Origin of the sequence: Hymenobacter fodinae (assembly GCF_004745825.1) — a bacterium.
Lineage (GTDB): Bacteria > Bacteroidota > Bacteroidia > Cytophagales > Hymenobacteraceae > Hymenobacter > Hymenobacter fodinae.
Genome location: NZ_SRLA01000002.1, coordinates 1,495,165 through 1,552,835, shown reverse-complemented (window position 1 = coordinate 1,552,835; position 57,671 = coordinate 1,495,165). Strand labels below are relative to the sequence as shown.

At 56.8% G+C, this 57,671-nt stretch carries 45 protein-coding genes and 1 tRNA gene (2 of these 46 only partly in view); 31 read left to right on the top strand and 15 right to left on the bottom strand.

All coding sequences use genetic code 11. The annotated features are described in order from the left end of the window. The 3 genes from EU556_RS13795 to EU556_RS13785 form a co-directional block, all read left to right on the top strand. Nucleotides 1–1,244, top strand: partial view of a hypothetical protein gene (locus EU556_RS13795; RefSeq protein WP_135434667.1) — the 3' portion only. 244 nt of this gene lie to the left of the window's left edge; the window shows 1,244 of its 1,488 coding nt (coding positions 245–1,488); its start codon lies off the left edge, out of view; the stop codon is at nucleotides 1,242–1,244. 99 nt (nucleotides 1,245–1,343) lie between these two features. Continuing rightward, nucleotides 1,344–3,623 (top strand): hypothetical protein, encoded by a 2,280-nt coding sequence (locus tag EU556_RS13790; RefSeq protein ID WP_135434666.1) that lies wholly within the window; start codon nucleotides 1,344–1,346, stop codon nucleotides 3,621–3,623. Between the two features lie 5 nt (nucleotides 3,624–3,628). Next, complete coding sequence (locus tag EU556_RS13785; RefSeq protein WP_135434665.1) at nucleotides 3,629–7,030, top strand: coiled-coil domain-containing protein; 3,402 nt, start codon at nucleotides 3,629–3,631, stop codon at nucleotides 7,028–7,030. Here EU556_RS13785 and EU556_RS13780 read toward each other — a convergent pair. Beyond that, nucleotides 7,027–7,458, bottom strand: coding sequence for a hypothetical protein (locus EU556_RS13780; protein ID WP_167855576.1), 432 nt, complete (start codon nucleotides 7,456–7,458; stop codon nucleotides 7,027–7,029). The two genes, EU556_RS13785 and EU556_RS13780, sit on opposite strands and share 4 nt — an antisense overlap. Nucleotides 7,459–7,842: 384 nt before the next feature. Here EU556_RS13780 and EU556_RS13775 point away from each other — a divergent pair, with 384 nt between their 5' ends. The 13 genes from EU556_RS13775 (at nucleotide 7,843) to EU556_RS26075 (ending at nucleotide 19,624) form a co-directional block, all read left to right on the top strand. Beyond that, nucleotides 7,843–9,012 carry an ATP-dependent Clp protease proteolytic subunit gene (locus EU556_RS13775; protein ID WP_135434663.1) on the top strand — a complete coding sequence of 390 codons (1,170 nt, stop codon included), beginning with the start codon at nucleotides 7,843–7,845 and terminating at the stop codon, nucleotides 9,010–9,012. Nucleotides 9,013–9,078: 66 nt separating this feature from the next. Then, a complete protein-coding gene (locus tag EU556_RS13770; RefSeq protein ID WP_135434662.1) occupies nucleotides 9,079–10,149 on the top strand; it encodes a hypothetical protein in 1,071 nt (356 codons plus the stop codon). 112 nt (nucleotides 10,150–10,261) lie between these two features. Beyond that, complete coding sequence (locus EU556_RS13765) at nucleotides 10,262–10,855, top strand: hypothetical protein (protein WP_135434661.1); 594 nt, start codon at nucleotides 10,262–10,264, stop codon at nucleotides 10,853–10,855. 212 nt (nucleotides 10,856–11,067) lie between these two features. Next, on the top strand, nucleotides 11,068–11,400 hold the full coding sequence (locus tag EU556_RS13760; protein WP_135434660.1) for a hypothetical protein: 333 nt from the start codon (nucleotides 11,068–11,070) through the stop codon (nucleotides 11,398–11,400). A gap of 17 nt (nucleotides 11,401–11,417) precedes the next feature. Further along, entirely contained in the window at nucleotides 11,418–12,917 is a 1,500-nt protein-coding gene (locus EU556_RS13755) for a hypothetical protein (RefSeq protein ID WP_135434659.1), read from the top strand. Between the two features lie 2 nt (nucleotides 12,918–12,919). After that, a complete protein-coding gene (locus EU556_RS13750; RefSeq protein ID WP_135434658.1) occupies nucleotides 12,920–13,546 on the top strand; it encodes a DUF6712 family protein in 627 nt (208 codons plus the stop codon). Between the two features lie 9 nt (nucleotides 13,547–13,555). Beyond that, nucleotides 13,556–14,557 carry a hypothetical protein gene (locus EU556_RS13745; protein WP_135434657.1) on the top strand — a complete coding sequence of 334 codons (1,002 nt, stop codon included), beginning with the start codon at nucleotides 13,556–13,558 and terminating at the stop codon, nucleotides 14,555–14,557. Next, nucleotides 14,550–15,674, top strand: a complete 1,125-nt coding sequence (locus EU556_RS13740; RefSeq protein ID WP_135434656.1) for a hypothetical protein — start codon at nucleotides 14,550–14,552, stop codon at nucleotides 15,672–15,674. Before EU556_RS13745 ends, EU556_RS13740 begins: the two co-directional genes overlap by 8 nt. Next, nucleotides 15,674–16,936 carry a hypothetical protein gene (locus EU556_RS13735; RefSeq protein WP_135434655.1) on the top strand — a complete coding sequence of 421 codons (1,263 nt, stop codon included), beginning with the start codon at nucleotides 15,674–15,676 and terminating at the stop codon, nucleotides 16,934–16,936. The genes EU556_RS13740 and EU556_RS13735 overlap by 1 nt, the downstream gene beginning before the upstream one ends. A gap of 2 nt (nucleotides 16,937–16,938) precedes the next feature. Further along, a complete protein-coding gene (locus EU556_RS13730; protein WP_135434654.1) occupies nucleotides 16,939–18,714 on the top strand; it encodes a hypothetical protein in 1,776 nt (591 codons plus the stop codon). A gap of 442 nt (nucleotides 18,715–19,156) precedes the next feature. Next, nucleotides 19,157–19,279 carry a hypothetical protein gene (locus EU556_RS26660; protein ID WP_262709653.1) on the top strand — a complete coding sequence of 41 codons (123 nt, stop codon included), beginning with the start codon at nucleotides 19,157–19,159 and terminating at the stop codon, nucleotides 19,277–19,279. Between the two features lie 4 nt (nucleotides 19,280–19,283). Then, nucleotides 19,284–19,469 (top strand): hypothetical protein, encoded by a 186-nt coding sequence (locus tag EU556_RS13725; protein ID WP_135434653.1) that lies wholly within the window; start codon nucleotides 19,284–19,286, stop codon nucleotides 19,467–19,469. Between the two features lie 11 nt (nucleotides 19,470–19,480). Then, nucleotides 19,481–19,624, top strand: a complete 144-nt coding sequence (locus EU556_RS26075) for a hypothetical protein (protein WP_167855574.1) — start codon at nucleotides 19,481–19,483, stop codon at nucleotides 19,622–19,624. Nucleotides 19,625–19,853: 229 nt separating this feature from the next. Here the strand turns inward: EU556_RS26075 and EU556_RS13720 are convergent. After that, nucleotides 19,854–19,941: transfer RNA gene (locus tag EU556_RS13720), tRNA-Ser, on the bottom strand. Between the two features lie 192 nt (nucleotides 19,942–20,133). Between EU556_RS13720 and EU556_RS13715 the strand changes: the two genes are divergently transcribed. The 4 genes from EU556_RS13715 (at nucleotide 20,134) to EU556_RS13700 (ending at nucleotide 25,137) form a co-directional block, all read left to right on the top strand. Then, nucleotides 20,134–21,111 (top strand): VWA domain-containing protein, encoded by a 978-nt coding sequence (locus EU556_RS13715; protein ID WP_135434652.1) that lies wholly within the window; start codon nucleotides 20,134–20,136, stop codon nucleotides 21,109–21,111. Nucleotides 21,112–21,131: 20 nt separating this feature from the next. Further along, nucleotides 21,132–22,100 (top strand): tetratricopeptide repeat protein, encoded by a 969-nt coding sequence (locus tag EU556_RS13710; protein WP_135434651.1) that lies wholly within the window; start codon nucleotides 21,132–21,134, stop codon nucleotides 22,098–22,100. A gap of 215 nt (nucleotides 22,101–22,315) precedes the next feature. Beyond that, the gene (locus EU556_RS13705) at nucleotides 22,316–23,497 is read left to right on the top strand and encodes an acetyl-CoA C-acyltransferase (protein ID WP_135434650.1); all 1,182 of its coding nucleotides are present in this window, start codon (nucleotides 22,316–22,318) and stop codon (nucleotides 23,495–23,497) included. Between the two features lie 161 nt (nucleotides 23,498–23,658). Further along, nucleotides 23,659–25,137 (top strand): toxin-antitoxin system YwqK family antitoxin, encoded by a 1,479-nt coding sequence (locus EU556_RS13700; protein WP_135434649.1) that lies wholly within the window; start codon nucleotides 23,659–23,661, stop codon nucleotides 25,135–25,137. Between the two features lie 120 nt (nucleotides 25,138–25,257). Here the strand turns inward: EU556_RS13700 and EU556_RS13695 are convergent, their stop codons facing one another. From EU556_RS13695 to EU556_RS13650, 10 genes are all read right to left on the bottom strand, one after another. Next, complete coding sequence (locus tag EU556_RS13695; protein WP_135434648.1) at nucleotides 25,258–26,556, bottom strand: sensor histidine kinase; 1,299 nt, start codon at nucleotides 26,554–26,556, stop codon at nucleotides 25,258–25,260. An 86-nt stretch (nucleotides 26,557–26,642) separates the two neighbouring features. Beyond that, complete coding sequence (locus tag EU556_RS13690) at nucleotides 26,643–28,025, bottom strand: sigma-54-dependent transcriptional regulator (protein WP_135434647.1); 1,383 nt, start codon at nucleotides 28,023–28,025, stop codon at nucleotides 26,643–26,645. Nucleotides 28,026–28,127: 102 nt separating this feature from the next. Continuing rightward, nucleotides 28,128–29,318 (bottom strand): ABC transporter permease, encoded by a 1,191-nt coding sequence (locus EU556_RS13685; RefSeq protein ID WP_135434646.1) that lies wholly within the window; start codon nucleotides 29,316–29,318, stop codon nucleotides 28,128–28,130. A gap of 31 nt (nucleotides 29,319–29,349) precedes the next feature. Further along, nucleotides 29,350–30,603 carry an ABC transporter permease gene (locus tag EU556_RS13680; protein WP_135434645.1) on the bottom strand — a complete coding sequence of 418 codons (1,254 nt, stop codon included), beginning with the start codon at nucleotides 30,601–30,603 and terminating at the stop codon, nucleotides 29,350–29,352. Next, nucleotides 30,593–31,180 carry an RNA polymerase sigma factor gene (locus tag EU556_RS13675; protein WP_135434644.1) on the bottom strand — a complete coding sequence of 196 codons (588 nt, stop codon included), beginning with the start codon at nucleotides 31,178–31,180 and terminating at the stop codon, nucleotides 30,593–30,595. Before EU556_RS13675 ends, EU556_RS13680 begins: the two co-directional genes overlap by 11 nt. Before the next feature lie 43 nt (nucleotides 31,181–31,223). Then, nucleotides 31,224–31,967 (bottom strand): ABC transporter ATP-binding protein, encoded by a 744-nt coding sequence (locus EU556_RS13670; RefSeq protein ID WP_135434643.1) that lies wholly within the window; start codon nucleotides 31,965–31,967, stop codon nucleotides 31,224–31,226. 357 nt (nucleotides 31,968–32,324) lie between these two features. Next, nucleotides 32,325–33,791, bottom strand: coding sequence for a TolC family protein (locus EU556_RS13665; protein ID WP_245327647.1), 1,467 nt, complete (start codon nucleotides 33,789–33,791; stop codon nucleotides 32,325–32,327). Between the two features lie 62 nt (nucleotides 33,792–33,853). Further along, nucleotides 33,854–35,341 carry a serine hydrolase domain-containing protein gene (locus EU556_RS13660; RefSeq protein ID WP_135434642.1) on the bottom strand — a complete coding sequence of 496 codons (1,488 nt, stop codon included), beginning with the start codon at nucleotides 35,339–35,341 and terminating at the stop codon, nucleotides 33,854–33,856. 52 nt (nucleotides 35,342–35,393) lie between these two features. After that, nucleotides 35,394–36,641 (bottom strand): efflux RND transporter periplasmic adaptor subunit, encoded by a 1,248-nt coding sequence (locus EU556_RS13655; RefSeq protein WP_135434641.1) that lies wholly within the window; start codon nucleotides 36,639–36,641, stop codon nucleotides 35,394–35,396. A 246-nt stretch (nucleotides 36,642–36,887) separates the two neighbouring features. Further along, nucleotides 36,888–38,495: a family 43 glycosylhydrolase gene (locus EU556_RS13650; RefSeq protein WP_245327645.1), complete on the bottom strand. Its 1,608-nt coding sequence runs from the start codon at nucleotides 38,493–38,495 to the stop codon at nucleotides 36,888–36,890. A gap of 1,077 nt (nucleotides 38,496–39,572) precedes the next feature. Here EU556_RS13650 and EU556_RS13645 point away from each other — a divergent pair. The 3 genes from EU556_RS13645 (at nucleotide 39,573) to EU556_RS13635 (ending at nucleotide 43,653) form a co-directional block, all read left to right on the top strand. Then, the gene (locus EU556_RS13645) at nucleotides 39,573–42,035 is read left to right on the top strand and encodes an outer membrane beta-barrel family protein (RefSeq protein WP_135434640.1); all 2,463 of its coding nucleotides are present in this window, start codon (nucleotides 39,573–39,575) and stop codon (nucleotides 42,033–42,035) included. Nucleotides 42,036–42,506: 471 nt separating this feature from the next. Then, entirely contained in the window at nucleotides 42,507–42,887 is a 381-nt protein-coding gene (locus EU556_RS13640; protein ID WP_135434639.1) for a hypothetical protein, read from the top strand. 304 nt (nucleotides 42,888–43,191) lie between these two features. Further along, nucleotides 43,192–43,653: a carboxypeptidase regulatory-like domain-containing protein gene (locus EU556_RS13635; RefSeq protein ID WP_167855573.1), complete on the top strand. Its 462-nt coding sequence runs from the start codon at nucleotides 43,192–43,194 to the stop codon at nucleotides 43,651–43,653. Nucleotides 43,654–43,832: 179 nt separating this feature from the next. On the opposite strand, the gene EU556_RS13630 is transcribed toward EU556_RS13635, so the two are convergent. Continuing rightward, on the bottom strand, nucleotides 43,833–44,162 hold the full coding sequence (locus EU556_RS13630; RefSeq protein ID WP_135434637.1) for a Dabb family protein: 330 nt from the start codon (nucleotides 44,160–44,162) through the stop codon (nucleotides 43,833–43,835). A gap of 539 nt (nucleotides 44,163–44,701) precedes the next feature. Here EU556_RS13630 and EU556_RS13625 point away from each other — a divergent pair. The 7 genes from EU556_RS13625 to EU556_RS13595 all read left to right on the top strand — a co-directional run bounded on the left by EU556_RS13625 (nucleotide 44,702) and on the right by EU556_RS13595 (nucleotide 55,034). Then, nucleotides 44,702–46,993: a GH92 family glycosyl hydrolase gene (locus tag EU556_RS13625; RefSeq protein WP_135434636.1), complete on the top strand. Its 2,292-nt coding sequence runs from the start codon at nucleotides 44,702–44,704 to the stop codon at nucleotides 46,991–46,993. Between the two features lie 92 nt (nucleotides 46,994–47,085). After that, the gene (locus EU556_RS13620) at nucleotides 47,086–48,504 is read left to right on the top strand and encodes a glycoside hydrolase family 125 protein (RefSeq protein WP_135434635.1); all 1,419 of its coding nucleotides are present in this window, start codon (nucleotides 47,086–47,088) and stop codon (nucleotides 48,502–48,504) included. A gap of 244 nt (nucleotides 48,505–48,748) precedes the next feature. Beyond that, complete coding sequence (locus EU556_RS13615; RefSeq protein WP_167855572.1) at nucleotides 48,749–49,390, top strand: TIGR02117 family protein; 642 nt, start codon at nucleotides 48,749–48,751, stop codon at nucleotides 49,388–49,390. A gap of 191 nt (nucleotides 49,391–49,581) precedes the next feature. After that, nucleotides 49,582–49,926 carry an STAS domain-containing protein gene (locus EU556_RS13610; protein ID WP_135434633.1) on the top strand — a complete coding sequence of 115 codons (345 nt, stop codon included), beginning with the start codon at nucleotides 49,582–49,584 and terminating at the stop codon, nucleotides 49,924–49,926. Nucleotides 49,927–50,001: 75 nt separating this feature from the next. Then, nucleotides 50,002–51,399, top strand: coding sequence for a histidine--tRNA ligase (gene hisS, locus EU556_RS13605; protein ID WP_135434632.1), 1,398 nt, complete (start codon nucleotides 50,002–50,004; stop codon nucleotides 51,397–51,399). 126 nt (nucleotides 51,400–51,525) lie between these two features. Beyond that, nucleotides 51,526–53,025: a histidine ammonia-lyase gene (gene hutH, locus EU556_RS13600; protein ID WP_135434631.1), complete on the top strand. Its 1,500-nt coding sequence runs from the start codon at nucleotides 51,526–51,528 to the stop codon at nucleotides 53,023–53,025. Between the two features lie 74 nt (nucleotides 53,026–53,099). Continuing rightward, complete coding sequence (locus EU556_RS13595) at nucleotides 53,100–55,034, top strand: T9SS type B sorting domain-containing protein (RefSeq protein ID WP_135434630.1); 1,935 nt, start codon at nucleotides 53,100–53,102, stop codon at nucleotides 55,032–55,034. A gap of 173 nt (nucleotides 55,035–55,207) precedes the next feature. Here EU556_RS13595 and EU556_RS13590 read toward each other — a convergent pair whose 3' ends face one another. Both EU556_RS13590 and EU556_RS13585 read right to left on the bottom strand, forming a co-directional pair. Continuing rightward, nucleotides 55,208–56,095, bottom strand: coding sequence for a universal stress protein (locus EU556_RS13590; RefSeq protein WP_135434629.1), 888 nt, complete (start codon nucleotides 56,093–56,095; stop codon nucleotides 55,208–55,210). An 11-nt stretch (nucleotides 56,096–56,106) separates the two neighbouring features. Further along, the gene (locus EU556_RS13585) at nucleotides 56,107–56,445 is read right to left on the bottom strand and encodes a YbbN family protein (protein ID WP_135434628.1); all 339 of its coding nucleotides are present in this window, start codon (nucleotides 56,443–56,445) and stop codon (nucleotides 56,107–56,109) included. A gap of 147 nt (nucleotides 56,446–56,592) precedes the next feature. Here EU556_RS13585 and EU556_RS13580 point away from each other — a divergent pair, with 147 nt between their 5' ends. Next, nucleotides 56,593–57,671, top strand: partial view of a sensor histidine kinase gene (locus EU556_RS13580; RefSeq protein ID WP_135434627.1) — the 5' portion only. It continues 532 nt past the right edge of the window; only the first 1,079 of its 1,611 coding nucleotides appear in the window; its start codon is at nucleotides 56,593–56,595; its stop codon lies beyond the right edge, outside the window.

Sequence of the window (57,671 nt, the reverse complement as noted above, 5' to 3'; positions counted from 1 at the left end):
ACGCCGGGGCATCTACCCAGCGGAGCTTTACGGTTGACTGCCACCTAGTGTGCGACATTGCCACTAGTGACCTAGCAGTATCCCAGCCCATAGCCCCCGAAACCAAGGGCACGGTATCAGTAAAGGTTACAACTAGCGCGGATACCTTCCGCGGGGCAATTACTGCGCTTTCCTCTAACAACGAGGTTGTACAGCTAGCGCCGATTTATACCAGCGGGCAAACGGTAGTCATTAACCAAGTGCCGCAGGGAAGCTATAGGCTCACCTTCACCGATTCCGATAATTGCTCGGCTTTTGTAGAGTACAGCATTGGCGATCCGGTTGAACCCGAAGTGCCACCACAGGAAGCCCCGGAGTTGATGCCCGCGGATTTTACGCCGGTGCATCTGCCAGTGATCATAGGGTGCCGCATGCCAGCTACTGTAGTCGGTGAAGCGGATATGCTTTTCGTGGCACAAGTAAGTCACGACTACGGCGCTACATGGTCAACTCTGGTACGCTTGGTTCGCAGTGGCACGGCTGGTCAGCTGCTGAGCATCAACCTGTCGGAGTATCTGAAAGCGCATTTTACCATTAGTGCGCCGGTGGAAAGCGGGCCCGATGCGGCCCTCGTTCTGTTTTATCGCGCAAACTGGGGACTGCAGCCCGCCTATACCGGAGCTACAGGCACCCCTATTGGCGGCACGGGCGACCTACGGGTGCTCAATGCGGCGGAGCGGTTGCCCGTAGGCCAGCGCAAGCTTTCCCGGGTGGCCTATGCCAACGTGCCCGAAGACTTCGCCCGGTTCGAGAATACGATTAGCCTAAGCCCCGCCCGGGTTGTGGCAGAAAGCAACATTCCCGAATCGGCCACCGAGTGGCCATGCCCGCAATTTTACCGGCAATTCGTTTGGCTGAATCGGTTCGGGGGTTGGGATTGGGGCCTGTTTCGGGGCAAGCATGAGCACGGCACCGACGTTGCCGATGGCACAGGCTACACGGACGAAACCGGAACAGAGCGCTACGCCAGCCGCGGCCCGGTGCGCCGCACCATGAATGTGTATTCCGACCGCTTGACCGCTACACAGGCCGCCATTTTGCGCGGCATTCGCTCCAGCATCCAAGTATACGAGCGCCTGCCGACTGGTCAATACGTGCCATTAAAGGTGCAGCCCGGCAGCTTCCGCGACTACCAGGTGCTGGATAAAATCTACGTGGTAGACTTCACGGTAGCTTACTCTCCCCTACTTATTCAGACGCAATAAGATGGCAGGTAAGCGCATAATGATTAGAGTTTTAGTTGCTCTGTTCGCCGTAGTCTGGGCTCTATTGTGGGCTTTAGTTTTAACCATTGCCCTGCTCTGATGCTGACACTGACCCTTGATGGCTTCTTGGTTGATTTGCCCGATGGAGCGGAAGTCGCCCTCAGCTACCGTGTATTCGATCTGAATAACTTCGAAACGCGGGAAGCGGGCTTCTCCGAGTCGTTCGTCTTGCCTCTGACCAACCGGAACCTGCAGGTGCTGGGAGTGCCTCACGCCTACGATTCCGACACAACCAGCCCCTACCGGCTACTTCCGGCGGTACTGCGTTACAACGATGTGCTGATTTTGCAGGGGCATGCACTACTGGAGCAGGCCGCCGATGGATACGATATTACCCTCACCACTTCGGCCGGAGCCCTCTTTGCCGCTGTAGGCGACAAGCCCTTGCGAGGCCTAGACTTATCCGACTACGACCACTTCTTCTCCCTCTCGGCAGTTCAGTTAGCCCAAGCCAACACGCCCACAGCAGCCTACACGTATCCGCTGGTTGATGATGGGCGCCTTACCAAGCGGTATCCTACGCCCAGCACTGCCGTAGTGCACTACTCCGAGCTAAGCCCCGCCGTATTTAGCCGGATGCTACTAGAGCGCATCGTTGCCGATGCCCTGCCAGGGTATACGCTAACGGGCTCCCTCTTAGCAGAAGACCGCTTCCAGCGCCACCAATTGCTAGGCGGCGAAGTGGGCCCACGTCGGCGAGAAGAATATTTGAAGTTTCACACGCTAGAAGCTAAGAGCACCGCCGCGCAAACCATCTCCAGCACCGGTACTACCACGGTCCTAACGCTGGCCTTCCCGGAAGCTGTGAAGGATGAAGGATTGCACTTATACCCGAAGATGGGCGGCGGCTCGTTTTACCGGTTGCCGGCGGAGGTAGCCGATTACCGCGTGCAACTGGTATTCGATGTGACGTACCAAGGCACCGGGGGGTCGTATGCCGGTACGCAGAAGGTCGGATTGCTAGTAGCTGAAAACAATTTGAACTTCCATGATGAGCCAATCTTTGAGGGGCAATGGAATAGCGGCATAACCCCACAAACACGCCGGATTAAGATTGATACCACCTTCAGTCGCGTAAGTGGCAGCGGGGAAATTATAGTACAGCTTACCACCGAAAACCGCATGCAGGCCAGCATTGCCGCCGGCGCGCGCCTAGTGGTTACGCCGCTGGCCAGGGCCTACGACAATAGCCCGGTGCATCTAGACGCGAGCTTGCCCGATATTAGCCGCGGCGAGTTTCTTAAGCTATTGGCCAACCAGTTCGGCGTACTATTCCAGACCGACCAGGAGCAGCGCCTCATTCGGGCGGATCTACTTGCAGATGTAAACCGCAACCTAGCCGCCGGCCGGGTACAGGACTGGAGCAGCAAGGTTGACCGCACCTTACGCCCCCGGCAAAAGTTCCGGCTCGACTCCATCGGACAGAAGAATTACTTCCGTTACGAAGAAGCGCCCGGGGCCTATGAGTTGCTCGACAAACCCGACTACCAAGGCGAGGGTATGCTTCCCTATTCGCTTGATACTACCATCGCAGAGGGAAAAGAGGCGTACGTAGCCCCGTTTGCTGCGCTACAGGATGGCCCCGCATTACGGCGAGCATCTACCTTGCCTTATGTTCCTCGCTTCACGCAGGCACAAGGTTCAAACTTTGAGCTATGGCGGCCTAATACGACGTACCCGCTTGATTACTTCGTACTGGACAGGGGCCGCTATTGGCAGTCGAAAGACACTCTAGGCTCAATCAACGCCCGGCCGGGTACTAACCCCGCATATTGGCGAGTAGCAAAAGAGTCCGAGCTATTTCAAGGCGAGGGAGATGCGCCATACTTCTCTGTGTTGTATCTAGACCAGCCCGCCATACCGAATGTACGGGTAGGCAACGGCAACAACGATGCAGGTTTTACGCCCACTGCTGGCGTCACATTCCTAGGCCTAGACTTTGGCGAGGATTTACTCCCAGCCTACTTCCTGACCTTGGGCCGGGTGCTACGACGAGTGCACATTGTAGAAGTAGATGTGCACCTGAATGCCGCCGACATTGCGCAACTGGATTTTACCCTGCCGGTGCGCCTGAATATTCCGCATTGGCCAGGTTACGGGGCCCTAATAGGCGATTACTACCTCAATCTGATTGACCAGTACACGCCAGGCCAAACCGCCCCCGTGCCATGTACCCTCGTCAGCTTGAATACAACCAACATTCCGGCCGCTGAAGTGTCCATTCCAACCACAGGCGACCAATACGTGCGGATTACGGAGAACGACCAGGCTATGCTTCTGGAAAATAACGAGTACCGCTTCAACGAAGACAATCACTAGCTCCGATGGCTGAAAAAATAATCTTAGAAGTTGACATTAATTACAATGATCAACGCCTTATAGCCATTCAAAAAGACCTCAACGCCAACCGGCAGGCGGCGGTTGATATGAAAAAGGCTTTTCAGGAAGGCCGTATGTCTTCGGATGAGTTGGCCGCCGCTCAGGTGCGCCTAAAGGCTCAGGCCGATGCTCTGGTTAAGGAGCAGAAAATACTAAATGAGGCCAACGCGGCCCAGGTGCGCGCCAACCAAGCCCAGGCTGGGAGCTTGGAGCAGATGCAGCAACAGTTGAAAGCCAGCAAAGCGGCGTATGCGGCGCTCAGTGATGAGGAGAAAGCCAGTGCCGATAAAGGCGGCGTGCTGAAAACGCAGCAAGACAACCTTACGGCTTCCATTGCTGCCACGAAGCGAGAGCGCACCGAGGCGGCAAAGGCGGCTGAAATTGCTCGTAAAGCCAACGAAGCGGAGGAAGGTAGTGTAGATGCCCTGAAGGCTAAGTCAGCTCAGCTTACGGCGCAATACAACGCCATGGGCAAGGAAAACCGACTCAACACGGAGGCCGGCAAAGCCCTTACTGCAGAACTAAAGGAAACGAATGAGGCCCTACTCGCGGCCGGGGTTAATGTAGGAGACTTCCGGCGCCAGGTCGGCAATTACGGGGTTATCGGTAAAGATATTACCGCCGTTATTCAGCAACTGGTGAAGCTGGAAGAACAGCAGAAGCAGGTCGGCGAGGGCTCAGACGAGTACAAGAAGATTACAACCCAAATAGGGTTTGTGCAAAAAGCTGCACAGGAAGCCGGCGCGAAAGCGGGCCTCTCGTTCGAGCAAACCCAGGCAAAGCTGAAAAGCTATGGCGACGCCATCCGGCCGGTAATTCAAGAGGTTGTCAAGCTAGAAGCGGAACAGGAGCAGCTGGAAGATTCCAGCGAGGCCTATACCCGTATCGGCTTCAAGGTTGCGGGCCTAGAAAAGCAGCTTGAGGAAATTCCGAAGGAAGCTAAGACCGTAGGCTCTGCGCTGAAAGATGCGGCGAGTTCTACCGATGTTTTCTCCGGCGCTACCGCCCGCTACAATACGGTAAAGGAACGGTTTACCCAGATAGTGAATATTGCCAAGGCTGCTACGGCCGGGGAAATTACGCTACTCGGTGCCCTGAAGCTTGCCCTTCTCGCAACTGGGTTGGGTGCCTTTGTCGTCGTACTGGGCTCGCTGGCAACTTACCTCACCAAGACCAGGGAGGGCACGCAGCTACTAGACAACGTGATGGCGCAAGTTAGCGCCACGTTCAATGTCTTGATTGACCGCGTAGGGTTGGCAGGCCGCGCTATCAAGCAACTGTTTGATGGCAACTTCTCCGGAGCAGCTGCTTCGGCCAAAGCGGCTATGTCGGGTATTGGCGACGAAATCTCCCGCGAGATAGTGCTAGCTAAAGACCTGAGCATCGAACGCCAGAAGCTGGAGCGGGATACGCTGCGCAATATCGACACGAATAAGAAGCTACTCAATGAGGTTGAGAGGGCTAAAAACGTACGCGACAATGAGCGTAACAGCATTGAAAAGCGGCAACAGGCGAACGAGCTAGCGTATGCTACTGAGCTACGGCGCGAGAAGACCCTTAGTGAATTAGCGCAGCGCAAGATTGCTCTACTCAAAGCCGAAGCTGACCAGCGCGGCGGGTTGGAAAAACTCAACGATGAGGAATTTAAAACTTTCAAGGAAGCCCAGAATGAGCTGAGAGACATTCAAGAGGATGCCGCTGGTAAGCAGAATGAGCTTATTACAAACCGGTTCCAGTTGGCAAAGGAGCTGCAAGACCGCGAGTTTGCTAACACCAAAGGGCACTATACAGCGCTGGCTATTGCAGCAGCAGATGGCAGCAAAGCGGAGCTAAACGCCCGTATAAAAGCCATCGAAGCCACGGCCAAAGCGGAGGCCTCTGCCATCAATATAACCGGAGGCCAGCGCCGCGAGATTGAGCAAAGGGCGTTAGACGAAATAGCCGATTTGCGAAGAGAGTTTCGGGCTAAGCAGTTGCAAGCGCAGAGTGAGGAGTTAGACCTTCAGTTGCGTAGTGTAAAAGCCAACTCGGAGGAAGAGGAGAATATCTTACGGCAAAAGCTGAGCAATGCGTATCAGCTTGAACTTACCCAGAAGGGGCTGTCAGATCAGGACCGGCTAACCCTCGAAAAGAAGTACAACAGCGACGCCGCCGAACTGGCCAGAGGATTTGCCAGCCGCCGCAAGTCGGATGCGTTACAGGCCGATATTGATACACTGAATGCTCGATTAGCCCGGGCGCAAGTGGGCTCTAGTGAAGAATTGGAAATAAGCCGCGAGCTTATTGAAAAGCAACGCCTACTGCAGATTGCCGCCTTAGATGAGAAGCAAAACAATGAGGCCCGGCAACGGCTCATTAATGCCCAGGCAGAAAGAGAGGCGAACGAAACCCGCTTCCAGGAAGCTAGCAATGCCGCCGAACGAACTATAACCGAGCAACAGCAGGCACTGGAGCGGGCCCGGGCAAGTGGCGCGCTATCAGAACAACAGTACCAAGATGCTGCCTACCTGCAGGATTTGGCTGCATACGAGGCTCGTATTCAGATTGCTAAGCGGTTCAACAAGGACACTACCGACCTAGCGGCCCAGCGCACCAACGTAGAAATAGCGCAGGTGGCACGTATCACAGCAAAGGAACGGGAGCGGCTACAGGTTATTAGCGACCTAACCCAAGACTTTACTGCCACCGTAGGCCAGGCGCTGGGAGATTTGCTTACGCAGCAAACGGCCGATTTTGATGAGTTCGGTAAAACGCTGGTAATCCTGCTTCTCGATACGCTGCAAAAAGTAGTCTTGGCGCAACAAGCCGCTGCTGTAACTACTTCGTTAGCTCAGCCGGATAGTGTAGCCACATTTGGTGCTACTGGCATTACCCGGGCCGCTATCCTATCGGGCCTTATCACGGCTGCCTTCGAAACGGCCAAGGCAGCCATTACGGCCGGCTTTGCTGAAGGGGGGCGGGTTGATGGCCCAGGTAGTGGCACATCGGATTCTATCCCGGCCTTGCTCTCAAACGGTGAACACGTTTGGACTGCTGAAGAGGTGCACCGCGCCGGTGGCCATGCTGTAGTGGAATCTATGCGCCAACAGGCCTTGGCCGGAAGTCTACTCTCCTACTTGCCTATTTTCCAACCACAGCGCCTAGCCATTGGCGGTCCGGTGGGCGTAGTGGCATCGGGCGACGGGGGTGCCACAGTGCGTGCGAGTGCCGCCGCCGCCGGCCCGAATATTGACTACAATCAGCTAGCCCAGGCCATGGCCCGGCAACCCGTGATAGTTGATGTAAAGGATATCAACAACGCACAAGGCCGCCGGGCGCTGGTTCGGCAACGGACTACGCTGGGTTAGATAACCTTAACCTGGCCATTCTTAAACACCACAAATTGGGCGCTATCTAAGACGAGGGCGCCCATTTTGTTTTTAGCCCGAAACGCATGAATCAGGATTTTGCCGACTGCGGTTGTGTCCTTCTTTTCTTGCAGTTCTTTCGCCGCCTTAAGTACAGCAATACGTTTATTCGAGAAGGCCTCCCATTCCGCAGAATACTTCTTCGCATCCGGGAAACCCCGCTCAGCTGCATTCTTCGCGAGGTCGTACATGAGCGCTTCCTTCTCTTTCATCCGCCTAGAAGAATCAAGTAGGGCGGGCACCTGTAATTTATTCTCGTCTTCCTGAGTCCACACCAAGGGCTTAGACCACCGAACGGGCTCATAGCTTTCGGGGTCGTTTGCGTTTTTCTTCAGAAAGGAAGTAACCGCCTGCTGTTCGGCAGACATAGTAAGGGAAGATCCGCCATTGCAGGCAAAGCAAGCCAGCAAGGAAACGAAGTATAGTTTTTTCATAAGGCGCACAATATACGTGGCCTTAAGAATATCTAGATGCCGACTGCCTTAGTCTGTATGGCGGGACTAGTACTGTGGTAGGAGCGCCGTATCTCCCCACGGCCAACGGCGCATAGAATCGGGGCGATAAAACTCTGTAACGTGGTATACCCCTCGTCTTCTTTTTGCGCTTCTAGCTTCTCGTATATCTCGGTGGGCACCATGATACGCAACGGATGCAGGCCTTTATCTTCGTCGGGCATATAAAAAAGGTATAGTAAGTGCCGCATTTCACGGCAAATCCGTAGCCCGAATATACGCACACACCACCTTTATTGTATGAAGGTGGCGAAAGTAAATTTCGGAGAATCAATAGGTAGCGGTTCTGACTTCTGGGGCACCACCCTACAGGAGATTCGTTACCTAGTAGAAGGCTACGCCGCTTTTGATTCTTCCCTCACTCCTCAATACCCAGAGGTAGTTGAATTGCACTTTTGGAAGTGCTATGGTGGAGAGGTTTTCGAGGGTTACGCTATCTACAACTACCTACGCGACCTGGTTAAACAGGGCGTAAAGGTCATTAGCTATAGCCACGGGCTAACCGCTTCCATTGCGGTGCTAATCTTCCTCGCTGCTGATGAGCGCTATGCCGACCACGCCTCGCAGGCTTTCACGCATAAACCCATTTGCGACCTAGGCTGCTACGCTAACTCCGACGACATGCGCGAGGCGGCGGACTCCCTCGATAAAATCCAGCTGCAGATAGCAGAGGTGTACGTCGCCCGGGCTGGTATCACGATGGAGCAAGCCAACAACTACTTGAACAGCAACGCCTGGCAGACTGCCGATGAAATGGTAGCCAGTGGCTTTGCTACGGCCAAATCTACCGATGTGCTGGTCGCTCCGGCCGGAGCGGAGAAGGTTCTCAACTTCCTCAAACTTCCAATTAAACCGCAGAACATGGCTATTACTCCAGCCGAAGAAACCAACATCGTCAACAAAGTAGTGGACGCTGTTAAGGCCCTTTTCAAAAACAACGCCCCCGAACCTGCCACCCCGGCCGCAGCTCCCGCTCCCGAAGCGAAGAACCTTGCGGTAACGCTGGCAGAGGAGAAAGGCACGGTGTACGTGGATGCCGCCGGCGATGACATTGCCCAGGGCGACATGGTGTATTCAGATGCCGACATGACTACGGCCGCTGCTGACGACACTTATGCCCTGGCAGATGGCCGCTCGATTACGGTAGTAGCCGGTGCCATTACCTCAGTAACTGAGGCTGCCAACGTGGTAGAAAACAACGCCGCCCTAGAAGCTGCTGAGAAGCGCGCCACCGATGCAGAGCGCGAGCTCGCCATTGTCAACAACAAGCTGAAACTAGCTCAGAACAAGCTGGCTTCAGTGCCCGGCTCTACTGGCAACCCGACTCCGGCCGGTGCTACGGGCACGGTGAACAAGAGCGTAGGCGGGGCCAAAAATTCCGGTTCGCTGTTCGCGGTTACCAAAATCTAAGCATTACCGGTCGCAGCTGAATAGGCAGACCTCTTTCTCTCTCTTTTCAACACTATCGACTCGGCTATGCCCATCGAAATCAGACTCAAAGAAGAAGTCAATTACACCGGCAAAGAGCCCGGCTCTATTGGCGAGGCAATTGTAAAGCAGGTATTCAACAACGATAATGTTGAAGCCTCGCTCGGTATCCGTGTTCGGGAAGATGTAGTCGTTCGCGAGAAGACTATCCTTCTGGCCATGAAGCGCTACATTACTCGCAAGCGCGAGGGTTGCGGCGAGAAGACCAACTCGGGCCGCATCATTGCCCGCGAAAAGTGGCTGGAAGTAGTAAACGCCCAAATCTGGGATCAGATTTGCGCAGAGGACTTCGGCGATACCATTGCCGCTCTTGCTCGCAAAAAGGGCTACGACGTTAACAACCTGGAAGACACCGAGATTGAGGACCTGCTCAAAACGATGTATATCCAGATCTGGGAGAATGACTTCCAGATGATGATTCAGTTTGGCGACACCACCATCGACAAGACGCCCCCCGCTGGCGACAAGTCGACTTGGACGGAAGCCCAGAAAGACGACTACTCGAAGCGACTCACCTTGTCGATTATCGATGGTTTCTGGACGTTGGCCCTCAAAGGCGTAGGCTTGGAGGACGACGACCCGGACAAAATCAAGCGTGCCGTAGTAGTACCTGGTGGCGCCCTGCCTGCCAACTATACCCGCGACATCTTCCTGCCTGGTTTGTACGAGGCCCAGCCCCGCGGCATGGCGAAGACGCCAAACTCGGAGAAGTTGTACGTGCTCAGCACGTCGCTTTACAACAACCTGGCGGCCTCGCTACGCAACTACACGACCACCGGCGAGAAGGCCCTCAACTACTTCGTTGATGGCACGGGCACTATCTCCTTCGAAGGCATTACCATTTCGCGTAATGATGATATCGAGGAAGAAGTAGAAACCTTCAAGCGCCGCGGCTACCTGACTGTAAAAGGCGGCTTTGAGGTAGGCACCGACACGCACCAAGTTTCGCAAGTAATGGCCGCTTGGTTCGACCGCAACACCGACCTGAATAACATTCAGATCCGCTATAAAATCGGCATGCAGTACGCCGATGGCGATGTAACGGTAGTCGGCTACTAGTCAAGAATCGAAACAACTCGCCGGGCCGGCTGCACTCCTCACAATGAAATGACAAGAGGTTGATGTCAGCTGGTCCGGAAAGTTTCTCTAACCACAAACGCATTTCCTGGCTATGCCTACTACTTCCATCGGTTGCCCCCTAACTCTGGGTAATTTCGACCCTACTTGCGAAGCCTTTAAAAAAGTGGGTGGCGTTGATGCCACTTTCTACTACACGCTGCGCAAGGATATTGCCTCTATTGCCAAGGCCTCAGATGGCACCGTAACCGGTGTAACACTGAAGGTTGGTGCGAAGCTGTACAAGGTTACCGGCCGCAAGTTTCAGAACGGCATCAACTACGATCTGAAAATCGGCGCCACAGGTAACAATACTTGGACGCACAAGCATACGGCCCGCTTCTACCACTTCACGCAGACCGACCGCACCCAGCTCGAGAGCTACGCGATTGCCGACGACGTGGTAGTGTTCCAGCCCACCAACGCCACGCAGACCGAAATTCTAGGCTTAAGCCTAGGCCTCGCTGCAGCTACGGGTAAGGGCGGTTCAGGCATCAAGCTTGACGACGACAACACCCTCGTTTTCGAATTGCAGGGCGACGAGCCAAACCTGCCGGTGCTGTTCCAAGCTCCAGTAGAAGCGGGTGTTACCGACCCGGATGCGCTCCGCATCGCTAATACCACTTACCTAGACGCGCTAGTAGCATAGTGGAAACCACGGACCTCTTAAAAAAGGTACGTGATGCAGTAGCCCAGGGGGATACTATCCCCTTGGGTACTCTGCAGGCTGTTTACTGGGAGGTCTACCTAGAGCGGTGCAACCGGCGGGACCGCATGGTGCGCCGCCTGCAAGCCTACTTAAAACGGCAATCAGACGCGCAAACTGTAATCTCCTACTCCTCACCTCAAGCCTCTGAAACTATGGCTGCTACTAGCAATAAGTACCGCTTTAAGGCCTCTTACAAAGACGCAACTGTTACGGTGCACACGCCGAAAACGCGCAATATCACGGCCGCCAACTTTGTCGACTCCGACGTGGAAGTGCTAAAGTCTCACGGTCGCGGCCATGTGATTGAGCTTATTCCCGCTTCGGCAGCAGCACCGGACGCAGACAAGCCTGTGGCATTGTCGGGCCTTCGCAAAGACGAGCTACAGGAAGTTTACCGCACTGAGCTAAAAGCTGAGCCGGGCGACGACCTGAAGGTGGACGATCTGAAAGAAGCCATCGAAAAGCACCGTAACGATTCTAAGTAGTCAGAACACCTAATATCATGGCCGCACCGCAAGGAAAGGCGCCGCGTTCAACGAAACCCCGCACCGCTACGGTTGTGCGGGGTTTTATGAACCTAGCCCCCGCTACTTTACCGCCTGGCATCAAAGCCCAGAAAGACGCGGGCATCGGTTCGCTGGGCGGCAAGGGCATTGCTTTCGGTGAAGGAAACCACGTACCGCAAATTGCCCTAGCAGCTGCTCAGGATTCCGGCGCTTGTTACCGGGCCCTGGAAAAGCGTTCGGCCTTCTTGGAAGGCATGGGCTTCCCAGTTCCCATTAAGGACCCCAACCACCCCGATTTTAAGAAGGAATTGCTGGGCACTATGGGCGACACGCCCGTACCTGGCCAGCCCGGCAAAACGGTTAACGACCTGTGGGCGGAAGAATGCAGCTCCGGCGGCTACTTCAATGGTGCTGCATTTTTGGTGAAGTACAATACGGAAGGTGGCAAGGGCGAAACATACCTGCTCCCCTTCCAATCGGTTCGTAAGACTGATAAGGGTACTTTCCTGCTAAATCACAAGTTCGGCAAGAAGGGCTTCAACGCAGGCGAGACTACGGAGCATCTACCCTTTGATGATTCTGAGGAAGTAGTGAAGGGCATTCTGGAGCGAGCCGCAATGCCCGTTGATGAGAAAAACCCAGAGGGCCCGAAGATTGGCCAGCCCGGGCAAATCCTCTACGCTTACATTCCGAAAGCTGGCGAAATGGACTATCCATTGCCGCCGCATTGGCCGGGCTTAGAGGACGTACTCGCCGATGCGGAGTACAGCCGGTTCGATTACGAGGAAGTGCGTAATGGCTTTTTCCCGAATGGCGCGCTGGTTATGGTGGGCGAAGAAGACGAGGCCACCGAAGACGAGGAAGGCAAAACTGAAGCGGAGCGCACCGACGACGAGCTCAAGGAATTTACTGGCAACGGCACCAACCCTTTAGGGCGGAAGAAGTTGGTAGTACTGTCGGCTAAGTCGAAAGAGCAGGTGCCCGTCTGGGTGCCTATTACGGGCACTAACAACATGGCTGCGCTCATCACGAAGCGCGAGGCCATGGGCGAGCTAGTGTGCCGTAACATCGGTATTCCTCCGATCCTGTGTGGCTTTGCGAAAGCTGGCCAGCTTGGCGCCGCCCGTGAGATATTGAACGCGGTTGAGCTAACCCAGGACGACCTTTCGCCGCTGCAGCGCTGCCTGCTCCGGGCCTTGTTCCGCCTGTTCCCAGAGGTTTCCCACCTGAGCGTAGGGAATCGCAAGCCGATCAGCTTCGTGCCTGAAGAAGTACTAGCGAAGCTCACCACCGACGAAATCCGCGCGCTTGCTGATTACGGCCCGGCTACTGCAGCTACTAACAAGGTGCTGGAAAACCTGCAAACCCTAAGCCCTATCGTTGCCGCGAAGGTGCTAAGCTCCATGAGTGCGGAGCAAATCCTAGCCTTGGTAGGCCTTACTCCCGATGGCAACCCGCCCGTAGGCGGCGCCGAACCTGCCACCCCTGCCGCGTAAGTATGAAGCCAAAACTGAGTGATTTTCCGGCGCTGGTTGCCTTCTCAAAATCCATTGAGGCCGGACAGATTGAGCCCTTTATGAACGATGCCCGGCTGTTGGACTTGCTGCCGTTGCTGGGCTATGGGCTACTGGAGCAAATCGATAAGCTAGAAGAAAAGCCGGTAAAGGATTGGGGGCAGATTGTGCTGGAAGATACGCTTCCGGGCACCTATGCCACCCGGCACGAAAGGGTATACCGGGCCCTGGTTCCTAAGCCAGAGCAGGACGTACCCGAGTCGCCTACCCAGGCCAATCCGGAGGAATGGGTATACGAGCCGCTACGCACCCTATGGGTGCATTACCTGCATCCTTACTGGGTGCAAGCGGGCTACTCGCGCTTCTTCAATCAGCACGGTATCAACGTGGTGAAAGCAGGCATTACCGTTCCGCTTGATAGCGAAAAAAATAGTTACGCTCCCGCCTCGCCAGCGCAACGCGCCCAAGTACAAGCTGCTATTGATAGCAAGGCCGAAGCCCTGTATAGCCGGCTTTCTGTATTTCTCAAGTCGTCGGGCTTACTGCCTGATTCTACCGACACCTGCTCACCTAATACCCGCCGCCGCCGCCGCAAGGTTCGGGGCGTGTAATACGTACTTATGCTCCTCCCAGGCCGGAAAGCTTCCGAGTTTCAGACCGTAACCAAGGTCCTTAAGACCGATAAAATTCCGCTTATCCGGGAGGAAGAAGCGGACCCGGCAGACCGCGACAAAATAGTTACGGCCGAAGACCTACTCGAATCACTAGGAGCAGGTTCGGAGGTATACCCAGAAGGTGAAGTTGCCCATAATGACGTAGGTAGCCTGCTGAAAGGAACTGAGGTTGGCGGCCTTTCCAGCATTAAAATACTGCAGCTTGCTCTAAGCGAGCCGACGGTACTGCCAGTATATGCGGTGGCGAATGTTGCCCTAAGCCCTTCGGCACCGGAGCATGGCGAGGTAGGCGAGCTAGTGACTATTACCCTTACTTCTCAGTTCAACCAAGGCGACGCGGGCCCGCTGGTCAGTCAGGAGATCCGCAAAGGAAGCAGCATAGTATTAGGCGAGCCTAGTAGCGCCTCCTATACGCAGCAAACAACGACCGTACGCCGGGCGCTTACTCCTATCACGTTCCAAGCCCACGCCAGCCACGCGGCCGGAGAGGCAAAGCAGGTGCAACCCGCCGGAACCCCCGATGTACGCCCCGCTGAAATAGGCCAGCCCGACGCCCCGCAAGCGGCCAATGAGGATTTAGAATCCAACATAGTGCAGCTGCTAGGCCACTATGGGATTTTCTTCGGAAACGCCCCAGCCATTCCCACTACCACGGCCCAAGTACGGGCCATGGCGGGCTTTCAACTAACACGGGACGGGCTGGAATTTGTCCTTGAAACAGGCACTAGCAACCGCATTTTCCCCGTGCTCTTGCCCCCTGGCTACCGGCTGGTAAAAGTACTCGACAGGGAAACCAACGCCGAACTAACGGGCCAATACCAGCCCCGCCCCTTCAGTATGCAGGATGCTGGCGGTACGGCTCAGAATTATACAATGTGCGTGATGGAGCAGGCTATTGCTTACACGTCAAACCACCACCATCTGATAACGATAGCGCGCAATGGCTGATCAATTTGAACTCCCGATACCTATTAAGCTCACAAATCCGCATCATGTGGATGAGTACTACGGGCCGGCAGAAGGATACATTGATGTAGCCGCCGCGTGCGCAGCTGTTCCTATTGAGGTCCGTTACTACGGGTTAACCGTCGGCATACAGAGCGCCGATGGCATAGTCGAGTATTGGTGGCGCAAGCTCCTCACGAATGAGGGCTTAATACCTAAGACCACCGGCGGCGGAGATGGCGAGCCCAGCACGCCCTACACGTTGCCAGTAGCCAGCGATACCGTACTCGGTGGCGTAAAGATTGGCGCCGATAGTGGCCTCGAAATTGACCCAACCACCGGGCACCTAAAAGCGAAGCCCACCGAAGGGGGTGCGGTTGACTTCACGCCTAACGTAACTCTCAACAGCCTGAAGGCTGGGACTCGCTACCAAATTTCGGCACAGCGCGCTTTTGAGCTGGCCACCACGGCGTACTTCACCCCTGCTTTTGAGGGCTTTACATTTGATGGCGTAGGCTCAACTACTCGCGAAGAAGGTACTGCCTACAGCGCGGGCGTGCACCCGTTTGCTTGGGGCACCTCCAACCAGGCCAACATAGCCCCGGGCGGCCTAACTATTCGGGATATTACCGCCAACCAGAACCTAGCCACCGGCCTAGAAAATGATGGCTTCGAAAACATCTCAGTGCCCGGGTTTACGGTGGGGCTGGGTGAATCACGGCGTTACCTGATTAGCGGCAACGACACGAACGGCGATGCCTTCTTCGCTCAAATCGTAATTAGCGGCGCGCGCTACATCTTTTATGGCAGCATGGGCAGCGCCCCCACCACATCGGCTCAGGTGCGCGCCCTGGCTGGGAAACAGCTCACCACGCAGGGCAACACCTTTACGCTTAACACGGGGAACGTCGACCGCACCTTCGGATTCTGGGCTCCTCCTGGCCTTACGCTAAAGCTGGTTACCGACCAGGAAACGAATGCCACGCTTACCAGCCAATACGTAGCGCAACCCTTTAGCGTCGACAACGCAGGGGGCACGCCAGTAGCGGGCACCTTGTACGTGATGCAGCAAGCTATTCCCTTCTCCAGCAACCACCGGCACCTAATCACTCTGGGTTAATGGCAGAGGACTTCTTCGAGATTCCCGTCGCCCTTCGGTTCACCAACCCGGTAGCAGCCGATAGCCGCACCGGCCCATGGTCGAGTGTAGCGGAGGCGTGCGCGATGGTTCCGATAGAAGTGCGTATTCCCGGCTTGATGGTTACCATTCGGCCGGCCGGTGGGAAGGCGGTAAAATATTGGTGGCCTGGTCCGGGGCTCGGGAATACAGAGCTTATCCCTTACCTGCCGACCACCCCTCCCACTTCGGGGGGTAGCGGTGGGCAACGGGGGCGCTACTTCAGTTTGCCTGGCGTATACTCTGCAGATAACCGGCTCCATGACCTAGCACCGGGAACGGTTGACGTTGATCTGTTTTTCGGTTCAGGGCGCATCCTCCGCCCGCTGGTTGACTATACCCTCGATAAAACCGCAGTACCGCCTAGGCTCAGCATTACGGCTGAACTGCCAACCTACGAAGGCGAGGAAATTTGGGGGTACCCATACAGTGTATCGGTACGCCGCTACTACGCCCTGCCAGGGGTGTATGGCCCTGGCTACGCGCCGGTTATCATGGCCGCCGGAACAACTGATGTAGATGTTATTTTCGGCAGCGGTCGGCAGCTTCGGCCAAACATCGATTACACTTTCGATGTGGCCACGCTTACGCTTACGCTCTTGGTTGATGCCGATATCTACGAAGGCGAGGAGTTGTGGCTATGGATTTGGGGCACTCAGGAAGCCCCGACCGGAGGCGGCGGAGGCGGCGGCACACCGCCCGACCCCGAGCCCGTTAACAATCAGGTTACGACGTGGCCTTACCGGAACGGCAATGCCAACATAACCGGAAACACCGTAGCGCAAACCGTAGCCGGCGGCGAACCAGCGCAAGCCGCCTCAAACGCGAAGCTAGCTGTAGGGGCAACTGGCGCCGTTACGGCCGTGTCTTCGGGTGGCTGGCTAGGCTTTGACGACACAGCCGACTATCTGCCAGGGGTGGGCAACTTCAACTTTGCTATTCGGCTCGACCCAGGCAACGGGAAAATTATCTGTGTTGCCAGCAACTCCTATTTCTCGGATGAAGTAACCGGACGCCCGAATACGACGCAGCTGCGCCTACGCGCTGATGCCTCAACGATCTATTTCGAGTACTCCCTAAATGATGGTGCCGCTTGGTCAATCATTCAGCAAAAGCCCCGCGGAGAAGAGGATATGTGGGTAAAGGCCTGGACAGATACGGGCGACATACACGCTATCACGCATACCAACCTCTACACTAGCTAGCGATGAACCTTATACAGCAAAAACAAGTCGCGGGCTTACTGCAGGCACTTGCTGAGCGGGCTACCGTTCAGTATGTGGATGGTTCCGACCAGGCGCTGCAAGTACAAATTGATGTCATTGAGAACGACCTCAACGATGCTGAGAACGAACTTCGCGACCATGACAACCGGCTGATTGTTCTTGAAACCAACCGTGTAACCAGCGCCGATATTGATGCGGCACTCGCTCCGATTCGCGCCCTAATAGGCTCAGAGACAGGCGATGCCGATAGCTTTATAAATACCCTACGCGAAGTATTGGCGGCCTTCGCCAATTCTCAAGAGGGCTTCAATCTTGCGCAGGCATTAGCCGGGAAAATTAATCTGAGCGGCACAGTTGCCGGCTCGCCAATTACGGGCCTACTGGAGTTCGTTTTCGGCGCTGGCCTGAAGTGGGGCAATGCTACACTAGTAGCTGGTTCCGGTATGGATGGCGCGCGCCTCTATGCGCAGGACTTTGCCCGGCTGTATTTCAATGCCACAAAGGAGCTATGGCTACAGGCACGGCTTACTGTGGTTGGGCCTTCGGATGGGCAAATATATTTCTCTGAGCGCTCGTACTCCGCCCGAACCATTGAAGCCAACGCCCCCGTTTGGGCGACCTCCGTAGCCCAGCATGAGCAGGCTATAACGGCTATTGGTTCTAAGAATCTGTATGTACCTCTCAGTTATATTGAGAAGTACTTCGCAACGAAGGAACAAGCCGGTACTGCCGACGCAATTCCTATGACGGGCACGGAGCCTGGCCGATATGCTTCGGGCTTCATTCAGACCCAGGGCGGGCTTATCTTCTATCCAGCGGAAGATACTACTCGCCTGTGGCCTAGCTTCGGCGTAGCGAACATCGGGGCAGCTCTGCTATTCATCATGCAGGACATGAACGGGGCAAACATTGCCACGGTCAAAATTGATGAGCGGGGTATCTATTATAATGACGAGAAGCTCAACGGAGCGGGCGAGGTAATAGGTGCCGACTTTTTGGCGCGTGCTTCGGTTAGCCCGAATGGGTTTCCGTTCTGGGATGGCGACTTCTGGAGCCGCCGGATAGTTTCCCACGAAGATTTTAAACAAGCCGCTGGGCAGGGCAGCCTAGAAGGAGGCGTACTCTACTGGGTATCGGGCACCGGTGCGGCTCAGTACTTGGTTGTTCAGGCAATCAACGGTACCAGCATTAGCCCCTACGGCACGGGCCGCACCCTCGGGGGCGGTGGCCTAGGCGGCGACACTATTGCTCTGAAGGTTGCTATAGATTACGGCAACGGCAATGCCCTGCTTTACGAGCCTTTTACCGCGGGCCCAAGTGGGGAAGTGCTGGACATTTACAATGTTTCCCTAGCAATTCGGCAGGCAGTAGTTGATGGATTTAATGCTCAGGAAAACGCTGGCAATTCAAGCCCTTACCTGACGGGTACCCAGCCCGAAGGCTCCCGGCCGGGGATGCGCTTTATTGACCCCCGCAACGACTATCTATATGAGCACGCCCCGGTTGCTTTCGAGAACGGCAGCCCGAACATATGGATCTCTACGAAGCTTGCCAGAGGCCAGAACCTTGATGTGTACGACGTGCCCGAAGCGGTGCGTAGCGCCGTAACCAATGGCAGCTATTCCTACGGCGAGCTGCAAGGTAGCCAGCCCGCCGGCTCCAAGACCGGCATGCGCTTCACTACCTATCAATACGGTTACGAATACCAGCGCGGCGCCAACGGCCTGCTAGTGTGGAACCGATACCCCAAAGGCTAACCATGAGCATAACCTTCCTCCCTATTTTCCAAGCATATTATAAGCTGTACCCGGCGAACGAGCCAACCGGAGAAGGCACGTATGCTTACCCCGCTTATGGCTCCTATAACGTAGCCTGATGAGCATTACCTACATACCCATCTTCCGGGCGTACTACCATCTGTATTCGCCGGGTTCGGTTGCCGACACCTACCAGGAGGTTTACAGGGATACTTACTAGCCGCCATGTTCTACATACCAATGTACCGCGTGTTTTACACGCCATACGGTGAAAGCTTAGGCTTTACTTACACTTTCCCTTTTACCCTGGCCTAACATGAGCATCAACTACTTGCCCATATTTCAAACCTTTTACGCTTTGTATGGCGACTCAGAAGCGGGGTACGGTGGCGAGTACTGCGAGGAAGATTATTGCGAAGACGACTACGTTGTATAAAGCCCTATGAGCATTACCTACCGCCCTATTTTCAAAGCGTTCTACGCCTTGTATGGAGACTCCGATGTGGGCTACGTGCCCAACCATTACGTGCAACCCGGCTACGTAGCGAGTGGCTATGTTAGCTGAAACGATGGCTGAGCAAACCATAATAGGAACAGATGAAGCGGGTTTTGTTGCCGATGGTCAGCAGCTGGCTACCAAGGCGGCTTATCCGATGAATGCCGTAGGCGACTACGTAGCCTACGCTTGGAGCACTGAAGACGACTTCGAAATGCTTACCGAAGACGACCAGGTGCTACTGTGCGAGGATTACTAATACCTGCCACTATGGAAGCTATCTATTTCCCGGTCTATCAGTCGGAATACCCGCCCTACAACTCTGGTCGGGCTGCTGACTTTTCGGCGGCCGATTTTTCGTCGGCGGATTTTAATACGACCTCAACTCAAGAACCGGAGCCCACGCAAGACTAGGTAAGCTTTCGTACCTTTATACTCCATCCTAGGCCAAGGGCCAGCGGATTTCAGAACCGGCCGCGCCGGAAGCTTTGCAACGCCTGCTGCGACCCTCGCGGTGGGCGTTGTTTTTTACTCCGGCAGTAGGCTTTTATACCCTCGCACACACACCGGCGCACACACCAACGAAGAAGCCCCGAAAAAACCGCGTTTAAGCAGTAATTTCGGGGCTTTTCTTAAGACAGTGTGGAGAGGGGGGGATTCGAACCCCCGGTAACCTTTAGAGCTACGGCAGTTTAGCAAACTACTGGTTTAAGCCACTCACCCACCTCTCCAGTGGGAAACCCTTTCCGTCTAAAAGGTGTGCAAATATACACCTAGAATGGAAAAACAAACCCTTTTCAGAAAAAATATCTTCCTTGGTACCTCTTGCGTCGCGGCCCGGCCTTAGGCGCAGGGGCGTATCTTTGCCGAGTTGCCGAGGGCAATTTTCTCGCTTTTCCTATGATTCGTAACCACTTACCGCTATGCTGAACTGGGCCTACATGCTGGGGTGGCCGGAGATACTAGCCGCGGTAATTTTTTTATTTTTTTACATAGGCTACGGCCTGCGCACCCGCCGTTTGGGTGCACCGCTAGGCCAGCAGGGCTGGCCACTGAGTTGGAAGCTGGTGTTGCGCCTGCTGTATTTTGGGTTGCTGCTAGTGGCGTTACTGGGCCCAGCTTACGGGCTAACGCAAAAACCGGTGCGGACGGCCGGCAAGGATGTGTGGCTGCTTGTAGACCTTTCCCGTTCCATGGATGCGCCCGACGTATCCCCTACTCGCTTACAAAAGACAAAAGCTGAGTTGGCTAATCTGGTCAATCGGTTTCAGGCCGACCGGTTGGGGCTCATCATTTTTGCCGGGGAAGCCTTTGTGCAATGTCCCCTGACGTACGACCAAGCTGCCTTGCAGCTGTTCTTGAGTACTCTGCAAACCTCCCTGGTTCCGGCCGGCAGTACCGATTTAGTGCCCCCGTTAGAACTGGTACTTACCCGGTTAGACAGTGCTGCTCCCGCAGCGGGCAGCCTTCCGCGCGCCACGGCCGTGGTGCTTGTGACAGACGGCGAAGACTTTGGCGGAAACCTGGAGCCTACGGTGCGGGTGCTGGCCCGCTCTGGTGCCCGCGTGTTTACAATGGGAGTAGGTACCACGGAAGGCAGCCGCATTCCGCAACCAGGTGGGCGGTACGTGCGCGACTCGAAAGGTCGGGAGGCAATCAGCCGGTTGGCCCCAACCCCGCTACGCCGTCTGGCTGAGCAAACCGGGGGGCAATATTTCGAACTTACTGATCGGCGCAACGAGTTTCCTCTATTAGTAAACGCCCTCAACCGTGTGGAAGGTCAAGCAGAACAAGTCCGGACCGTATCAGTTGCTGACAATCGATACCGGTATCCGTTGGTAGTGGCGTTGCTGTTAATGGTATTAGATGTGTTGGTAACCGTTAAAGTAATTCGCCCATGAGAGTCCTTTTGCTAGGAAGTATGCTGCTGCTCAGTTCCTGGGGTGGGCTCACACGCATCCATGACCGCAACGATGCCATCCGGCGTGGGGAACTGGCCTATGCCAGAAAGGACTACTCCACGGCCGCAGAGGCCTATAAAGAAGCAGCAGTGCGTTTGGGCAGCCAGGAAGATCAGGTTTGGCTGAACCTCGCCCATGCTACTGCCCGGCTTGGCCGGAGCGCCGAAGCGCGCGGCTACTACGGACACTTACTGACTAGCTCTACCCCTGCCACCCGGAGCATTGCGCTGCAGCAGCTGGCTATTTTGGCTACCCAGAAAGGCGACTACGCCCAGGCCACTACCCTGCTGCGACAGGCACTGATTGCCAACCCTCGCAACGCTGATGCCCGCTTTAACTATGAGGTGCTGCGCGACTACCTCACCCGCCGGGCCACCGATCCGCAAATGCCCCCTCCCGGTACTGATGGCAGCCCCGATGTAGAACGGCACCGTACGCCCGAAGCAGACAACGCGGAGCGCCAGCCCCAACCAAAACCCGGCGCCGATCAGCAAGGGCAACTCAACGACCCCACCCAGCCCCAGGATCCGCGCAATGCCCCCCAGTCGCAGCCCAATGCGCAGGGGAAGCCGGCTCAAGATCAACCCTCTGGCAACGCGGGCAACTCGGCACCTAACGGGTTTACGCCCGGCCGCGGAGAACAACGGGAAATGGCCAGCGGCCAGCAACCAGGATCGGTAAAGGGCCTCAGCAATGAGGAAACGGGCCCCGAAGCCCCCGGAGGAACTAGCAACCGCGGTGGCACTGAGCAGGCAGCTCTCGATGAAGCCCAGCTTCAGACGCAGCGCGCCCGCCTGCAGCAAATGAACCTGAGTGCCGGCCAGGCCCGCCAGCTGCTGGATGCTATGCATGCCGCCGAACAGCAGTACTTACAGCAACTACCACGCAAAAGCACCCGCCCCGCCGACAAATCCAAACCAGGCTGGTAGTCAGTCGTCTAGGCCTGTTTGTATAAAGGCAAGTTGCCAATAAACTCAGGAGCTACCAGACGTTGATGCTATAAACTAGATGGACGTTTTGTTTGTATAGCTTGGCGGGCAAGGAAAACCGAGCGAGTAGCCAGGAAGTGAAGCGTTGCTGCCTCTCAATTCTTCGTTCTACCTTTAGCCCACAAATCCACCTAACCCCACCCCCACTCATTCATATGCAAGTTAAAGAAGTGGTAATTGTTGCCGCGGTGCGTACGCCCATCGGCTCTTTCGGCGGCAGCCTGTCGTCGCTGTCCGCAACCGATTTGGGCGCCATTGCCCTGAAAGGTGCCTTGGAGAAAGCAGGCGTAGACCCCAGCGAAGTTGAGCAGGTCATCATGGGCAACGTTATCTCGGCCAACCTAGGCCAGGCACCGGCTCGCCAGGCGGCCAAGAAAGCTGGTCTGCCCGATACCGTGGAGTGCACTACCGTAAATAAAGTGTGTGCCTCGGGCACGAAAGCCATCATGTTCGCCTCCCAGGCTATCATGCTAGGCCAGTCGGATGTGATTCTGGCGGGCGGCATGGAGAGCATGTCGAATGTACCTTACTACCTCGATAAGGCTCGTTTTGGCGCCAAGTATGGCCACGGTCAAATGATTGATGGACTGATGAAAGATGGCCTCTGGGACCCTTACAACGACTACGCCATGGGCAACGCCGCCGACGCCACCGCCGCGCACTACGGCATCACCCGTGAGGAGCAGGACGCTTTTGCGCAACAGTCGTACGAGCGCAGCGCCCAGGCTGCCAAGGCCGGCAAAAAGAAGGACGAAATTATTCCGGTAACCATTACGGTGCGCGGCAAGAGCACGGTAGTAGAAGACGATGAGGAATACACCAAAGTAGACTTCACTAAGTTTGCCGGTCTGAAGCCCGCCTTCACCAAAGAAGGCTCGGTAACGGCCGCTAATGCTTCTACTCTTAATGATGGAGCTGCCGCTGTGCTACTCATGAGCCGCGAGAAGGCGGAGGAGTTGGGTATAAAACCCCTGGCCCGCATTCGGGGCTTCGCGGACGCCGAGCAGGCTCCGGAATGGTTCACGACCTCTCCCTCCCTAGCTATTCCGAAGGCGCTAAAGCACGCCGGCCTGGAAGCCAAAGACGTAGATTTCTACGAAATCAATGAGGCTTTCTCGGTGGTATCGTTGGCGAACAATAAGCTCCTGAACCTGGAAGGCACGAAAGTAAACGTGTACGGTGGGGCCGTGAGCCTAGGCCACCCCCTCGGGGCGTCGGGTGCGCGCATTGTAACTACGCTACTGAACGTGCTGCAGAATGAAGGCGGCACCATTGGGGTAACCGGTATCTGCAATGGCGGCGGCGGTGCTTCAAGCATCGTGGTAGAAAAGCTGTAGGCCAGTCGTTAGCCTCCGTATCACCTTTTAATTTGATAAAGCCCTGCTGCACTTGCGGCGGGGCTTTTTTGTTGCGGGCTGGGCACGAAGGTTGCTAACGAGGCGCCGTGCAAGTACTGTCTATTTGCACTTTTCTAGAGCAATCTTTCGTTCTTGCGGCTATGAAACAATTTTTTTTGATGCTGCCCCTGGGGTTGTTAGCCATTACCACGGCTGAAGCCCAGAAACTTCGGCGCTTCACTACCTATTATGATTCTACCAACACCCGCAAGCGCGAAGTATACTCTGCTTTGGTTGCCAGCGACACGGTGATGGAAGGCCCCTACAAGCGGTTTTATCGCTCGGGCAAACTAGAGGCTCAAACCCGCTACACCGCCGGCAAGCGGGATTCTGCCTACGTGGAGTTTCACCCAAATGGCGGCCGCCGCATTGAGGTTACCTACCAGGATGGCCTGCGGCAGGGTCCTTTTAAAACCTACTACGAAAGCGGTAAAGTTGCCCAGGAAGGCACCTACGATAACGACCAGCCCACGGGCCTACTGCGTTTTTACCACCCCAGTGGTGAAGTAAAGCTCGAAACTACCCTACTAGGTGGGCAGCCTGCCGGTGCCGTGCGGGAGCTGTACCCTTCGGGGAAACCCAAAGCTGAAATAACCTACCAGAATGGGCAGGCCAACGGCTTGGCCAAGACCTATTTTGAAAATGGCCAGCTGCAAAGCGAAGGCACCTACAACCGAGGACTGCTGGCGGGCCCTTACAAAACGTACTACGACAACGGCCAGATTGAAACCGACGTGCAAGCCGATAAGTCGGGACGTGGCGGTTACCGCAGCTACTACCGCTCCGGCAAGCTGCGCACCGAGGGCACGTACGTACCAGGAACGCTGAGTGGCCGCGCCGTAAAAAATCCGTTGGCTGATGACCTTACTGCCCAGGCCAAAAGCTTGGCGGGTGGCACCAGCAACCTCGATGGACAAGCCAAGTCGTACTACGAAAGTGGGGCTATCAAGAGCATGCAGACCTACCGGCAGGGCGTGCTGGTAGGCACGCAGCAAGACTATTACGAGTCGGGCAAGGTGGAAAAGAAGATCGACTACGCCAACCAAGGCCGCGACCGGAAAGTTACCACCTTCTTCGAGGATGGCTTTCCGCACGAGGAGCAGGTGTATAAGAACAACCAGCCCTCAGGGGTATGGCGGGTGTTCCATCCGGGCGGCAAGCAGGTGCAAAAGCAGGAAACCTACGTGAATGGCAAACTCACGGGCGAACAGCTGACTTACTATTCTAACGGCACCATCCAGAGCAAACTGGCGTACGACAACGGCCGCGCCACTGGCCTAGGTCAGGAGTTCTACCCTTCGGGTAAGCTGAAATCCGAAACTACGTACGTGAAAGGCCTTAAATCGGGGCCTTACCGCCAGGTGCGGGAAGATGGGACGGCCGAGGTGTCGGGGTTGTTCCGCAACGGCAAGGAAAGCGGCGTGTGGAGCTACTTTGAGGCCAATGGCACTACCGTGAAGGAAAAGAAGAACTTCCGCAATGGGCAGATAGTGGCCGAAGGGGCTACACCTGCTGCTAAACCAGGCACCAAGCCCGCGGCTGTCAAGAAGCCCGGGGTAGCCCCCGTGAAACTGAAATAACCCTTCGCACTGGCCTAGGTCTATCTCTAGGCTCCAGTGCACAAAGAAGCTGCCCCAGTGAATGCTGCTATAGTAACGGCATTCACTGGGTCAGCTTCTTTGTGTCCTGAAGTCCCTCGTCTAAAACCTGATGGTAAACGCCGTACGACCATTGGCTTGGGTTTCGAGGCTGAACTGAAATTCGTGCTGGAGCAGAATGTCGCGGATGAGGGTTAAACCAATGCCCTGCCCATCGCGCTTGGTGCTGAAGAAGGGCGTGAACAGCCGCCGCTGCACATCGGCCGGAATGCCCGGCCCGTCGTTTTCAATGATAATCTGCGCCGGCTGCTGAGTAGTGCGCACCCACACGTTGCCCTTCTCCCCGATGGCCTCTAGGGCATTCTTGCAGATGTTGAGCAATGCCTGCTCCAGTTGCAGGGGGTCCAGATCAATCACCAATGGCTCGGGCGCCAGCTCCCAGTGCCAGCTAATATTGCGGCGCTCTACCTGTACATGCAACAGGCGCTCAGTGGTGCGCAAAAGCTCATGCACATCCGTTGGTTGGCGTTGCGGCAAAGGCAGCCGCACCAGGTTGGCAAAATTGGCAATGAAGTTAGCCAAGTGGGTATTGCGGTTGATAGATACGTCGAGGGCCTCCGTAAAGTCGGGCTGATCAGTGGCCTGGAGTTGAGGTGTGTAATAATGAAAGCTTTGCAGGATGGAGTTGATGGCGCCGATGGAGTTGTTTATTTCGTGCGACATCATCCGAATCAGCTTGCCGTAGGCCTGTTTCTCCTGCCGAATCAGGTCTTGGGTTAGCTCTTCCAGCACAATAAAGCGCCGCGTGAAGCCGCGATCTACAAAACGAGAGCAGTGCGCGCGGTAGGTCTGAATGCCGGAGAGCTGCACCACCTGCGGCTCTTGCTCCGACAGGTCAGCTAGGGCCGCGCCCCAGTCGCCGGCCAGTTGGTCGGGCTTCTCCCCCAGCAGTTGCTGGGCAGACAGGCCTAGCATGTGCTCAGCGGCCGGGTTTACGCCCTCAATACGTCCGTCGAAGGTAAGGAGCAACACGCCCGCTGGCGAGGCCTGGATGAGGCTTTCGAGCAGGTAGCTTTTCTCGTGCTGGGTTACGCGCTCCTTGCGCAACTCATCAATCATGTGGTTGTACACGTCGATGAGCTGATCCATTTCGCGCTGCCCCACGGGCACAAACTTCATGGAAAAATCTTTGGCCCGGATGGCCTCCGTGCCGGCCGCGATGAGCTGAAAGGGTCTGACAAAGCCCTTGTATAGCCGGATGGTGAGATAAATACTGATGCCCAGCAGCACTTCTAGGCCTACGAACAGAGGTGCATTTGTTCGCATGATCTGGGCCGCCAGCACAATCAGGACGGCATGAATCAGGATTACGAACAGCAGGAATTGTATGCGTAGGGTCATGCCGACAAGATAAGGGCGAGGGTACTAATGCAGAACGTCATGCTCGTTTGGGGCATGACGTTCTGCGCAAGGAGAAATGCTGTGCGCTATTCCGCATCAAAGGGAATGGCGTATTTCTCGAGGCGACGGTAGAGGGCGCCCCGACTGAGTCCTAGGGCTTTGGCTACGCGGCTGATGTTGCCGCTGTAGTGTTCCAGCGTCCGCCGAATCATTTGGGCTTCTAGCTCGTCGAGAGTAATGGTGCCGGGCTCGGGCAGCTCGCCGGGCTCGGGCTGCCGGGTGTGTACCCGTTGGTATTGGGCCTGGAAGTCCTCAGGGCCTAGCTCGTCTTTACCGCTGACCAGTACGGCGCGCTCCACCAGGTTTTTAAGCTCCCGAATATTGCCCGGCAAGGGTTGCTCCTGCAACCAGTGCTGCGCCCGGGTGCCTATTTTCAGGGCCGGGCGGTTGTATGTAGCACGCAGACTATCCACAAAGTGCTGCACGAGCAGAGGAATATCCTGGGGCCGCTCGCGCAGGGCGGGCAGGCGCACCGTTATCAGGTTGATGCGGTAGAACAAGTCCTCGCGGAAGCGGCCCTGCTGCACCATCTCGGCCAGGTTGCGGTTGGTGGCGCAAATCACCCGGATGTCGAGGCGGCGCGGCTTACTGTCGCCAAGTACCTCGTAGGTGCGGTCTTGCAGCACGCGCAGCAGCTTTACTTGAGAGCCCAGGTCCAACTCCCCTATCTCGTCCAAGAAAATGGTGCCGCCGTTGGCCAGTTCGAAGCGGCCAACCCGGTCGGTTTTGGCATCGGTGAAGGCTCCGCGGCGGTGACCGAACATTTCACTCTCGAACAGGGAAGCTGAGATACCGCCCAAGTTCACTTTCACGAACGGCTGGCGACGCCGGTGGCTGTTCTCGTGCACGGCCTCGGCAATAAGCTCCTTGCCCGTCCCCGACTCGCCCTCAATCAGGACGGAGGCATCGGTGGCAGCTACCTGGCCTACGTTGCGCAACACGTGCAGCAGGCGCGCATCTTGCCCCACAATCCGTTTGAAATCATACTGCTTGTCAAGCTGCCGGCGCGTGAGCTTGTCGGCATCCACCTCCTGCTCTGCCTGCTGCAGGCTCAGAACGGTTCGGATGGTTTGCAGCAGGGAGTCATTATTCCAGGGCTTCGTTATGAACTCCGCCGCTCCGGCCTTCATGCCTTCCACAGCCAGCGCAATGGAGCCCCAACCGGTAATCAGGATTACGGGCAGGGTCGGCGCCAGCCGCTTCACCTGGCCTAGCAACTGTAGGCCATCATGGCCGCTGGTGTCGAGGGAGAAGTTCATGTCCATCAGCACCAGTTGCGGTAAGCTCTCCTGCACCAAGCGCAATGCTTCCTCAGGCGTGGCTACGCCTTTGGTGGGGTAGCCCGCCTGTTTTAGCAGCAGCCCCAGGGAGGTCCGCACCGCTATATCGTCGTCAACAATAAGAATCATACGTGGCTGCGAAGGACGGAAAAGCTACACACAAAATTGCGGGAGTCTTGGGTATTTGCGGCGGCGGTGAGGAGTGTGCCGCCGCAACAAATACTACCTTCCCTACTCTTCACGCAATGAAACCGCTGGCTGAATGGCCGCCGCAATTCGACTGGGCTGAAGCGCGCAAATGGCCGTGAGCGTAAAGACGAGCACCGTAGCCAGCAACATAGCCATGAAGTATACCGGCGTGGCTAGGCCAAATACTCCCAGCAACGGAAACTGCACGGCCAGCAGCAGCCCACCAGCTACGCCCAGCGTTGTAACCACGAGCATTTCACCCAAAAATTGGCGGCTGATGGCATTGCCTGTAGCACCTAGCGCCCGGCGCAACCCAATCTCAGCCTTACGCTGGTTGATGTTGTACCACAGGACCCCGAAGAGGCCTAGGGCCACGTTGATAATCAGGAACAGGCCTACCAAGCCTAGGGCAATCAGGGGCGTCATCACGAACTTCAATTTATCCTTCCGGTTCTCGGCCAAGGTGTTCACGTTGGCATCCCAGCCTTTGGTTACGGCCTTGATTTTGCGAACTAGCTGCTGCTCAAGCACGGCGGCGCTGCCGGGCTGCACGCGCACTAGCAGCGTGGCCTGTTCGGTATTGCTCATTCTGGCGGTATCCTGCAGCGCCCGCCGTATGAAGATGGTGGGGTCGTTGGAAGCGAAGTCGCTGCCGGAGCGAAAGGCTTCTACTACCCCCACAATTTGCCACTCCTCGTCATGCTTGTCATTGGTCAGGACCTTACCCACCGCCGACTCCTGGCCGAACATTTCGTCGGCAAAACGCTGATTTACTACTATGGTGTGGCGCGATGAGGCATCGTCGCGACTGTCGTACCAGCGGCCGGCTACCACGTTCAGTCCCAACACCTTTACCATGTCATCATCCGTGTCAAAAATTTCGGTTTGAGGGGCCCCTTTGTCTTTGTAGCGGTACTCATCAGTATTGTTGTTGCTGAACGAGAAAGGGGTATTGCTCGTCCAGGTAACGGCCGCCACGCCGGGCGTAGCTTTCAACTCCTGCACCAGCCGCCGCAGCGTTTCCTTGCGGTTAATGGTGTCCTGACCAGGGTTGATATTAAACTCCCACACATTATCCGAGGTAAAGCCCATCGGCTGACGGTAGTTGTAGTAGTTGTTGACCAGCAGCACGCTCACCACGAACAGCACGAAAAACGATAGGAGGATTTCGGCCATCAGCAGGAAGTTTGACCGCTTACGGTTCCAGATCAGGGTAAATAGGTGACGTATCATGTGATTCTACTTTTTACACCTTGTGCATGAATTATTTGCTACCTCCCTTCAGGGCCTGCACCGGCTGCAGCCGCGACATTTTAAAGGCTGGATACACCCCCGAGAGCACGCCAAAAATCAGCGTCACGAGTAAGGCACAGCTGAAAATTCGCCAGTTCAGCTCAAAGTGCGCGTAGGCCAGTATTTGGGAGCCCCCAATGAGTTGCAGAGCCACGTAGGCCAGGATCAGCCCCAGCAATCCGCCGATGGCCGTGAGGAATATGTTTTCGATCAAAAATTGCCCGATAAGCGTGCGGCTGGTAGCGCCAAAGGCCTTCCGAACCCCAATTTCGGAGGAGCGCTCCATGATGCGGCTCACGTTGATGTTTACCAGATTCAGGGCGGGCAGCAGCATAAACAGCAAGGCAATGCACGAGAGAATGGAGAACAGCACCGCTTGACCATCGGAAGAATAATTAGTGAAGGGGTTCATTAGCTGCCGCGAAAAGGAAGCCAGCAGCGGATCAGCGTGCATTTCCATATACTTCATGTTCTTCGGGTCGGGCAGCGGCACGCGTTTCACCATTTGGTCGAACTCAGCCTGCACAGCAGGTATATCCGCTTCCGACTTCACTTGGATGATAGCGGCATAATCGCCGTGGAGCTGCACACGCTGCAGGTCGTTGGGGCTAGTTGTGAGAGGCACCCACACATCGGCATAAGAGCTGAAGCGCATGGCTGGTACATCCTCCACCACCCCTTGCACGCGGTAGTTGGTTTGGTTGACTTCAATAGTGCGGCCCACCACGCCCTGGTCGGTCCCGAAGTACTTGCGGGCCGTAGCGCGGTTGATAACGGCCACCCGCGCCGCTGATTTCACTTCGCTCTCTCCGAAAGGCTTGCCTTCATGGAAGGCAAAATCTAGCACCTGCCAAAACACGTCGTCGGTGTACTTCAGATCCAGGTCGATGCGGTTATTCCCGACATAGCTGGGTGTGGAGTGGAAGTTAGAGTAAACGGCTACCTTCTCGGGCGTTTTGAGGGGGCGCACATACTTATCCAGCAGGTAATAGCTGGGCGGCGAGTTCATATTGCCCCCACCCGTCCACTTAACATGCATAAAGTTGACAAACAGCATCTTGTTGAGGCGGGTTTCGGGGGCATGCGCGCCCACGAGGTGGTCGAACATGGCCGCCACCACCAGCAGCACCATAAGCGTGAAGCTGATGCCGAACAGGCTGATAAAGGTGAAGAACTTGCGGCGCAGCAAGACTTTCCAGGCGATTTTGAGGTAGCTAAGCAACATGAGCGTGAGAGTAGGAAGTAGAAAAGGAAGAGTGAAGGGCAGCCACCTGCCGTTGCAGCACCGCGCGGGCCTTACTGAGCTGCGACTTGCTGGTACCCTCCGAAATACCGAGTAGTGCAGCGGCCTCGGGGTGCGTATAGCCTTCCAGGGCGCAGAGGTTGAACACGGTCCGGTAGCCGGTGGGCAGTTCCTGCACCAGTCGGAGCAGGTCGGCGGCCTGCAGCTCTACATCGGCGCTGGGCAACCCGGTGGCCAGGTGACCGGTGTGGCAGTCTTCCAGGCTGATGGTCAACGACTCGCGGCGGCGTAGGCAGCTTAGGGCTTCACGCACCATAATGCTGCGTACCCACCCCTCCAGGCTGCCCTTGCCCTCGTACTGGCCTAGGCACCGGAATACTTTCACGAAGCCCCGTGCCAGCACATCTTCAGCATCAAACTCGTGCCGCACGTAGCGCAGGCACAGGCCTAGCATCTTGGGGGCAAAGCGGTGGTAGAGCTGCTCTTGGGCCGCGGCATTGCCTTGAGCACAGGCGGCAACTAGTTCAGCATCAGCAAGAGGAAAGGTGAGCGTTTTCATAACTCAGAAGAGAAAGCTGTCAACTAAATCTGGCTACTCGGGCCTAGCTCACTTGGCTGCCATCGAAAAAGCGGATGAGGCGCTGCGTTTTGTGTGCCTGCTGCTCGTCGTGGGTTACCATCACGATGGTGGTTCCCTCCTGCTGGTTCAGGCCCAGAAGCAAGTCCATAATCTCCTCTCCCATCACTGAGTCGAGGTTACCGGTGGGCTCGTCGGCGAGAATGATTTCGGGGCGACCGGCTAAGGCCCGGGCAATGGCTACGCGCTGGCGCTGCCCACCCGACAGCTGGCTGGGAAAATGGTTGGTGCGGGCGCTCAGGCCCACTTTATCGAGGGCAGCGTAGGCCCGCTCCCGCCGCTCCTTGCCGCCCACCCCAGCGCGGTACAGCAGGGGTAGCTCCACGTTATCCAGCACCGAGAGGTCGTTGATAAGGTGGTAGCTCTGAAATACGAACCCGATTTTCTGGTTGCGCAGGTAGGCCAATTCCTTATCGGAGTACGACTGCACCGGGCGGCCATCTAGCTCAATTACGCCGCTGGTAGGCTCATCGAGCAGGCCAATGATGCTGAGCAAGGTTGATTTACCGCAGCCCGAGGGACCCATGATGGAAACAAATTCGCCTTTGTTGATGGTGAGATTTACCCGATTCAGGGCTACCGTCTCGATGGTTTTGGTTTGGTACACCTTCTCGATGTCGCGGAGGTGAATAACTGGCTGGCTGGTAGCCGTCAGGGGAGCACCGGTGGGTAGTGGCCGCGCGGCCGTTTGGGTGAGCATGTTTTCCATGAGCAGAGCGAAGAAGAGTTGAGGAAGGCTGCGAAAAAGGTTGTCCGGTTTTGGGCACTAGGCCACTACCGCTATGGAGAATAAGCCAAGCGTCATGCCAATTGATTAAAATATTAATAATCAACTATTTAACCACATATATCAAAATCAATCCTCATCAAAAGCTGTCCATTTCCGGACAGGGTGTTCATTCCTGGTGAGGTGCCGAAGGATTGCGAAATAGGGCTAGTCCGTTTGTAGGCCAATTGGGTGCTTTGTGCAGCAGAAGTTCACCGTATCAGCTAGGCCTAGAAAGCACAACTGCCTCGCAGCAAGAGCCACGAGGCAGTTAATCAGTTTCAGCCGTGAAATGCAGGTTTAGTTAGCCGCCACAATAGGCACTTGACGCTCAAAATCATAGAGTGTGAGTGCCCGTATCCGGTAATGGGCTACCCAGGCGGCCCGTAGCGCCAAAATGTACGCGCGCCGGGCCTGGTCTTTCTCGTTGGAGGCAATGGTCAGGTCGGTAAGGCTGATGCGCCCCACTTTGTAGGTAGCCTGGGCAATGTTGTAGCGCTGCTGCGCCAGCGAATCGGCGCGGGCGGCTAGGTCTAACTGCTGGCTGAGAGTGCTAAGCTGCGTGGCTTGCACCTGCACATTTTGCTCGAACACGGCCTCCTCCTGCGCCACATCAATTTGGGCTTGCTGGCGGGTGAGTTCCGCAGTCTTTACAATGGATTTCTGCCGGCCCCAGTCCACTAAAGGCAGCGCAAACGTAAGGCGCACTTGCTGTTGATTTTGCAGGGCGGCGTAGGTATCCCAAAGGTTGCCGGCCTGGTTCACATACCCCAGGTTAGCCGACAGCGAAGCCTGTAGGCCAGTGGTGCCACGCGCCAGAGCCACCTCCCGCTCTGCTAGCAGCAAGCGTCGCTGAAACGCCAGCACCACGCTCCGGTTCTGCCGGGCCTGAGCCAAGGCTAGCTCGGCGGGCACCACCAGGCGCGGGGCAGCGCTGGGAATGGTGAGGCGCAGCTCGGCAGCTCGTAGGCCAGTGTAGCTTTGCAAGCTGACGGCGGCATTCTCCGCATCGAGCTGGCCCTGGGCCATGGCTTGGCGGGCATTGAGCAGGTTTAGCTCTAGCCGCAGCAAGTCACTTTGCGAGAGGCGGCCCAATTGGTAGCGCTCCTTCCCTATCCGCAGCAGTTCCTCGTTGGCCCGTACGTTTTGGCTAGCTACCTCGGCGTTTACCTGTTGCTGCAGCACATCAAAATACAGCTCCGTAATGCGCTGGGCGATGCCTTCGCGCTCCTCCACGTACTGGCGCTGGCTTTCCTGGTAGCGCAAGGGCTCAATTTGGCGGGCCCATTTCAGACTATTGAACATCCCGATAGGTTGCGTCAGACCCAAAGCCACGGGCTGGTTGTTGTAGCGCTTCAGCCGCCCATTGAAGTCATCGAAGCGCTGCACCTCCGAGGCCACAAACACCTGCCCGCCCGTGAGCCCAATATTTTGGGTAACCGTCATGGCTAGGTTAGAGTTGTTGATGCGCACGGCCCGGAAATCGGTAGTACCATCGGGCTGCACAACGGGCGTAACGGCCCTACTGAAGCCCGGCAGCGTGCCCTGCAGGCCTAGCTGGGGGCGATAGTTGGCCTGGTAGGTGCGCCACTCCCAGTAGCTTTTGTCGCGGGTGGTTTGGGTTTGCCTGGCCACCGCCGACTGGCCTAGGGCCACGTTGATAACCTGCTCCAACGTTAGGGGCGCTGGGGTAGGCTGAGTTTGGGCGGCGACTGGTTGCTGGAGCCATCCAGGCAGCAGAAACAACAGGCACATGAGGGGCTTCATAGCTCGAAGAATTTTATTCAACACGTATCGAAAGGGGGAGTGGCCTAGCGCACTGTGCGCACCTACTTTAGTTGAGCCCGCGCGGGTAGCTCTTGCTTCAGGAACTGTTCCATCTCAGTCAGGCGGCTCTGGCTGATGTTTTCATTCACCAGCAGCACAATGCCCAAGTCCTGCTCGGGGTACAGCACAAAGCGCGTGTTGAAGCCAATAGACTGGCCGTTATGGGAAATGCGCTGTTGGCCGTTACCGTCGGTATCAAGCATCCAGCCCAGCCCCATGCCTACTGCTGACTCAGGGCCGCTGGTCCGCTGATGCGCGAGGCGTACAGCGGGCTCTTGCTCTTTGAGGTTGGCTGCGGCGTATTTAAGCAGGTCAGCGGCCGTTGAGCTGAGGTTTGGCCCACCCCAATAGCCGGTGTAGTTAGGGTGCTGCTGGGGTTTCTGGCGGCTATCATAGCCCGTGGCATAGCGCTGGTGCTCAGCGGCCGAAAGCACGCGCTTAGTGTCAGACATGCCAAAGCGCTTCTGCACATACTTTGTCACGAGCTGCTCGTAGGGCTGCTGGTACACGCGCTCCAGAATCAGTTGGAGCACCAGCATGGCCGTACCGCTGTAGCGGTATATAGTGCCCGGCCGCGTAGCCAGCTGGAAAGCGTGCATGTCGTGCAGCAGGCTGTCGGCGGAATACTTGTTGTAGTAAGCCGTTCTTTCCACCAGGCTCAGGTTGTTTTGCCATTCCTTTCGGGCTGGGCTATACACCTGGGCTGTGCCGGGCATGCCGGAGGTATGGTTAGCTAGGTCTACTACTCGAATGGGCTGACCTTCGTAGGACAGGTTAGGGTACTGCCCCGGTAAGTACTGCCGGATATCATCATTCAGCCGCAGCTTCTTGTCTAGCACGGCTTGAGCCAACAGCGTCCCAACAAAGGTTTTTGCCACGGAACCCATGTCGTAAAAAGTGTTGGCAGTGGGCAGCTTCCTAGAGCCCTTTTCTACTTCACCGTAGTTGTAGAAGGACATTTTGCCTTGCTGATACACACCAATAGAAAGACCCGCCACATCCGGATGCTGCATGTAAAGCGTAGCAGCGCGGTGCACGGCCGCATCCAAGGAGGTTTGCAGTCGGTTGTCGGTTAGGGCCGGGGCCGTACGTTGGTTGGGCTGCGCAATGAAGTCTGAAATGGTATAATCATCAAGGACACCCGGCGTTGACGAAATCAACGCTACCCGCAGGTTCTGCTTCTCGCCTTTCCACTCAAACTCGTGGCGCTTGCCTTGTTCTTTTAGCGCAACAGTGGCTACAATCCGGCCGGTTTTTTCCTTCAAGCCCGCCAGGTACTTGGTCATGCTTCCGGCTGGCTCCAATTGCCACAGTGCTGCGCTCCTATACGCCTCCGATGCTGCAAAATCATTGCGGTTGTATTGGGCAATCAGGGAGTCATTGAACTGCTGGTAAGAAGCGAACCTAGGTGCTTGGGTTTGAGCCATTGCGCCGTGTAACAAGGAGCCAGATAGAATTACTGCGGCGGATAAGTTGCGGAGATACAGCATGATGAGTAGAAATAAATGGTAGGAAGATGTATTGATTGAGTGGCTGGTTGGCTTAATTAGAAATGGTGAGTTCCGGCGTATCCACGTGGTCCTTCATATCCGACACGATGACCTCTTCACCGGGCGCTAGGCCACTGATTACCTGCACGTAGTCGAAGTTGCTGTCACCGAACTGGACCGTTCGGCGTACGGCTTTGCCCCCCTGCACCACAAACACAGGCTGCTCTTGGCCCCCCTGGTAGAAAGGCCCGTTTTTCACACGCACCACCTTGTGCAGGGCTTTGGTCACCACAAATACATCGGCCCGCAGATTGGAGCGTAGCGCGGGGTGATTGTCCTGGCCTAGCGCCGCATAAAATGTAACTACTCCCTTTTCCACGGCTGGGCTCACCGTGCTGATGGTGCCGCGCAAATCGGTGCCGTTGATGCGAACCACGACCGGGTCGCCGGGGTGCAGGGCATCGGCGTAGGTATCGGAGATGGTGGCGCGCACTCGGAAGTGGCTGAGGTCGGCTACACGGGCGAGGGCGTCGCCGGCCTGCACGGTGGTGCCTAAGTCGTCTTTCACCCAGGTGAGCACGCCGGGCTGCTGGCTGCTGATGTTGGCCTGCGCGAGCTTGCCAGCCAGCTCAGCAATGCTGCGGTCCTGAATCTGCATGGTGAAGCCTAGCTCCCGCACATCGGCGGCGTTGGCGGCCCGCTGGTTGCGGATTTGCTCGCCCAAACGCTGCAACTCCAGTTGCGCTACTTTCAGGTTTAGCTCGGCTTGACGCACGCTCTCGGAAGTGCCGCCCCCGATCTTCAGCAGGTACTGCTCATCGCGCAGCGCCGACTGCAGGCTCCGCACTTTCACTTGCTGCACTTGCTCTTGGGAGCGGAGGTCGTTGAGGGCTTTTTCCAGCGTGAGCTGCAGCTGGCCGTTTTTATTGCGGTTTTGCTGCTGCTCATCCTGCAGCTTGGCCAGCGCCGTGTTCGTCAGCTCTTTATCCAGCTCCAGAATGGTTTGCCCGGGTTGCACCTTGCTGCCCACCGCTACGGCTACCCGCCGGATGGTGCTCTGAATAGGACTAGTGATTACCGCCTCGTGGGCTGGAATTATAACGCCCGCCGCCATAAGCGAGGCTTCTACATCGCCCAGCTCCGCGGTGGCCGTCAGGAAAGAACCGCTCTGCAAGCGAGGCTGAAGCACGGTCCGGAAGGCTAACAGGCCTACGGCAACTAAAAGCAGGGCCCCGGCTCCCAGCAACCAGCGGCGGCGCTGACGGCGAACAAGGGTGGCATTAGGTATAGCTCTGTCCATTTTCGTACAGGAAGAATAGGGTTTCCCATACATCTAGCCAAGCAGTATGCCATATCTATAACTTGTTATTTTTTAACTACTTATGCACATAAAACACATCTACTATTCATCTAAATATGTCCGAAAATGGACAGGCTGTTCGAAAATATGAAGTCAGTAGGGTAGCCGTAAATGACACAGCCCCGGCAAGCAAATGCTTACCGGGGCTGTGTGCGCTGCTCCCTGAGCTAGCTTCTTTGAAGTGGCCTAGCGCTGGTTGCGGATAGTAAAATTGTTAAAGGCTACCATGGCTGAGGACGTGCCCTGTGCCAAGAGGCCTACCCGCACTCCCCGGTCCCATGGGGGGAGGTACTCGCCGTTGAGGGCAAAGCTATCCAGCACGACTGGCTGCCACGCCGAGCCATCGATATTATAGGTGAAGCGGAAACGCTGTCCTCCCCACGCTTCGAGGCGCAAGTTCAGCGTCTGGCAATTCGGGAGGTCTATCTTAGACAGAGTCTGATGCTGGCCACCTTTCACGTGCCACACCTGCAGGGAGTTGTCGCCGGTTACCAGGGCCAGCGCGTTGTCAGGGTCACCGATGGCGCAGAGACCCGCGAAGGTGCCCGGCTCCAAAGACGAGGCAGCCAATGAGGTAGTAGCCTTATAAGTGGCTGTGAAGGTGCGCTGTGCTACAATAGCGCCTAGGCCAGTAGCCTCGGCCGTCAGCAGCAGCTGCCCGTCACTCACGCCTACTTCCGGCTGACGGCCAATGGGCCACTGCCAGCTGCCCGCCAGCGTGTTGCCTTCAAAGTTCTCCGTGATGTTGAGCACGCTCACATCTTTGAGCGGAGCAGCCTGGGGGCTGTTGCCCTCAAACTCCGGCCAGCCTTCCTCGTTGAAAGTGAACTCGCTGAGGATGCCCTGACGGCCCACAAACTCGTGGCTCTGGTTGTAATAAGCGTGGTGCAGCAAGAGCCAACGGCCCTCATACTGGGCTACGGTACCGTGACCGGGGCATTTCCAGGTGGCGTTTTTCTTGAGCACCGGGTTCTGCGGGCATTTCTCCCAGGGGCCTAGCAGGCTCTTGGCACGGGCTACCCCGGTGGCGTAGGTGCAGCACTTACCGCAGCAGCCATTGCCAGCGTAGAACATGTAGAAATACTCCTCGTGCCGGATGATGGCCGAGCCTTCTACCAAGCAGCCCTCCCAGGAAGTGGGGTCGTTGCGGAACAGTTCTACCTTTTTGCCAACCAGAGCCGTGTGCGTGTCATTGATACGCTGGGCATAGATGGGTGTAGGCTTTTTGAAGGCGTTGCCATCTTCCTTCCACACCAAGTACAGCTTGCCGTGCTCATCGCGCATGGGGAAGCCATCGATGGAGCCGTAGCGCTGGGCTACCAAGAAGCCGTGGTCGGTGTACGGGCCTTCGGGGCTATCGGCGCTGGCTACTCCAATGGCTAAGCGCCCTTTTTTGCCCTTTTGCCGGGCAGTATAGTATAGGTAGGTCTTCCCGTTTTCGTGGAAAATCTCTGGAGCCCAGAAGTTGGTTCCGGCCCACTCGGGCAGCGACTCGGCGGTGGGGAATACGTGGCTTACCAGCTCCCAATCAACCAGATTGGTTGACTTGAACAGCGGAAACACCGGGCCCCACTCAGCCGAAGTTGCGCTGGCCCAGTACGTGTCGCCGATCTGGGCGATGGTGGGGTCAGGAAAGTCGCCGGGAAGAACAATGTTAGCGTATGAAGTACGGGGCTGCGAAGCAACGGGCGGCGCCAGGTGCACAGCCGTGTTGGTAGCTTCGGAAGCGCCAGCACAAGGGGTGCTGGTGGTGGGAGCCTGTAAATAGGCTTGAGGTTCTACTGTGAGAGACACAACAGAGGGGGAATTGAAAGAACGGGAAGAATCAATCGTCCGAGGAAGAAGATGGCTCTACTTGAAAAACCATCTCCTGCGCTGAAACCTACATACCAACTGATGAGGTGTCAGAAATGGGGAGCTTACTCAGCCAGATAGGCTGATCTTTCTGAAGAAACTTGTAATTGCAATATTCCTACATCAGCCACCGTACTCGCCTGCACAGTGCTCAAACCGCGTGAGGATGGGCTCTTAAGCGCAATCCTTTCTCAAAGGTGCCATTTTTTTGAAAAATAATGTTCGGCGGCTACTTCATGGCTTAGTAGCTACTTACGCCCTATTGAGCATATTTCGGGCCATTGCATGCAAGTTGATAGATAATTTTACCGATATAAAATTATAATTTTACCTATAATCCCCTTGAAAGTTGAAGTTTTTTGCTGGCCAACTAGACTTATCAAATTCAAGGCAGCAGCCTCGAGGTAAGCGGCATGCAGAATATTTTTTCGACCAACGACAGCGTTTTGCCGATCAATGACGGGCAAGTCGATAAAAAAGGTCTCGCTCACTGCTTATCCATTACTTAGTAAGGCCCATATTTTTTTGGGTTAGTCAGGCAACGGTTGCATACCTGTCCTCATCTAGCCTAGTAAAAGTGCGTACTGCAGGCGCTCATATACTAGCGGCATTGTTGGCTAGACTTCCGCTCCTACTATTCCCCTTGCGTTTCTAGCATTTACCCCATGATTTCGGGCTTTTTCAACTTACACAGAAATAAATGTTCAAGGTACCTTGCGTTACATAGTACCTTCACTTATATTTGTCTCAGTGATTGGTTGAATTCTGGCGTTGGTCCTGGCTCGCTCTGCACCGGGCCCCGACCAACGCCCCACCCTTCCCGGCATCAAACGGATGCCGGAGCCGCCTAAGCCAGTGTGATGTATACCACCTTACTATAGGCAGCACGGGGTGCTAGCTGGGCAGACTACCTGCCCTTTACCTACAGCTTGATTTCCTGCAATGAGCATCCGGCGGAACCGCGGCCACCGGACACGGCTCCCTCTTGCCTGAAACTTCCACTATTCTCTCTTTCTGATGACTTCCTATCTACCTTCCAGCCGGACCCTTCAGGGCCTGGGGTTCCTCGCTATGCTCTTTCCGTTGGCCGCCGCTGCACAGCAACAACCCACCGGCTCCGTACAGGGCACCCTCCTCGATCAGGCGAACAGCCAGCCCGTGCCGTTTGCCAACGTAGTAGTGCTGCGCGCTCAGGACTCAACGTTTGTTGCCGGGGCCGAATCGGCGGAAAACGGCACCTTTTCGCTGGAGAAGCTTGGGCTGGGGTCTTATATCCTTAAGGCCACGGCCGTTGGATACCAGGGCTTACGGCGCACTGTTTCCCTCACCCCAGCTGCGCCGGCTCTGCGGCTCGGCACCCTGAAGCTGGCTTCTACCAGCACACAGCTGGCCAGCGTAACAGTTCAAGGCGAGCGGGCTGCGGTGCAGGAAAGCCTTGACAAGAAGGTTATTAACGTAGAGAAAGATTTGAGCAGCGTGGGTGGTACGGCCGTAAACGTGCTCCAAAACGTGCCTTCTGTAACGGTAGCTGCCGATGGCACCGTGAGCATGCGCGGTAGCTCCAACATCACCATTCTGATTGACGGCAAGCCCAGCAACTCAGCTAACAGTGGGGCGGGCGGCAACCGCCTGGAGCAGATTCCTGCCAGCGCTATTGAGCGGGTGGAAGTAGTCACTAACCCTTCGGCCCGGTACGATGCGGCCGGGGCGGGCGGGGTGCTGAACATCATTCTGAAAAAACAGAAGAAGGATGGCTGGAACGGCCAGGCCATGCTCAACCTGGGTACCCGCGACAAGTACAACCCCAGTCTGAGCCTGAACCGCCGCATGGGCAAGCTCAACCTGTTTGGCTCCGCCGACCTGCGCGATGACACCTACCACACCCGCATGTGGAACGACCAGTACGCGCTACTAGAGGGCCAGGAACTGCGGACCTACCAACAGGGTACCAACGTGCGCCGCAATAAGAACTACAGTGCCCGGTTGGGTTTCGACTACACCTTGCCTGCCAACCAAACTATTACGGTTACAGTGGAGCCTAACCGTAACCGTTCAGGTAACACGGGCATCCAGCTGGCTACGCTTAGCGGGGCAACGAACGCCCGCATTGGCAGCCAGTTTCGGGTGGCGGAAAACGTAGATAACCTGGAAAGCTCCATTGACTACCGCCGCACCTGGGATTCGCACAAAGGCCGAGAGTTATCTGCCAACCTCTACCACACTTACCTCGATGCCAATGTAATAGTGGCCCAACGCAACACAGAGGGCAGCCCCGACTTACGAGAGTGGACCCAGGACTTACAAGTTAACCTGAATGCCGTGGGTGGCCAAGTAGATTATGTGCATCCGCTGGGAGAAAAAGCCCGGGTTGATATGGGCCTCAAGGGCCAGTGGCAAAAGAACTACGGCACCGACGACTTTCTGCGCCAAAACTCCGATAACGCCGGTGTTACCCGCCTCCCCGACCGCTCGTACGCCTACGATTTCAAAGAATACACTCAGGCGGGCTACGTTACGTTTCAGCAGGAAACCGGCAACTGGACTATGCAGGGTGGCCTACGAGCTGAGTATACCAACACCAGCGGCCAAGTGCAGGGGGGCAATGGCCCCTTCGCGCTGGAATACCTGAACCTGTTCCCTTCGGCTACGGTGGCTCGCAAGCTACCCGGCGCCGACCAGCGGCTGCAGGCCAGCTACTCTCGCCGTCTGAACCGTCCCAATTTCATGCAGTTGCTGGCCTTTCCCCTCTACCAGGATCAGCGCTCTTACCGCATCGGCGACCCTACCCTGCGCCCCGAGTACATCAATGCCTTTGAGCTAGGCCACCAAATGACCATGGGCCAGGCCTCGCTGACTTCTACGCTGTTCTACCGCCAGACCACCAATGCTATTCAGCGCCTGGTACGGGTTGATTCTACCGCTACGCGCCTTTACGGAGCTGGGTCGGTGGTTACGGCCCAGTACAGCGACAATTTCGGCCAGGCCACAACCTATGGCGCAGAAGTCTCTTTGAACCAGCCCCTAGCTAAGTGGTGGCGCCTGACAGCCAGCGGCTCGTTGTTCCAGAATACGGTTACATCTGCCACGGGCAATGAGGCCAACCGTAAGGTAGTATCGGGCACTGCCCGCCTGATGAACTCCTTTACGCCCACTCCCAAGCTTGACATTCAGGTGACGGGCAACTACCGGGCTGCGGCCGTTACGGCGCAAGGGCGCATTTCGCCGGTAGGTTCCATGGATGTGGCCATGCGCCAGCGCCTGTTTAACGATCGGGGCGCCGTTACCCTGCGCGTGTCCGACGTATTCAATACCCAGCGCAACCGCACCGAGGCTTACACCGAGGGCTTCCGGGCTACTTACTATAACAAGTGGGAGTCGCGGGTAGGGTACCTGGGCTTCACCTGGTACCTGGGCTCCAACAAACCCCCGAAGAAGATTGAGAGCCAGTCCCAGGGCGGCGGTGGCGGATTCGGCGGCTAAGCCGTGCTAGGCCACTCCCGAAAAAAAAATTTCAGGGCGCTGTAACTTTTGACGAAAAACGCGGTGTCCACATCAGAAGCAGCACCTCGGAGCTGCGCCGCTTACAAGCAGAACATATGTTATCCGCTATTCAAAATATTTTTTCTCTCCCAAGCATCTATTTACCTGCGGCTTTCATCTACTAGATAGCTGCAGTTCTTCCGGCAGACAGGTAGCTACTTCTGCTGGTGTTTACCGCTCCTGCTTCGGCCCGCGGCGACTTTTTCCCTTGGATAAGTCATGGCCACCCGCCCGCCGAACGTGCTCCGCGCAGTTGCCGCGGTGCTGCCCTGAGCTACTGGTGGCGCACAGGCCTAGCGTGCCAAAGCCAGCGGTTCTACCCTTCCGTTTCGAGTTGTGTTTTACGGTTTGCCTGCGGGTGCGGGCAGGTCGGCTGGTATCCCTTTGTCCGTATTTTTTTCTTCAAAAAACATGAAAACTTCCCTGCTTTCCCGCCTAAGTGCTGTGTGCCTGTTCCTGGTTTGCGCTACCACCCTGGCCAAGGCCGATCCGGTGGTGTACACTGAAAGCCCCATTATCGCCAAAACCGGCTACTGGACTATCGTTACTGACTCGCAGATCCGCGACCGTTCTACCGTTCGCTTTTACAATGATCAGCATGAACTCCTGTATGAAGAGCAGCTGAACGGGGTGTACCTCGACCCTAGCAAGAGCCTCGCCGCTCATCGTCGGATTTCCAAGATGCTGGGCACCACCCTCCAGCAAGTGCAGCGCCTGAGCACTAACTGCGTGGTTTCTACGCACATGGTGGCCCTGAACCGCCACACCCAGCGCCTCTACGCCGTGCGCTAGTAGCAGCCGCCTGTTATCATTAGCGTATCTATCCCGTTATATCTGGCCCTCTGCGGCCTCAGGCCTGCTTCCAGACTGGCCTCATAATAATTCGAATAGAGTGGCCTAGCACGGCCCTCTCCTCCCCGGCCTCCACCCTAGCGGTGGGGCCCGCCCCACGCAGTAGCTAGTGGCCTAGCCCGCTGCCCTGGGCTCGACTCCAACTTCACTTCCTGACCATCACCGGAGATGTCCGGTTCCTGCTGCGGGTGCCACTTGAGCGCCGGAGATGGCCACGCCTTTGTCCTTCCATTCCTACACTATTATGAAAACTTCCGTTGCCTCCTGCACCCTGTTGGGCCTTTCTCTTCTCCTTTCGGTAAGCGTATTACCCGCTCAGGCCCAATCGGGGCAGCGGGGCTCGCTCAGCGGCCGCCTCTTTGATGGTCAAACCCAGGAGCCAATTCCGCACGCCAATGTGGTGCTGCTGCGGGCTTCCGACAATTGCTTTATAAAGTCAGTTGAAACGGATGCCAAGGGTCATTTTCGGGCCAGCAACCTGCCCCTAGGCCAGTACAAATTCCGCACGACGGTGTTGGGGTACCAGGCGGTAAACCCCCAGGTTGCGTTTCATGCCCGCCAAACGCACGTGGCGCTAGGCTCTGTAGTGCTGGTGCCCCTCAACACGCCGCGCGCCACGCAGGCCACCAAGCTCGCCTGGGCTCGGCGAAGCAGCGCCGTAGCCGGACTGGAGCCCGTGCGGCCCGCCCTGCGGGTTCGGTCGTAACGGACGCGCGCCCGCCCCGGCCAGTGCGCTTAGCGTATTAAGACACACTATACGTACGGAGATGCTGGCTGATGAATGGGTACGTAACCCGTTCATCAGCCAGCATCTCCGTTTCTGATAGGAGTTACTGGCAAGGATAGGTCACCGCTTTACTCACCCTGCCGACGACTGAGCGTGGGTTAATTTGCGGCCGAACCTATTGAGTCGTAGATGACTACTTTTTCCCAATAACGAGCATACTGATTCCGGAACTCGTCGTGGATGGGGTGCTGCTGGTACTGTTCTTCGGCGGCCGCGTCTTCAAACAGGCATAACCAGGAGTAGGTATAGGTTCGCTCAATCACGTCGCGGGTGGTAGAGGCTGGCGTGCCAATATGCGCCATCTTGATTACGGGAATGGTGGCCAGCTTCTGCAACCCCTCCAACAGTTGGGCTTTGTCAGCCTCGCTGCTAGTAGCTGGAGTGTAAAACAATACGTGGTGCACAAAAAGCGTGGATGAGGAAGACATAGTGGTTAGGTAGATGGCTTAGTTGGATGTAAGTATACTGCAGTGCGGTGCAGATTAATTGCTTTCCAAGCGTCTTTGTTTTCCAGGATTGAAAAGCGGGTAGCTGCCCTATTAGCGCACCGGCTCAATGTAATGGTTTCCGGCCTTTCACCCTAAGAACGCAGCTTTGACCCAGTGTGCATGCGGCTAGCTCAACGTGCAGCCCCAGTAACACCCCGACTACTGGGAGCCGTTGGCACCAAACCTTACCTTATGGGCCAGAAGTAAGACCGCTGTTACTATATGATGTAAGGTTTCGTAGGCGAGGGTTAGTACTGCCAACGGCGGAGGACGGGTACGCCATAACCCTTCCCTGATCTTTAAGGCTAGGCCTCTCGGGTGCTACAGCAGGGAGGAAAATGCAGAATTAATTCTGCTAAAATGTTTAAGCAAGCATTGGTTTGTCAAGATAAGTCTCCATCTTTTCGCTGCATATTTCCACCTCCTAACCCGTTGCCTTAAGGTTGCTTACTCCGCACCCTTCCACCTTTCCCGATCGAATGTTCACACGTCTTTCCACGTTGGCAGCCTTTGCGCTGCTGGTGTCTCACGTAGCTCCCGCTCAAACAGCCCCCACTGATAAAGACCCTGTGCAGTGGGTAAACCCGCTGATGGGTACCGACTCAAAGCCCAGCCTCTCCAACGGCAATACGTACCCTGCCGTGGCTCTCCCCTGGGGCATGAACTTCTGGATGCCGCAAACCGGCAAAATGGGCAACGGCTGGGGCTACCAGTACTCTGCCGACAAGCTACGAGGCTTTAAGCAGACTCACCAGCCCTCCCCCTGGATGAACGACTACGGGCAGTTTGCTCTCATGCCCATCACCGGGAAGCGGGTATTTGACGAGGATGAGCGGGCCAGTTGGTTTTCGCACAAGGCGGAGGTAGCCGAACCCAACTATTACCGGGTATACCTGGCCGACCACGACGTGGTAACGGAAATTGCCCCCACTGAGCGGGCCGCCCGCTTCCGCTTTACTTTCCCCAAAACCGATAGCGCCTACGTGGTGCTTGACGCGCTCGACAAAGGCTCTTACGTGAAAGTGTTGCCCGAGCAACGCAAGATTATTGGGTACACCACCCGCAACAGTGGCGGCGTGCCCAAGAACTTTAAGAATTTCTTCGTGCTGGAGTTTGACCACGACTTCACCAGCACCGCTCTTTACCAGGATAAAAAGCTGGCGAACGGAGTTCTAGAAATAACGGCCAACCACGCGGGGGCCGTAGTCGGGTTTAAAACGCGCAAGGGTGAGCAGGTGAATGCCCGGGTGGCATCGTCGTTTATTAGCCCCGAGCAGGCCGAGCTGAATCTGCGCGAAATCGGCACCAACAACTTTGATGCTATTCGCCAGCAGGGGCGCGTGGCCTGGAACAAGGCCCTGGGCCGCATTGATATTGAAGGCGGTACGCCCGACCAGCGCCGCACGTTTTACTCCTGCCTGTACCGCTCGTTACTGTTCCCGCGCAAGCTGTATGAGCTTGATGCTACGGGCAAGGTGATGCACTACAGCCCGTTTAATGGGGAAGTGCTGCCCGGTTATATGTATACCGACACAGGCTTCTGGGATACGTTCCGGGCACTGTTTCCCTTCCTGAATCTGCTCTACCCCGACGTAAACGCAGAAATTCAGCAGGGCCTAGCTAACGACTATAAGGAGAGTGGCTGGCTACCGGAGTGGGGCAGCCCCGGGTTGCGTAACGTGATGGTGGGCAACAATTCCGCCTCAGTGGTGGCCGATGCCTACCTGAAAGGAATCCGCGGGCAGGACATGAACGTGCTGTACGAAGCCCTGACTCACGGCGCCAACAATGCGGGCCCACTGGAAGCCGTGGGCCGCGCCGGGGTGGCCTACTACAACAAGCTGGGCTACGTGCCTTATGATGTGAAGATCAACGAAAACGCAGCCCGTACCCTAGAGTACGCTTACGACGACTTCACGATTTACCAGCTGGCCAAGGCCCTGAAGCGGCCGAAAAAGGAAATCGAGCTGTACGCCAAACGCAGCCAGAATTACCGCAACCTTTTTGACAAGGAAACGGGCCTGATGCGGGGCAAAAACCAGAATGGTACCTTCCAGAAGCCCTTCAACCCATTTAAGTGGGGCGACGCCTTCACTGAGGGCAACAGCTGGCACTACACTTGGTCGGTGTTTCATGACGTGCAGGGCCTTATCAACCTCATGGGCGGCAAGGAGAAGTTTGTAGCCCAGCTTGATACCGTCTTTACCCTCCCCCCCATCTTCGACGACTCCTACTACGGGCAGGTAATCCACGAGATTCGGGAGATGCAGATTGCCAACATGGGCAACTACGCCCACGGCAACCAGCCCATTCAGCACATGCCCTACCTCTACAATTACGCCGGGCAGCCCTGGAAAACGCAGTATTGGGTGCGCGAGGTGCTTAACCGCCTGTACCTGCCCACGTCTGATGGCTACTGCGGCGACGAAGACAACGGCCAGACCTCGGCGTGGTATGTTTTCTCGGCCTTGGGCTTCTACCCCGTTTGCCCCGGCACCGACCAGTATGTGCTGGGCGCCCCGCTCTTTCCCAAGGCTACCTTGCACCTCCCCTCGGGCAAGGACATTGTTCTGAACGCCAGCAACAACTCCAGCGAAAACCGCTACGTGAACCAGCTGACGATGAACGGACAGGCCTACGACAAGAACTACCTCAGCCACGACGAGCTGCTTCAGGGCGCCACCCTTGATTTTACCATGAGTGCTACGCCCAACAAGAACCGCGGCACTAAGCCCGCTGCCGCTCCCTTCTCCATGTCGAAAGCCAAATAACCGGCCGCGCTGCTGCCTAGGCCACCTGCTCAGATGGTTGAAGTGGCCTAAGCAGCCACATTGTGCTTTTCACTCCTCACCCTACCCACCGCATGAATCGTAGATCCTTTGTCCGGGATGTCTCCCTGCTTACCACCGGCGTTTTCTTTGCTCAGTACTCCTTTGCCGGCGCGGCCCCGGCTTTCCCTGTGGTGCGGCCGGCGGCAGAAAAGCGGCGCTTCCGGAGCCGCTCAGTGGAAGCAGCCATTACGGAGTTCAACAAAAAGGTCAAAGACAAGGAGCTGGGGTGGCTATTCAATAACTGCTTTCCCAGCACCCTCGATACCACCGTCACCTACTCCACGCAGCAGGGCCGGCCCGATACCTACGTCATCACCGGCGACATCGACGCTATGTGGCTGCGCGACAGCTCAGCGCAGGTGTGGCCCTACATGCAGTTTGTAAACAAAGACACCGAGTTGCGGCAGCTGATTGCGGGCGTTATCAACCGCCAAACGCGCTGCATCCTCAAAGACCCCTACGCCAACGCCTTTTATGGCGATGACACCAAAGTGGGCGAGTGGAAGTCGGACCTGACGAAGATGCAGCCGGGCGTGCACGAGCGGAAATGGGAAATCGACTCGCTGTGCTACCCCATCCGCCTGGCCTATCACTACTGGAAAACCACCAACGATGCGGCCCCGTTTGATGCCCAGTGGCAGCAGGCGATAAAGCTCATTCTGCAAACGTTCCGGGAGCAGCAGCGCAAAGACAGCCTCGGCCCTTACAAGTTTCAGCGCCAGACGGCCACCGCCACCGATACCCAGCCCATGAGCGGCTACGGTTATCCCGTGCGGCCGGTAGGACTTATCTGCTCCGCCTTTCGACCCAGCGACGATGCCTCGCTTTATTCCTTCCTGATACCGAGCAACTTCTTTGCGGTAGTGAGCCTTCGCCAGGCCAGTGAAATGGTGACTGGCCTAGCCAAGGACGCCGCTTTGGCCCAAGAGCTGACGGCCCTGGCCAATGAAGTAGAAGCCGCCCTGCGCCAATACGCCGTGGTAAAACACCCCCAGCACGGCGACCTGTACGCCTATGAGGTGGATGGCTTTGGCAGCCACGTGCTCATGGACGATGCCAATGTGCCCAGCCTCGTTGCCCTGCCCTACCTCGGGGCCGTGCCCCTCACCGACCCCGTGTACCAGAACACGCGCAAGTTTTTGCTCTCTACCAATAACCCCTTCTTCTTTAAGGGGCGGGCCGCCGAGGGGGTGGGCGGGCCGCACGTAGGGCAGGATATGATCTGGCCCATTGCCATTACCACCCGCGGCCTCACCAGCACCGACGACGCCGAAATCAAGGCCTGCGTGCAGAGCCTGAAAGCTACCCACGCGGGCACGGGGTACATGCACGAATCTTTCCATAAGGACGACGCCAGCAAATTCACCCGCTCGTGGTTTGCCTGGGCTAACACCATCTTTGGTGAGTTTCTGTGGAAAGTATATCAGGAAAAACCGCAGCTACTGGCCTAGAGTGGCCTAGGCCACTAACCAAGTAATACACTTGTCTATGGGCTATAGGTTACTAGTGGCTTGCTTGAAGGACTGCGTCGGTGGGGGTTGCTTTAGAGGTGCCCCGCCGGCGCGTGTCATTTTGGCGGAGTCAGGTTGGCGGGTGGGTTACTCCTGAGCTGTCCGGCGTATTCAGGGTATCTTTCCTACGAGCGGCTGCTTTCTAATGGTTAGTCCTTCTCTCCGCCGTGTTAGCTCCGGATGTATGCAGGCCCTGGTTGCGTTTGTTTTGTTTCTGATGACGGGCAGTTTGGTGCCCATAAACCGCGACTTCCGCCAGACACCCGACGGCGTACCCATATTTGTGGTTTCCAATGGGCTGCACACCGATGTAGTACTGCCTCTGCGCGAAACCCGCACCGGCCAAGACTGGCTCCAGGAGCTACACCAGCCTGCCCTCAGCGCACAATTCCGGCAGTACCAGTACGTAGGGTTTGGTTGGGGCAACGAGGGGTTTTACTTGGGCTCCATGGGCCACAAGTTCCCGGGTCCGAAGGCGGTGCTGGGAGCCTTGTTTCCCTCCAAAACGCTCATGCACGTAGATTTTTACCGGAGTGCTCCTCAGGCTGGCGCCCGAGTTGTGCCTTTGCGTATCTCCCCCGAGCAGTACCAGCGCCTGACGACCTACGTCCGTAACTCGTTTCAGGCTCCGGATAGTCTAGGCCAATACTCGCTGCGGCTCCCGCAGGGATATACATCGGAGGACTTTTTCTTCCTGGCCCGAGGTCGTTACTCGGCTTGGCGCACTTGCAACGACTGGACCAACCAAGGGTTGAAACAGGCCGGCATCAGGTCGGCCCTGAAGGCTCCTTTTGCCGCCAGTGTTCTGTTCCAAGCTCGACAGTAAGTGCACTCTTCGGAGAAAATTTGTTGATAAGAAACCTTTTTCAGTATTATTTCATATTTATACTTATTTCGTTTACACAACCTTGGTGCGATTTCTGCGCTATTAGAAAAGTATAACAAGCTTTTCATTTTACAGTTTGTGTGATGTTGGACGTCTATCGGGAAGTACTGCCAAATGGATTCTTACTAATCTTGTCTCCAGAGGCGTCTTCTTCAGATGAAGTAAAGCTTAGCCGGGCGCTGCACCGCGCTACCAGAAGCGATAAACAGGCTATACTCATTGATTTTAGCCTAGTGGAGAGTATTTCGGAAGAAGCCATTGATTTGCTCCTCGCCTACGCGTTCATGCTGCATGCCCAAGACCGCCGTCTGATTTTGTGTCACGTGCCTCAGCCGGTGCAGCACCATTTCATTTATTTGGACGCCGCATCTCAGCCGTTGCTAGTGCCTTCTTTGTTAGATGCTATTCACGAAATTGAGGTTAACCTCGGCAGGAACCTGATTCGGGACCCCGAGCAATCCAATCGGCTACGATAAACGATAAGGCACAGAATTCCCGGGGCTTCGGCGTACCTTCGCGGCCGTATTTCTGCACCCCCTCCTGACTGTCTGATGAGCGCACAGAAGCCCAGCATCCCCCGTGGCACCCGCGACTTTGGCCCGGCCGTAGTGGCCCGCCGCAACTATATCTTCGGCATTATCCGCCGCACCTTCGAGAAGTTTGGCTACGCCCCGCTTGAAACACCGACGCTGGAAAACCTCTCGGTGCTGACCGGCAAGTACGGCGAGGAAGGCGACCAATTGCTCTTTAAAGTATTGAACTCCGGCGACTTCGCTAAGGACATAACTCCAGAGGACCTCACCGCCGAAAACCGCAGCAAGCGCATCCTGCCCAAAGTAGCTGAGAAAGGCCTGCGCTACGACCTCACCGTGCCGTTTGCGCGCTACGTGGTTATGAACCGCAATACGCTGGTGTTTCCCTTCAAGCGCTACCAGATACAGCCGGTATGGCGCGCCGACCGCCCCCAGCGCGGTCGTTACCGTGAGTTTTATCAGTGCGACGCCGACGTAGTGGGTACCGACTCGCTATTGTGCGAGGCCGAGATTGTGCTGATGATGTCGGAGGTACTGACGCAGCTAGGCCTCACCGAGCACACTATTAAGATTAATCACCGCCGCGTGCTAGGTGCTTTTTACCAAGCCCTGGGCGGCGAAGGCACCGAAGTAGACCTGTTCACGGCCATTGATAAGCTCGATAAGATTGGGCGCGAAGGCGTAGAAAAGGAGTTGGCCGGGCGTGGCTTCTCTCCTGCCGCCACGGAGCGGCTCTTCGATTTGCTGAGCGCGGGCGGCGACTTCGCCGAGAAGCTGGAGCGCCTGCTGGCCGCCTTCGTAACGGCCGGTGTGGAGCCCGATAATGCCGACGGCTATAAGGGCCTGCAGGACCTGAAGCGCGTGTACGACTACCTCGTCAGCTTTGGGTTTGACAAGTTTGAGAACCTGGAGTTTGACGTGACCCTGGCCCGCGGGCTGAGCTATTACACGGGCTGCATCTTTGAAATCAAGATCAACAACGTGAACATGGGCAGCGTGTCGGGCGGTGGCCGCTACGACAACCTCACCGGTGCCTTCGGGCTGCCGGGCGTATCAGGGGTGGGCTTCTCCTTCGGCGTTGACCGTCTCTATGACTGCCTGGACGAGTTGAACCTGTTCCCGCCCGACGCGGCTACGACCACGCGATGCCTAGTTGCCAACTTCGACGCGGAGAGTGAAGCGGCCGTGCTGCCCGTGCTGCGCCAGCTGCGGGAAGCCGGCGTGTCGAGCGAGCTATTTCCGGAAGCCGGTAAATTGAAGAAGCAATTCCAGTACGCCGACCAGAAAGGCATTCCGTACGTGCTGCTACAGGGCTCAGAGGAACGCGCCGCCGGGCAGTTCAAGCTCAAAAACCTGGGCACTGGCGAGGAACGGGCGCTTTCCTTGGAGGAAGTGTTGGCCGAGCTGATCAAGTAAAATCAACCTGACAAATAGGTGTAACGTCATGCTGCGCTAGCCGGAGCATGACGTTCTATTTTTTGATTCCGCCAGAAACACTCACTTTTGGCAACTCCACCTGCCCCTCCCACCCATCACTATTTCATGGCTCAGGATTTCGCCCTCACTCCTTCCACCCACCTCGATCTGGCCACGCTAGGCCACTTGCTGCGTACCAACGCCCGCGTGGTGCTCAGCGAGGAAGCCAACCAGCACATCACGGCCTGCCACCAGTACCTGCATAACCGCTTAGAAACCACTCCTGATGCGCCCGTGTACGGTATTAATACCGGATTTGGGGCGCTGTGCAACACCGCTATTGCCCCCGAGCAGCGCCAGCAACTGCAAGTAAACCTGATGATGTCGCACGCCTGCGGCACGGGTGAGGAGGTACCGGCGGAGCTGGTGCGGCTGATGCTACTGCTAAAAGCCCAGAGCCTGAGCTACGGGCACAGCGGCGTGCAACTCAGCACCGTGCAGCGCCTGCTCGATTTCTACAACCGCGAGATGTTGCCGGTAGTGTATCAGCAGGGCTCGTTGGGTGCCAGCGGCGATTTGGCGCCGCTAGCCCACTTGTGTTTGCCACTGGTAGGCCTGGGCGAAGTAAACTACATGGGCTATCGGCTGTCGGCGGCTGATGCGCAAAGCCTGTTTAGCTGGGCGCCACTGACGCTGCAAGCGAAGGAAGGCCTAGCCCTACTCAACGGCACGCAGTTTATGCTGGCCTACGCCGTGCATAGCCTGCTGCGGGTGCAGCGCCTGCTGGCCGCTGCTGATGTGATTGGCGCCCTGTCGCTGGAAGCATTTGGCGGACGGGCCGAGCCTTTTGATGAGCGCCTGCACCGTATCAGACCCCACGCCGGGCAGCTCACGGTGGCCCAACGGGTGCGGGAGTTGCTGGCAGGCAGCGAGTTGCAACAGCAGCCCCGCCAAGCAGTGCAAGACCCCTACTCCTTCCGGTGCATGCCCCAGGTGCACGGCGCCTCCCGCGATGCCCTGGCCTACGTGCAGCAAGTGGTGGAAACCGAGTGCAATGCCGTGACTGACAACCCCAACATCTTTCCGGAGGATGACGCCATTCTGAGCGGCGGCAACTTCCATGGACAGCCCTTAGCCTTGGCGCTAGACATGCTGGCCATGGCCGTAGCGGAACTGGGCAGCATTTCGGAGCGCCGCACTTACCAGCTCATCAGTGGGCAACGCGGGCTCCCACCATTTTTGGTGGCTGAGCCGGGTTTGAACTCGGGTTTGATGATTCCGCAGTACACGGCCGCCGGTATTGTAAGCCAGAACAAGCAGCTGTGCACGCCGGCCTCCATAGATAGCATCGTGAGCAGCAATGGGCAGGAAGACCACGTAAGCATGGGGGCCAATGCCGCCACCAAGGCCCGCCGCGTGGTAGAAAACGTGGAGCAGCTGCTGGGCATTGAGCTCTTCAATGCCGCTCAGGCCTTGGCCTTCCGCCGACCGGCCCGTACTTCGGAAGCGCTGGAACAAGTAGCATCGGCTTTCCGCGAGAAAGTAGCTTTTGTCAGCCAAGACCGGATCTTGTACCCCGACTTGCACGCAGCGGCTGCCTTCGTACGCACGTATGACTGGCAGTAAGTAAGCTGGGTAGCAGCTCAACTAGGTATTTTACCCGCGGCACAAACGCATTGGCCTCAGTTTACCGTTATGGCATGGTGAAAAAACGCATACTGTCCTTTCTGCTTTGGTGGACACTGCTACTGGTACCCGTTGCGGCCACCTGGGCGCAATGTGCTGCCACCCCTAACTCGGACGCTAACTTCCGGTTGTTCGACGTGGCCACCAAACAAGAGGTGCAAACCTTATGCGTGGGCCGGCCGGTACGCCTGAAGGATGCCAGCGGCCGGCAACTCGATCCGGCCCAGGTGTATTACCAGAAAACGGCGGCCATTGTATGCAGTGGATTTCAGGATACCAGCACCTTCTACACTCCTGCGGCCCCGGGCACAATCACCATCTCCCAAAACACCCAAAACCCCCAGCCCAACAGCTCAGGCCTTATTTTCGCCCGAACCTTCCCGGTAAAAGCCACGCCCCCACCGGCATTCGATTTAGTAGCCTGTTCGGCAGGCCTGGTACAGGTTACGGTGACGGATCAGACCTACGACCAGTACACCGTTACGATTGGCGGGCAGGTAGTGCAGCCAAACCCGCGCCCCAATGCTCCGGTTACGTACGCAACCAACGGCGCTACCTCCGTAACACTCACGGGCTCTTATAACTCGCCCACTCTCTGCACCAACAGCCTAACCAAAACATTTACCCCCCTACCAGCCCCGCAACGGCCCATCATTCAGCGGCTAGCGGTGCAAGCTGGGGGCAGTGTGCAGTTTCAGTTTGGGGCCTTGCAGCCGCAATACCAGTACAGCCTGCAGGTAAGTGATGCGGCCGTAGGGGGCTACCGGACCGTAACCACCCTCGACCCCGCTGCCACTAGCTACACGTTGGCCAACGCTCCGGCGGCCGGCTGCTACCGCCTGCTGCTTCGCGATGCCTGCCAAACATCCGCGCCCCTGCCCTCACTAAACGATGTGTGCTCGATAACGCTGACCGCAACCTCTCTAGAAGCCCGCAACCGCCTCACCTGGACCACAAGCCAGCCGGGCAGCTTTGAAATCAGCCGCAACGGCCAGCCGCTGGTGCAGTTGCCCGCCGGCACCCGGCAGTACGAAGACACCGCTGTTACCTGCGGAGTGGCCTACACCTACCGGGTTACCGCCGCGGCGAGCGGCAGCACCTCTCTTTCTAATGAGGTCACAGTTACTACTACTTCCAACCTAGCTCCGGCCGCACCTCGCCTCGCCGCCTCGTTCAACCTGCTAAACCAAGTAGAGCTTACGGCGCTAGTACCCCGCAGCGCCAGCGGTGGTCAGCTCACATACCTGCGCAATGGAGCCGCGCTGCGCACCACCGCCAGCCGCACCCTCCGCGACTCGGCCGTGACCCTGCCCCAGACGGTGTGCTATACCGCGCGCTTTCAGGATGCCTGCGGCAACCGATCAGTTGAAAGTGCCTCGGTGTGCCCCGTTATTCTAACGGCTACCAGCGCTAATGAGGAAGGCACCCAAGTGCGGTTGAGCTGGACGGCCCTGCGCGGCCCCGATGCGGCTGCACCGGTCACGTACCGGGTACTTGTACTGTCGGCCACCAATGCAGTGCTCAGCACCATTGCGGCAGGCCCCGACCTGACCTTGCCCGCTTTTGCGCCCCTGCTCACGCAGCAAGACCAGCAAGTGCTGCGCTACCGCGTCGAGGCTACCGGGGGTGGCCTAGCCGGTCCCAGCTACTCCAATGTGGCCACCGTAGCGCGGGCAGTGAAGCTATTCGTGCCAACGGCCTTCACCCCCAACGGCGACGGCCTGAACGATGTGCTAGAACTCAAGGGCCGCTACCTCGATAATTTCAGGTTTGTAGTCATTGACCGCAACGGCCAGGAGGTATTTCGGGCTACCACTCGCAGCCAAACCTGGGATGGGCGCATTGGTACGGCCGCACCGGTACCGGGCGCGTATGCCTGGCGCTTTGAGGCCAACGACCAGGCTGGGCGGCACGTGTTACAACAAGGCACTGTTACCATTCTGCGGTAAGCACGCGCAGTAAGCTAAGTGGCCTAGAATTGCCCCGAAGCACTACAAAAAATCCAAATCAGCTTTCACGCTTGCCCGCATTTCGCAGAAGTGATTCAGACTGCAGTATACAGGGGCGGCTTGCTTTGTCCGTTTAAGGATACCAAGCAGTTCGCATTGCAGCTTGAGATACACTACTCTGCGGCTGGTAATACTAACACGGGAAGCGTGCTGTGCAGCAACACCTGCGCCGTTACGCTGCGGTGGAACAGGTGGCCTAGAAAGCTCCGGGGACGGGCTACTACAGCTACCATGTCGTAGTCGGGGGAGGTGGCAGCTTCCAGAATGCCCTCGGCGGCTCGGGCGTGCGTAACCGTGCGGGTTTCTACAGTTGGTAAATCGTTGGCTAGGCCAGTTTGCCGCACCGTTTCAAGGGCTTGGGAAGTCATTGGCTCAACCTCGCCCTCCGGGGCTACGTGTAGCACGGTTAAGGTAGCACCGAGGCTGGTGAGTAGCTGACGCACGGCGCCAGCGTGGGTTCCCAGCGTAAACGGCTCCCCATCTACCGCCAGCAGTACGCGCCGGGGCAACGCTACCGTTTGGAGGTGATGCGGCACTACCAGCATGGGGTAGGGTGCTATGCGCAGAATATCGAGGGAGGTTGTTTGTACCAGTTCATCGGGCGTAGTCGAGTAGTCTGGCCGCCCCAGCACAATTAAGCTGGGCTGATGCCGACATACGGCATCGGCCACGGCGTAGGCCACTCGCCCGTGCCCCACCTCCGCTACCACGGGCACTGCCAACTGCCGCGCCATACTGCGCAGGGCTACCGCACTAGCTTCCTGGCTTAGATGAGAAAGCTCACCCGTAAACATCTCAGGATCGAGGGGGAAGTTGCGGCGCACGTGCAGCAGTACCAGCCGGGCCGCCAAGGGCTCAGCCAAGTTGGTGGCGTAATCCAGTGCCCGATTCGATGCCTGAAAGAAATCCGTCAGAATAAGCAAGGACATGGGCTTGGCTGGCGCGGGAGCTAAGGGGCTGAGCGCAACGCTGGTAGCGGAGAAAGGAGTAGATGAGGTCATGATACCTGTATTTATCTGATTACCTGTTGACTATCCAACGTCCACTGCGCCTCCATAAGGGGCACTACTACCTCGGCGCTAGGTAAGCCCTCTTGCCGCCACAGCTCCACGCCACGGTAGACTAGCACGCACGCCGGCAGTTGCAGCGGGGCGAAGCTGCGCACCACGGCTGGGTTAGCGGCCTGATCCACTTTCAATACCTGCACGCTAGGCCCCAGGTGGCGCTGCAGGGCAGCCAGATCTGCCGCCGACACGGTAGGTGCCAAGTCGCGCGCCAGCGGCGGAAGCATCACCAGCAGCACTGCCGCTTCGCGCGATTCTTCAGTATCGAGGGGCCGAATACGAGACATAAGGAGGCAAAAAGTAGAATACTGCATCAAAAGTACCCGCTCCCCCACCCCTCGTCCATGATGGTAGTCAGGGCCTCACCTGACTTTGATCATCTGCGTATGTTTGCAGATGTGGCCCCGCAGCCGTCTATTTGAGGTCTGACCCGTATGCTAGCAAATTTCTCCCATCATTCCCTAACCGATGTTCTGTTTGAGCAGGCGAAGGACTTTGTAGGCCTCTATGACCTGGAGCTGGGGTGGTTTGTACACGTGAATCCTGCGGGCTACCAGCTGCTGGGCTACCCCTCGGCCGAGGCTCTCTACAACGACCCGGTTCGGACGCTCCGCTCCCAGCAGCTAACCCCGGCTGAGTGGAATGAGCTGCGTGCCCAGGTGCTTGAAGCGGGGCACGTAGAACAGGAGGCCAAGCTGCGCCGGCAGTCGGGTGAAACGTTCTGGGCCAACCTGGAGCTAACTAGCGTCACCCTCGACAACCGACCTTACTTTCTAGTTCGCCTGACCGACACCGACCGACTGCACGCAGCCGAGCGAAGCCTCACCCAAAGCGTGGGCCGCTTTGAGGCCGTATTCGCCCACGCCACCATTGGCATTATTGTGTGCAACCAGCGCGGTGATATTGTGCTGGCCAATGAGAAGGCCCAGCAGTTATTTGACTACCCGGAGCAAACCCTAGTAGGTCAGCGGATTGAAGTGCTGGTGCCGAACAGTATCAGCCATCGGCACGAGCATCTGCGCGCTTCTTTCAATGCCAACCCCCAGGTGCGCGCCATGGGCCACAACCGCGACCTGCAGGCTCGCCGCCGCGACGGGTCGGTGTTTCCGGTGGAAATCAGCCTGAGCTATTTTCATCAGGAAGAAGAGCTGTTCGTGGTGGCCTACATCATCGATATCACCTTCAAGAAAGAGGCCGAGCGGGAGCTGATTGACCAGCGCCAGCGCGTGGAGCGCCTGAACGCCGAGCTGGAGCAGAAGGTCACGGACCGCACCCACGCCCTCATGAGCACGCTGGCTCAGTTGGAAAAGCGCACCCAGGAGCTAGGCCAGGCCCTGGCCGCCGAGCAGGAGTTGGGCGAGCTAAAGTCGCGCTTTGTGTCTATGGCCTCCCATGAGTTCCGGACCCCGCTCACGGCCGTGCTTACCTCCACGGCGCTTATTGAGAAGTACCCCGCCACCGACCAGCAAGACAAACGCCTGAAGCACCTGCAGCGCATCCGGGCCTCAGTAAA

Excerpts from the sequence above, each read along its gene's own strand:
- EU556_RS13790 (WP_135434666.1), top strand. The coding sequence starts at position 1,344 with ATGCTGACACTGACCCTTGATGGCTTCTTGGTTGATTTGCCCGATGGA.
- EU556_RS13785 (WP_135434665.1), top strand. The coding sequence starts at position 3,629 with ATGGCTGAAAAAATAATCTTAGAAGTTGACATTAATTACAATGATCAA.
- EU556_RS13780 (WP_167855576.1), bottom strand. The coding sequence starts at position 7,458 with ATGTCTGCCGAACAGCAGGCGGTTACTTCCTTTCTGAAGAAAAACGCA.
- EU556_RS13775 (WP_135434663.1), top strand. The coding sequence starts at position 7,843 with ATGAAGGTGGCGAAAGTAAATTTCGGAGAATCAATAGGTAGCGGTTCT.
- EU556_RS13770 (WP_135434662.1), top strand. The coding sequence starts at position 9,079 with ATGCCCATCGAAATCAGACTCAAAGAAGAAGTCAATTACACCGGCAAA.
- EU556_RS13765 (WP_135434661.1), top strand. The coding sequence starts at position 10,262 with ATGCCTACTACTTCCATCGGTTGCCCCCTAACTCTGGGTAATTTCGAC.
- EU556_RS13760 (WP_135434660.1), top strand. The coding sequence starts at position 11,068 with ATGGCTGCTACTAGCAATAAGTACCGCTTTAAGGCCTCTTACAAAGAC.
- EU556_RS13755 (WP_135434659.1), top strand. The coding sequence starts at position 11,418 with ATGGCCGCACCGCAAGGAAAGGCGCCGCGTTCAACGAAACCCCGCACC.
- EU556_RS13750 (WP_135434658.1), top strand. The coding sequence starts at position 12,920 with ATGAAGCCAAAACTGAGTGATTTTCCGGCGCTGGTTGCCTTCTCAAAA.
- EU556_RS13745 (WP_135434657.1), top strand. The coding sequence starts at position 13,556 with ATGCTCCTCCCAGGCCGGAAAGCTTCCGAGTTTCAGACCGTAACCAAG.
- EU556_RS13740 (WP_135434656.1), top strand. The coding sequence starts at position 14,550 with ATGGCTGATCAATTTGAACTCCCGATACCTATTAAGCTCACAAATCCG.
- EU556_RS13735 (WP_135434655.1), top strand. The coding sequence starts at position 15,674 with ATGGCAGAGGACTTCTTCGAGATTCCCGTCGCCCTTCGGTTCACCAAC.
- EU556_RS13730 (WP_135434654.1), top strand. The coding sequence starts at position 16,939 with ATGAACCTTATACAGCAAAAACAAGTCGCGGGCTTACTGCAGGCACTT.
- EU556_RS26660 (WP_262709653.1), top strand. The coding sequence starts at position 19,157 with ATGAGCATTACCTACCGCCCTATTTTCAAAGCGTTCTACGCCTTGTAT.
- EU556_RS13725 (WP_135434653.1), top strand. The coding sequence starts at position 19,284 with ATGGCTGAGCAAACCATAATAGGAACAGATGAAGCGGGTTTTGTTGCC.
- EU556_RS26075 (WP_167855574.1), top strand. The coding sequence starts at position 19,481 with ATGGAAGCTATCTATTTCCCGGTCTATCAGTCGGAATACCCGCCCTAC.
- EU556_RS13715 (WP_135434652.1), top strand. The coding sequence starts at position 20,134 with ATGCTGAACTGGGCCTACATGCTGGGGTGGCCGGAGATACTAGCCGCG.
- EU556_RS13710 (WP_135434651.1), top strand. The coding sequence starts at position 21,132 with ATGCTGCTGCTCAGTTCCTGGGGTGGGCTCACACGCATCCATGACCGC.
- EU556_RS13705 (WP_135434650.1), top strand. The coding sequence starts at position 22,316 with ATGCAAGTTAAAGAAGTGGTAATTGTTGCCGCGGTGCGTACGCCCATC.
- EU556_RS13700 (WP_135434649.1), top strand. The coding sequence starts at position 23,659 with ATGAAACAATTTTTTTTGATGCTGCCCCTGGGGTTGTTAGCCATTACC.
- EU556_RS13695 (WP_135434648.1), bottom strand. The coding sequence starts at position 26,556 with ATGACCCTACGCATACAATTCCTGCTGTTCGTAATCCTGATTCATGCC.
- EU556_RS13690 (WP_135434647.1), bottom strand. The coding sequence starts at position 28,025 with ATGATTCTTATTGTTGACGACGATATAGCGGTGCGGACCTCCCTGGGG.
- EU556_RS13685 (WP_135434646.1), bottom strand. The coding sequence starts at position 29,318 with ATGATACGTCACCTATTTACCCTGATCTGGAACCGTAAGCGGTCAAAC.
- EU556_RS13680 (WP_135434645.1), bottom strand. The coding sequence starts at position 30,603 with ATGTTGCTTAGCTACCTCAAAATCGCCTGGAAAGTCTTGCTGCGCCGC.
- EU556_RS13675 (WP_135434644.1), bottom strand. The coding sequence starts at position 31,180 with ATGAAAACGCTCACCTTTCCTCTTGCTGATGCTGAACTAGTTGCCGCC.
- EU556_RS13670 (WP_135434643.1), bottom strand. The coding sequence starts at position 31,967 with ATGGAAAACATGCTCACCCAAACGGCCGCGCGGCCACTACCCACCGGT.
- EU556_RS13665 (WP_245327647.1), bottom strand. The coding sequence starts at position 33,791 with ATGAAGCCCCTCATGTGCCTGTTGTTTCTGCTGCCTGGATGGCTCCAG.
- EU556_RS13660 (WP_135434642.1), bottom strand. The coding sequence starts at position 35,341 with ATGCTGTATCTCCGCAACTTATCCGCCGCAGTAATTCTATCTGGCTCC.
- EU556_RS13655 (WP_135434641.1), bottom strand. The coding sequence starts at position 36,641 with ATGGACAGAGCTATACCTAATGCCACCCTTGTTCGCCGTCAGCGCCGC.
- EU556_RS13645 (WP_135434640.1), top strand. The coding sequence starts at position 39,573 with ATGACTTCCTATCTACCTTCCAGCCGGACCCTTCAGGGCCTGGGGTTC.
- EU556_RS13640 (WP_135434639.1), top strand. The coding sequence starts at position 42,507 with ATGAAAACTTCCCTGCTTTCCCGCCTAAGTGCTGTGTGCCTGTTCCTG.
- EU556_RS13635 (WP_167855573.1), top strand. The coding sequence starts at position 43,192 with ATGAAAACTTCCGTTGCCTCCTGCACCCTGTTGGGCCTTTCTCTTCTC.
- EU556_RS13630 (WP_135434637.1), bottom strand. The coding sequence starts at position 44,162 with ATGTCTTCCTCATCCACGCTTTTTGTGCACCACGTATTGTTTTACACT.
- EU556_RS13625 (WP_135434636.1), top strand. The coding sequence starts at position 44,702 with ATGTTCACACGTCTTTCCACGTTGGCAGCCTTTGCGCTGCTGGTGTCT.
- EU556_RS13620 (WP_135434635.1), top strand. The coding sequence starts at position 47,086 with ATGAATCGTAGATCCTTTGTCCGGGATGTCTCCCTGCTTACCACCGGC.
- EU556_RS13615 (WP_167855572.1), top strand. The coding sequence starts at position 48,749 with ATGCAGGCCCTGGTTGCGTTTGTTTTGTTTCTGATGACGGGCAGTTTG.
- hisS (WP_135434632.1), top strand. The coding sequence starts at position 50,002 with ATGAGCGCACAGAAGCCCAGCATCCCCCGTGGCACCCGCGACTTTGGC.
- hutH (WP_135434631.1), top strand. The coding sequence starts at position 51,526 with ATGGCTCAGGATTTCGCCCTCACTCCTTCCACCCACCTCGATCTGGCC.
- EU556_RS13595 (WP_135434630.1), top strand. The coding sequence starts at position 53,100 with ATGGTGAAAAAACGCATACTGTCCTTTCTGCTTTGGTGGACACTGCTA.
- EU556_RS13590 (WP_135434629.1), bottom strand. The coding sequence starts at position 56,095 with ATGACCTCATCTACTCCTTTCTCCGCTACCAGCGTTGCGCTCAGCCCC.
- EU556_RS13585 (WP_135434628.1), bottom strand. The coding sequence starts at position 56,445 with ATGTCTCGTATTCGGCCCCTCGATACTGAAGAATCGCGCGAAGCGGCA.